Here is a 56,665-nt window from a genome sequence, read left to right as displayed (position 1 = left end):
GGATGCAATGGCGTTGAAACTACCGTAAATGGTAAGCCGTCCTGCTTTAAGCGGCTTGCCAGCGACTTCAGAGCCGAAAAGCACCCACTGTCCAGCGGCTCCGGGGCTCCGTACAAGAGGTCACGACTGTTGTTTGTATAAAGCGGACCGTCACCATGGCGATTAAAGACCAGCGGATCGAAGTCGCTTCGGTCATTACGCTGATCTTTTATGCTCAAGGCATTACGCAGCAACGAGCCAGGCGCAAAGTAATTCAGATAATACTTCCAGACGGGCGCTTGCTCATACACGTAGCGATCAGCGTCGCTACGGTTGAACACCGCATCTGGCACCTTCCAACAGCCAGCAAAGTCCAGTGGATCAATGATCATGACAACCTGACGAACGCTGGGCTCCCTGTCCAGGAGCCAGTTAGCTACATACACGGACTGGTTGGCATGCAACCCGCAAAAGGCGCCATTAAGAGGCTTCGCTCCAGGCGATGCCTGTACCAAAGCGTCCCCATCAAAATGTCGCCAGGCAACTGAGGAGCCAATGACCAGTAGATCGGGCGAGCTGATAGGGTGGTTTCTTAGAAAACTCAGTTTCTCGTCCACGCATAGACTATTGGAAAAGGCGGGGGGAGGGAGATTATCGGATGCATGCAGCCCAAATAGCAGGCCGCAGAAGGCCACCATGGCGCCTAGCATTCCGCCCAATACTGCAACCAGATACCTTGGGCTTATCCGAGCAGACGGTACACCTACTCTGTCCTTGATTGTTTCTGCGGTCCGCTTCATAGGTTTACTTTCCGTTAAGCTTTTCGCTGATGAGCTGAGCGAAGTGACCTACGTCCTTTAAGGACTCCAACTCCGCTGTTCTAAATTTGACTCCAAAGCGCTGCTCTGCCGAGACGATTAACAGCACATGTGTTTGGCTGTCCCAGCCATCTATGTTGTCAGCGGTCATTTCAGAGGAAAGGACAAGCGTGTCGTCATCGAAGACGTCTCGGAATACCTGGGTAAGTGCGGTGTAGATATCAGCTTTGTTCATGCGTGGGTTACCTCAATGAAGTGGGTGGGGACGTTGCGGGGAGTAGTCATGTCGTAGTGCCAGAACTGGGCGTCTGGGATGTGTTCTTCAGGAGCCGCTTTGGAAACGAATCCAAGCTTTGGATAATGTTCAGCCACCATGGCGTTGCGCGAGGTAGGCCGGTATTCACCAATCAAGGCGTGATAGCCTGCGTTGGTGGCAGTCGTGATCAGTACATCCAGCACGGCCTGTTCGACCTGTCGGCCCAATACCCGACAACTCATCAGCCAGGTGTCGATGTATAGCTCTTTAGGAGCAAGGCATGAGTCTGGGCGAGCCAGAACCACACTGATCAGGCCATTGTCCCCAAACTTGTCCTTTAGGCGGATAGCAAGTGCGATTGCCCGTGGGTCTTCAGCCAGGCGCTCGACTTCAGCCTCGCCATATCGGCGAGTCGTCAGATTGAATTGGTTGGTTTTGTTAATCAGCTGGGTGCTACGGGTCAGCTCGGCGGTACCTATGCGGGTAGCAGTGAGCACCATTTCCAGGCCGCGTAGGTAACCTTCCATGTCTGTTGCCTGCCCTAGGGCGGCTTTGCGCTGAGCGTTGAGCGCATAGTTTTGCCCTCGCGTGGCGTCATCGGTCGTAAAGGAGGCCGATTCAAAATAGCCCGCTGCGGCAACACGAGCTGCGTAATCGGCAACGTCCTCAGGTAATTCAGGTACGCCGACTTCTGGCAATTCTCGGCGGACGATATCGCGCTCGGCAGGATTGTCATCCACAAAAACCAGACTATCGAGGCCGATATCGATCATAGAAGCGATTCGGCGAAGGTTCCCAGCCTTGTCTTCCCAATTCGCTACAAAGGCGGCAATGCTGCTTCGTTTGATGAGCATTTCAGGATGCTCAAAGGCTGCCTCAGCCACCGCCATATCGTTTTTACTGCACACCGCAAGGATCACGCCGCGCTCAGCCAATCGCACCACATAACGTTGGAAGGCGAGAAAGGCCTCTCCACTAGGGCTGCCCTGTCCCAGCTTGATACCCTCAAGGCCATCGTCTCCTATGACGCCACCCCAGAGAGTATTGTCTAGATCCAGTACCAGACACTTGCGCGACAGGCCCACCCTGGCGGCCAGAATCCGGGCGAGGTGATCGCCGTACAGCGGTGCCAGGGTCGGGCTGACCAGCTGCTTGGCCTGGTGCCAGCGGACCGGCTCGGCCAGTCCTTGGCCATAGCTGCCCTGTGCAGCCAGGGCGGCTAGATCCAGCAGTAATACTCCTTCCTGGCGAGCCGCTGTACGAATGGCAGCGTTCAGGCGCTCAATAACGCTATGGGGTGCGGCAGGGACCAGTGCCTCAAACGAGCCAAAAAGTGCAGGTTCCGAGGGGACCAGGGTTTGCTGTATTACTTTTGCCGCGTAGCGCTCTTTGGCTCGTCTCCAGAGCAGCCGCAGCTCATCAACGCGTGTCCTAACCGCTTCTTCCACCTCCTCTTCGCCCGTATCCACGGGCAGGTTCAGAGGCGCATCATTGGCGTCCAATGCCAAGAGGATAACCTGAGGCGCAAAGGCAGTTAGCACTGGGTCTTCAGTCAATAAAGCCTGCCGGTACATGCCATAGGGGCCGACATAAACGGACAGAGCCAACCGTCGCCCAAGACCCGCGACACGAATAGAGGGTACAAGGTGATCAACCGTATGAGAGGACAGCAGCGCCATACGCAGCGGGGTAAACCTGTGCGCCGCAAAGTCGCCGGTTTCAGCCAGTTGCTCAAGGCCGCTGATGGAAAGTTTGTCCAGTCGCCCCGTCGCTGTGAAGTCCCGACGGTACCCGGCAAGCTTTGCCGCCTGCTCCAGACGCACCAAGGGCTCTGTTTCACGTTTGGCCATACCAATGGCTGCGCTTAGGTCAGGATGCTGGGGAAGCCAAGGTAGCTGTTCCATAGCGTTTACTCCTTTAATGGTTTGTTAAAATTGGAAGTAGAGAAATTCGGTTGGAGCAACCGAAAAGGCGCAGGCCAGTGCAAAAAAGCCGATCACCCCGATGACGGTCCCAATTGCCGAAGAGGGCCGCCAAGTCACGGCTGGCAGTCGCTCTAACAGCCAATGCTGATGGGTACGTGTATTCAGAGCGGTACGGAAATGGCTCATCCACTGCGGGATATTGGGCATCGTCCAGACAAAGGTCAGTAGCAGCACGATCTTCAAAAAGGTCAGGGCTACGTCACGGCTGAGATGCAGGTCAGCCGTTGAGGTGTTCATGCCCAACATACCGGACAGAACAGCCAGAGCCGCTGACAGGTCATGCGCCCGGAAGAACACCATCGCAACTACGATGCAGGAAAAAGTCAGCAACACGGCCAGCGCCTTGTGCAGCCACTTGTCGCTGTCAAGCTTCCAGCCTTTGCTGGCTTTATAGGCTCTCCAGCCATGAGCTACGACCAGATAGAAGCCATGCAGCAGGCCAAAGGCCACGAACTGCCAGCCAGCGCCGTGCCAGACACCGGAGATAAACATGGTGAGCACGGTGGGGTAGGCCACCAGGGCAAAAAACGTTCCGGCGCTCATCTTGCCTCGCTTGGGCAACGCCTTGCCTGACGTCATTCGACGGCGGGTAATGCGCATAACGATTGGGTTGTAGATATAGGCTGTCAGAAAGCGCGTCAGGGTCATGTGCCAGCGCGACCAGTAGTCGATCACGTTATGCGCTTTGAAAGGGCTGTTGAAGTTGGCCGGCAGGCTGATACCAAAGAGCAGGCCAAGGCCGATAGCCATGTCGCTATAACCGGAGAAGTCAAAATAGATCTGTAGCGTATAGGCCAGGGCACCGGTCCAAGCGTCGTACAAGGAAGGAACCGTACCCTGCGCAGCTAGGGCAAATACTGGTGATGCCTTCTCTCCCAGAGGATCTGCAATGATGACCTTCTTGAATAACCCGAGCAGAAATACAGTAGTGCCTATAGAGAGATTATCCAGGCGCGGCTTGAAGTTATCGCCCTCACGAAATTGCTCGAGCATCTCACGGTGGTGGGTAATCGGCCCGGCAATCAGGTGCGGAAAAAAGGTAATAAAAAGGCAGTAGTTGAGAAAGTCGTGCTCTACCACCTCGCCATCGTGTGCATCGACCAAATAAGCGATCTGCTGAAACGTAAAAAACGAGATGGCCAGCGGGAGCACGATGTCATCCACTGACCAACCTAGTTCAAGGGCGTCGTCCAAGGCACCGAAAAGAAACCCCGTATATTTGTAGTAGACCAGGAGCAGAATGTTGGCGATGACTCCCAGCGCTAATACGCCTCTCGAAGGATGGCGCAGCAGGTAGCCACCAAGCAGGTAGTTACAGACGATACTGCCCAATAACAGCGGTACATTTGAAGGGTTCCACCAGCCATAAAAGACCAGTGATGCAAGAGTTAGCCAAAGCACTGCTATCCGGTGACGCCCAGTAGTGGTCAGTACAAAGAAGCCCAGAAGAACAACTGGGAGAAACCCAGCAATAAATACCATTGAGTTGAAAAGCATCTTCCTGATACCTCAATAGGTCACTCCTGAACAAAAAAAGGCCGGCCCCAAAAACATGGGCGCGAAAACCTTCTCCGCAAAAGAGCAAGGATGCGAGAGTAGTACGTAGTACTAAAATTTAAGGTTGCAGCCGAAGGCATCCGCTGGCTAGGCAAGCAGAGCTTCTAGACGGGATAGGCAAAAGCATCCCGAGGAGGAGGGGTAAAACTATGGCGGAGTTGGCATCCAGACGTTCATGGTTTGGTTCATGTTGATAATCCGCTTATCTGTTCAAGAGGGTAATACTAACAAGGTCAGCATTACGTGAAACGCCAGGCTCACATCCGTATGAAAGTGCTGCAAATAGCCGCTTTACAACTGAGCCACGTGTCTATGAGGGAGTAATACTAAACAAGTTCAATTAGATGATGGCAAATTGCTAAAATTGAACGAGACCCGATAAAAGGTCGCCGTCCACCTGCTGGTTACGGCTGGATCAAATCACGTTCCAACTTTATGGCTTTGAAGGACAACAGACTAGCCAGGACCATATATACAAAGCATCCCAAGGCCTGCGCCTGCAGCGAAACGCCCTGGTCTATCAAGAGACCCATCACGACCGGCGAGGCTCCGCTTGCAATAACGGTCCAGGCACCGACAAAGGAGCGGATTCGACCTAATTGCTCAGGCCCATAGAGCTGCATCCACAAAGCTGTGGCCAGGGTTGAGGCTACTGCCGAGGAGACACCCGTTAATATCAGGTAGACAGGGGCCACCCAGACAGAGTTGCTCAGGGCCAGAGCCAGCATGGCAGCTGCCTGAGGTGCCATGAAATAGGGCAGAGAACGCTTTGGTCCAATTCGATCAATAATGGGGCCTGCAATCAGCAAGGAAATGGCCTGGGTAATGGCATAGGCGATAAACCAGGCAGCTACCCATGAAATGGCCCAGGACTTCTCTTCAGCCAGACGCACCTGATGAAAAAAGAATCCGGTTGTGACGAAGGGAGAGGCCAGAATCACTGGAAGGGTGACCAGAAGGCGTGCATCCAGCCATAAAGCCAAGCCTTTCGAGCCTGCTTTGTTAGAGGCATTGCTGCTTGCTGGGGCAGCGATAGCCACCTGGCGGGGCAATACTTTAAGTGCGACAGCAGTGCCAAGTACTACGACGACAGCGTTGATAGCCCAGGCAGCTCGCCATCCCAGATGATCGATCAGGCTGACGGCACCCAGCGGCATTATGGCCTGGGCAATAGCCAGGCCCAGCGCGATAACGCCCAACGCCTTGCCTGCATCCACCGGAAAGTTTCGCGCAGTCGCCGTCATCGCGGTATGAACCATAAGCCCCTGACCACCCAGACGAAGCAAGTAAAAGCTTAGTCCGAGAAAAAAGACAGCAGGGCTGAAAGCCGTCAGCAGGCAGGCACCGGTGAGTAGAGCTGCTACGCAAAGACTGTAACGCTGCACGCTGACGCGATCGATCAGGCGGCCCAGCCAGGGCAGGGTCAATGCACTCAATACTGTTCCTATGGCATAGACTGTTCCAAGCCCTCCATCTGATAGATCAAAGGCTTGCCTGAATTGAGGCCCCGATAACGCGACAAAGTACGTCTGTCCAAAGCTGGAAAGTGCCATAAGGATGCTGCCAAACAGTAGGGGCTTCCAGTGGGCAGAGGTAAATCTTAAATACTTATGAAGCATGAGAGATGCCGCAGACCATGGCCGCGCCGGAAGAGACACGGCCAAGTGAGAAGAATTACCTGAGCAAAAGCAGAGGTACCGAGGTTTGCTGGATCATGCGGGTCGTTGTGCTACCTACCAGGAAGCGCCGTATGGCTGAGTGCCCATAAGCCCCCATTACCAGCATATCCATGGCGTGTTCCGCTATGTATTGGGGAATCACATCGGCTACTTCACCTTCACGGACCACCTGTTGTGTCTGAATTCCCGCTGCTGCGAGGGTCTGCCTCGCCCACTCCAGCTGCTCACTGTTGGCCGCTGAGGCCTGGCCTGTAAAGAGCACATGGCAGTCAAGCCCTTGGAAAAGAGCGCTGTTACCAATCATCTGCACAGCCTTGCGCGCCGTTTCACTGCCATCAAAGGCAATCACTGCTCGTTTGGGCTCTTTGTACGCGCCTGTAGCAATCAACATAGGGCGATGGAGCGTGCGGGCCACGCTTTCAACCTGGCTGCCAACTCCAGTGCTGGAAGTGTGCTCACCCTGTTTGCCAATCACCAACAGACGCATGTCTGTTTCCAGATCACGAAGGGTGTCGACAAGGTTTCCATGCCGTTGCAAGACGCTTGCCTGAACGGATGCAGCCTCGGCGGCGCGTTGCTGCGCTGCGGCCAGCATATGCTCCCCTTGCTCACGAGCCAGTCGAGCACGTTGCTCATCCAGCCGAGTGAGCTCATCCAGTAAGTGCTCTCGGCTGCCCAGACCTACGCAGCCGCTCAGGTCACCTGGGATTGGATACTGTGCCCGGTCCAGGACATGCAGAAGCGTTAGAGGCAGGCCATAGCGGGTGCTGGCCCAGGCCGCATAGTCACACACCGAGAGGGTAGAGGCGGAGCCATCAATACAGGCGATGACATTTTGCATGGTGTTCTCCTTGTTGTTAATGGCTCATGAGGTTGTCGAGAGCGTCAGGCTTGTCATGCGTACCAAAGCGATCAACGATGGTCTTGCTCGCTTCGTTCAGGCCAATGACCTGAATGTCAGTACCCTCGCGGCGAAACTTGATCACTACCTTGTCGAGTGCGGATACTGAGGTAATGTCCCAGAAATGGGCATGGGTCAGGTCAATCACGACCTTGTCTACAGCATCCTTAAAGTCGAACGAATCGACGAATTTAGTGGATGAGCTAAAGAACACCTGACCAGCGACTCTGTAGGTTTTCTCATGTCCATCTGCTGACAGGACCGAGTCAACGCGCAGGTAGCGGCCCACTTTGTTGGCAAAGAAGAGGGCAGCCAACAGGACACCCACGAGGACACCATAGGCCAGGTTATGCGTGGCCACGACCACTGCAACCGTTGCGACCATGACGATGTTAGTCGAGAGGGGATGGTGTTTAATATTACGGATTGAATCCCAGCTGAAGGTCCCGATAGACACCATGATCATGACGGCCACCAGGGCTGCCATGGGGATCTGCGATAACCATTTACCTAAGAAGACCACCATCAAGAGTAGAAAGATACCCGCTGACAGCGATGACAGGCGCGTCCGGCCGCCTGACTTCATGTTAATGATGGATTGGCCGATCATGGCGCAACCGGCCATGCCACCCAACAAGCCAGAGGCGATATTGGCGATGCCCTGACCTTTGCACTCACGGTTCTTATCGCTGGGCGTATCGGTAATGTCATCAACAATGGTTGCGGTCATCATGGATTCCAGCAGGCCCACCACTGCAAGCGCCGCCGAGTAAGGGAAGATAATCGCCAGGGTTTCCAGGTTGAGGGGTACTTCAGGCCAGAGGAAAATGGGCAGCGTATCCGGAAGCGCTCCCATATCGCCCACCGTACGGATATCAAGCCCCAGGGACATCGACACCGCAGTAAGAATGACAATGCATACCAACGGGGAGGGAAGGGCCTTGCCAATCACCGGGATGTAGGGAAAGAGATAGATGATGCCAAGCCCGGCTGCTGTCATGGCGTATACGTGCCAGGTTACATGGGTGAGTTCGGGTAGCTGAGCCATAAAGATCAGGATACCCAGGGCATTGACAAAGCCGGTGACGACCGAGCGCGAGACAAACCTCATCAGCGAGCCCAATTTCAGGTAACCGGCCATGATCTGGAGCACGCCTGTAAGAAGCGTTGCGGCCAGAAGATATTGAAGGCCATGTTCTTTGACCAAGGTGACCATCAGCAGAGCCATGGCACCAGTCGCGGCCGAGATCATGCCGGGACGACCGCCCACAAATGCAATCACAACAGCAATACAAAAGGAGGCGTACAACCCAACCTTCGGGTCGACACCTGCAATGATGGAAAACGCGATGGCCTCTGGAATCAAGGCGAGGGCTACCACAATACCGGATAAAAGATCGTTCTTTACGTTGGAAAACCACGTATTTCTAATAGCAGCGAGCATAAAAAATCCGCGCAATATGCGTGACTAGGCATGCCAAAACAAAGGGCGTGCAGAGCAAAGCAGCGATAAGTTTTAAGGGTTTGATTTGCCGTCAGACAGGCGTAAGACACACCGGTACAACTGCAGAAAGCCTGGGCTGAATAACAGCTAAGCTTTAGACGAAAGCAGGGCCGCTTTCTAAGGGAGGGGGAGATCTATGGCGGCGTAGGCAGCCAGGTGGGCACAGTCAACTTAATCATGGGATACCTTTCTATATCCGGTTTTACTAGTCATTTAGCTCAATAAGCCTAACACGATTTTTTGAAAGATGGCTAACCTCTCATCAATCGATGGGCTGTGGTAAGCCGCCGATCATTCTGCTGCCCAACCTTGAGTCGTTATCTCAAAAGAGTCGAAAGCTAGCCGTTACAAGTAAATTTTTTATCAAGGCAACTTTTTTACCTTTCCTTGTCCTAGAGATTAGCGGCTGTAACTCATTACCTATCTATTGAAAATAGGCATAGGAAAAGCCGTCAAGGGAATGGATAACTTCAATAGAGGTAAGGATAATGACAACTACCCTCCAAGAGCGTCGTGAACAGTTAAATGTTTTGATGGAAGAGTCGCGAGCCAAGGCAAAGGCCTTGGGGATTCACTTTGACTTCAGAACGGCTAAGCTTGCGGCGCGTAGGATTGTATTGGGTAAGTAATAAGGCCTGATTGGGTCAAAAGAACAGAGTCGGCCACATCAAAAAGAACGTGATGTAGGTTAGAGCCTAATCTACATCACGTCTGATACCCTTCTTCGGTAAGCGGTAAAGCCGCCTATGGCAGCTGTTTAACCCCCTCTGATTTCCATAACGGCCATTATGCGCTGCCGACACGAGCTATTTTTTAAGAATCTAGGCGGTAAATAGTCGCAATGCTTGCTGAGTTAGCCATAGGGCAGGATTACGGTATGACATATGTATTTACGTATATGCGAATTGGCATATAGATGAAGCAGAAACAGCTTATATCTTCATAGCGTTATCTTACTTTTTATGTAGTCATTAAGGTGTACCCCAGTGACTACACTCACAACAGGTCTTTTAGGCGTAGCGATAAATAGGCAAGAAGACTTAAACGACTACATTATTTATTCGCTACATCTAACAGCTACAAAAATAATGACGACTGTTGAGCGTTTTGACATAGTCCAAAACAATACCGGAGCGACCTCTACAGATACAGGTCGCTAGGCAATCTACCTTAGTGTTGCGTTATGGTATGGTTTATACCGCTACCGGAGCTGGTTACCTAAATTCAGTCGCTGGTCTTTGGTCACCAGCCCCGGTAGTTCCTAAGAGAAAAGCCACCTACGCATCCCAAGAGCAATCAGCGCTCTGATTCGTACCTAGCAATACCTTCGCCAACCGGAATCCACTCGGCTTCATCCAGGCCAGGCCGGCAGATCGCTACCTGAACTACTTGGCCTCCGCTGGGCTCTGCTGGGAGAAGCGTAGCATGTCTCCAGGGCGTGTAGTCTGGAGGACGCATGTATGAGTTCTCACCTCGGTGAAACTCCCATATGGCGTGCTTGCCTGCGCTACCAATCGACTTTTCCAAGTTCAAGGTAAAGCCGTTTTGCATTCGAATAATGAGCATCTGAGTCTACTTGATGAAATGGATTTGGTCAGTCGAGCACTTCCCATGATAAGCCCTATAGCTATGGAAACAAGGGAACTACCTGTGCCGTAAGCTGCCGGCGCCGTGCACGAAACCGCTTCCCTTGATTGATATCAGCCTCTGCTTTTATGGCAGCCTGCTCAGTTTTATAAGGCTTGGCGTCTTCTATTTGCATTGAGAGCTTGGGCAGGCGACCACCCTTCATCAAGTAGTAGCGCCGCTCTGGATACTCCAGATCCTCAATCTCAATAATCCAGGAGCCTCCGGCAGGTAAGTCTTTAAGCGGTAATGGCTCCATATGCCATTCAGACTGGTTAAGAGTGATACGAACCGGAATCGCTAGACTCGATGATCTTCGTCTAGCGGCTATGCGAGCGTCAGCAAGGCTAAGAAACTTCACAGCATCTTCGTAGCTAAAATGCCAGAGAGAAGGCTCGATATTAATCAGAAGGCGATCCTCTAGCTCACTATATACCGCATAAAACTCGGTGAGCTCAGCTGATGCGGGAAGGCTAGTAGAGACTTGATTTACTTCCGTTTCGTCCATGAAGTCACCCTCTTGAAACCTAATTGTTGTAAGGGATTACCCTTACCAGCATGACATTTAGCCCCTAGGTGCAGCAACGGCTAGGGGCTAAGCAGCTCGATAAGCCTAATTAAATGGCTTTCTTAGCCAAATTAACGCCTTCGCTTCCTGCCGCCTTAGCGTCACCAGTCGCCTGCCCAAACGATGCCGCGATGTTTCCAACTTGGACCCCTGCCCAGCTCAACGTCGCTAACCAGAAGGTAGGCAGGACGATGAACATGGCACCCATAACAAAGTTAAGCAACATATCCGACTCAGTGTTATTCAATCCCATTACTGGATTGAAATTTTGATGTGGGGCATTTGGACCATACAGTGCATCGATCACTGTGCTGTCAATCCAACGAGCCAACTGGAACCAGAAGTCGATAAAAAATAGCGCGAACTGTACAAAGGTCACGGTCATCACAGCTTTTAAGCTGTAAGTACTAAAGACCAGGATCAACGGAATACAGATCACCAAGGCCATTTTGAGGAATGCCATTACCATGGGTAAGGCTTGGCGCACCACGTCCATGGCCGGGAAATAAGCCAATGACCCTACTGTTAGCCCAGCGCCGGCGGCAATGCGTGCTGCTTGGTTATAGCCGTTCACGCCAATTTGACCACCATAATCTGTATAAGCCGCTCCTTGGGTCATTCTTTGTTGTCTAGGTGATACTACATCCCGGATAACAGAGTCATTTACCTCATCCTGATTCAGGAAGCTGGCCCATTTACCCATTTTTACTAGTAATGTTGGTTCAACTTGAGCAAGAAGTTTGGCGCGCAAACCCGTACTGCCTGTGGTCCACCACTCCTTGCAGGTTGGATATCCCCCTCCGCTATCAACCCTGGCTAAGCCTGCATCACGCGTCTCGTTGTACGGAAAAGCAGTACGGGGGGTCGACGAATGAAACGCATCATAATAGCCGCTGGTATTCACCAAGTAGGACGAACCAATCCAACTTACATCGTTGAGTTCATCCAACCCTAGCTTTGGACGGTCCATAAACATCTTGGCTCTGGAAGGACCGTAGCAATCATGCGTAAAGTCGGCGACTTCTTGGGTGAGTACAGGATCGTTGATACGCGTAGCATTAACGTCCATACGCATTTGCCTTAGGTCAACACCGCACGGGATACTTGCTACGGCGGCTCCGTTTATGGCCTTAGATAAGGCATGAATCATAGCCCACCAGATTGGGACCTTAGCGCTCTGACCATTAAGGGTTGTGAATGAGCTTCCCCAACCTGTTTCACCAGGTTTAGGTACTGATATTTGGCATTGCTTGGAGCGGCTATCGTCAAACTGCAGTGTAGATAGATCGATGCTTTTCATCGGAAGCGCGGCAAACAGAATGACAAAGATGGCAACGAAGATTCGATTCTCAATGCGAAGCGCAGAGAGGACGCCCTTGTTGCCTTCATCGGCACCTTCGCCTCGAGCTCTAAGCCACTCTTGACCAACAATAGCGAGGAAGGGGAGAGCGAAGAGGCCAGTGTCTGCCAACGTATCCCAAATACCGTTGTTGATCAGCCAACCTACAAGGGTTAGGTAGTACTCTAGGTAGTCTGTTGTATAGAGCGTCATCTCCAATCCCCTAGAATACGTCTGCTTTTACAAGCTCAAACACCACAAGCGTCACTACCCCACCCAGACCGCCATTGCGAAGCCGAGCCCTAGCCTGCATAGTAGGTTCACGCTTAAGCACACGCTTTCGCATCCACCACCAGCCATAGGCTAAGCCTGCATAAAGGCACAGTCGCCACGCAAAGAAATACCAATAGGCCTCGTTCCTCCAGGCGCTCCACGCCTGTACGCTGCCTAAGTGCTTGATACCCGCTAAATCAAATGCCAGGGCAACCAAAACCACCAGGATGCTAGCTAGTAGAGGCATCCATAGACGACTGCTCAGTAGCAGGGGACGCTTCGCTACCATCATTTTGCTCCTGACGATTTTTCTAGCTGTTGCAGCCGATCGGGTTGCGCATCGCCTTGGAACACACCGCGCGAGTTTTCACCACGCATATGTGCACGATCGATGATTGTTTGAGGCGAGTTGTTAGCGAGCTCGCGGCGGAGTTCTAGTTCTGTTTTAAGATTAAGGATTTCCTGTTGCAGGACATCGTTTTGCTTGTGCAAGCCTTCAAGAGCGAGATCATTGTTAGCAACGTTAGGCTCCTTAGCACCGGCTAGAAGCAATCGCATCAGCAGTAACGCCTTCTCAAGAATACTGGCTAGAGAAACCTCGGAGGCTAAACGGCGCATTAGAACAGCCTGGTCCTGTTCATTTCGGAGCGCCTCGATCACACCACGAGTGATGGGTAGCGAGTCGCTACTGGCCTCCTTAAGGTTTTCAGTTGTAGGACGTTTATTACCATCAACAAGATTCTTTAGCGCCGTGAGCTTTTTCTCGTATTCCTCTTGGATCAGAGGAGACAATCCAACACCTGTCATTGTGGCGGTCTTATTACAGTCTTCACAGGTCTGCAGCTCCTGCTCACCCAATACTCGATTGGCAAAAGTTACTGCCTCTTGGGGTGAAGACCAGGTGCCGCAAACCAGTCCGTTGTCACAATCACTTGTCCCGATACTAGACGTTTCCTTGGCAGAACGGCCAGTCAGAAGGTTATAGCCAGCCCGCGTTACATCTCCGACCACACGGATAGGCTGTTGGCCAGCACCGCCTGCATTTTCGCCACCGACCCAAGGGACGCCCCTATTTCCTCGGCTCGCCTCTGCTGCAGCTGTTGCGGCAACGGCGTCTCCATTACCAGCCACCTCATCGCGCATCGCCTGGCCTTCAGCCAACTGTCCCCACCCCATCTGGTTCCCAGCAATGTTAGCCATCTTTTCTGCCATTGCGCGGCATGTCGCTTTTGAGCGGTCAAAGTCCACACGCGCTTGGAGAACGCCATTTGTAAGTAAGTTGTAGAGGGCTGGATTAGCACGTTGGATGATGAGCGCAGGGAGAGAAGCTACTGCAGACGTAGCGTTCTGAATGACTGAACTCATAATGGTTTGGAAGCCGTTAGTAGCTCCATTGAGCTGGTTTTGTAGCGTCGTGGTAAGACTCATGTTTCCGCAGATGAGATTGGTATTCCATCCCGCGCCTACTCCGATACTTTGCATGTTACCGGCACTTCCCATACTAACGGCATTACCACCACCAATCCTGTACAGCACATCGTCACCGATGACATTTCCCGAAGCCTCATATCCATAGTCGTCAGCTGCTGCTAGGGCCAAACTAGTAAAGGTGAAGCTAGCAATCGCTATAGCCAATCGCAGCGACTGTCGTGTGATAGAAAGGAAAGTCATGGCCGGGCCTCGGAGATAAGTACTCATCAGGAATCAAAATCAGTGCTAAATAAAAATTTCTGGCCTGCGCGCTTACAGCAGCTATAGGGTCGCCATAGCGCCCAAGCGTAGGCGCCGTCTTCAGCCTGAGAACGGGGATTATCATTTGGGAAAACTGCGCAGCTTTGGCTAAGTTTGGGAACGAGCTCTTGCCACTTGTGCGTTTTGATATCGCCTTCAGTGATTGGTCCAGGCGGCCAGTAACCGTCGCTAGCCTTTGCAATGATAGGCTGATAGACATGAATTTGACCTGAGCGCGTAACGACATCGCCAGCACGCTGAGCCATAACCGCAGCGGCCTTATAGTCATCGACCTGGTGTAAGAAGCCCTCTCGGGGATAAACATTTCCCCAAAGATTCAGCGCCGTCATGCTACCGACTTCTCGCATACCCGGAATTAGCGCCTGTGGATACGCCATTTCAGGGGTACCGTATCGCCAAGCCACTGTATCAAACGTGCTTAAGAAATAAGGCATGTAAGGCGTCGTTGCGCTTTTGCAAATGTAGCCGGTAGCGGCGGCAAATTTACTCAGCACAGTGCCAGGATGGCCGATGACGTCTACGTTTTTAAAAACCGTCATCTCGTTCTCACGCTTGTAATTCGTGGTGCCGTTGTAACCACTTTGAGCAGTAGTGTTAGCGGGACTAAAAGCCGAGACCTCCGTCCATGGATTTGCTCCTGTATTGGCGTAGCTCGATACCACCGTCTCAGGCACGTAATGGCGTACTTTTGCAGAGGTGCGTACGTGACAGCCATGAGCACCGCACTTTAGCCAATAGCAGATCCCGACCACTTTGTATTCGATGCAATCGGGAGAGGCCACTGATGAGGCAATAGAAATTGAATCGATTGCAGCAGCCGCGCCGGCAAAGCCAAGTGAGGCAATTGCTACCGAGCACCTTAAGTTTTTTGCACGGAGCTTCATGGCTCACCAACCTTACGCTGCGCCGCAATTAGCGCCTCAGCCTGAGCGACGTCCGCAATGCCATAAACTACATAGGTGCGGTCGACTACCACTGCTGGCAGTTTTTCAACTCTAAGACTCCAGGCATCTGCAACTCCTTGCTGAGCGAGACGCATACGCTCGATGAGCTGATGGCCAGCAGCGCTCTGCATTCGCGCTTGGACCATTTCTGCAGCACGCTCTGGTTCTGCTGGCAGCCCTTGGGATAGCTCGCTTTCGATGTGCTGAGGCGCATCTAAAAGACTGACCTTAGCGCCGCCCGTATTAGACACTGGATGAATGCTGTCAGTGAAAACGAGCGTTTCACCAAAGCAGCCTGCAGATAAAAAGAGACATATCGCTGCGGCACTTAATTGACGCGTGCGAGAGGCAGAGCAAGCACAAGGAGTAGTTGGCATCACAGGCACCTGGTAGAGAAGCAGGTGTAGTGAAAGCGATTAGAGGAGCTTAACGCAGTAAAGAATAGGGATCAGGAAAAAACGTATTTTTTAACCCGAGAGGCTTGATATATCGGAGTTGAAAAGCTTAGCGTCTTACTAAGGCAGTTCAGAATTAACCCTAGCAGTAGCTGCGGGATTATCTACAATTTTGCCGCTTCGCAAGTATTGGCGATCATCCCATTCCTTCAGGAATCTAGTCATAGCTCTAGCTCGAAAATTTGAACATTCCTGCTGAGACCAACGCATTTGTTGAGGCTCGCAATTGGGGTGGTTAATAAAAATTTTATTGAAATAGGACTGAGTTACAGACCAATCGTATGAATGGGCACTCGCCAGACTCGATACTAGAAGACTTAACAGAACGGCTTCTTTACGCATATTTCGTAGCTCATTTCCATAAAATCAAAACAATCTCCTATTAGTACAAATTTCCTTAAGCCCCGCAATGCAACCTCAAGCTCTCAGCGACTTTGATAGAGCACATGACAGGCATTTGAATAGCACCCGCGTATGCTAAGTATCTCGTCCTATGCCGTCCGTTCACGTACGAAACGTAATTTACTTCCTCACTTTCGGTTTTTTGAAAGATTTCTTGGAAGATCTTGAACCTAGGTGTTTGGTCCCAGAGAGAAAGGGTTTATGGTATAGACCTCTATCGGAGGAGGATCCATGGCTCAAGTTCTACACAAACGCGCCACGACCACGCACGCCATCCGAGCGGAGTTACAGCGATCGCAGGATTCGATCGCGACGCTAAGTAAGCGTTACAACTTAAACCCCAAGACCGTGATCAAGTGGCGTAAGCGTGACTCGGTTGAAGATCAGCCCATGGGACCTCGGGAGCCGCATTCGACCTCCCTGACTCTGGCTGAAGAGGCCGCTGCGATTGCGTTCCGGCAGAAGACGTTGCTGCCTCTGGACGATTGCCTGCATGCCTTGCAGCGCTTCATACCCAGGCTTTCGCGCTCGGGCCTGCACCGGCTCTACCAGCGACACGGCATCAGCAACCTCCCGCGCTCAGCTGAGCCGGTACGTGAGAAGAAAGCCTTCAAACGCTATCCGCTGGGCTATCTGCATATCGATATCACCGAAATGCATACTGCAGAAGGAAAGGCTTATCTGTTCGTGGCAATTGATCGCACGTCGAAGTTTGTGTATGCCGAGTTGCACACGCAGATGATGCGCAAAGATGCAGTCGACTTCTTGGAGGGTACGCTTAAAGCATTACCCTATAAGGTGCATACAGTGCTGACTGACAACGGCATCCAGTTTGCCAAGAAGACTGGTACAGAAAGCTATCGGGCCCATCCTTTCGATGTGATCTGTTATCGGCACGGTATTGAACATCGGCTAACCAAGCCCTTCCATCCCTGGACCAATGGCCAGGTCGAGCGCATGAACCGGACGATCAAGCAGGCCACCACCAAGACCTTTCATTATGCCTCGCTTAAACAGCTGCAGGAGCATATAAAAGATTATCTTTGGGCGTATAACAGCGCTCGTCCATTGCGCGCCTTGAAAGGGCAAACACCGGTTGGCTTTATCCTCGGGCAATGGCACAAACAACCACAGCTCTTTTTAACCGATCCAAACCCCTTCTTCCCGGGACCTAACACCTAGGTACACGGAAATATCGGGTTCGCGTACCAAAAGCTACGATCGGCATTTCTATGTAGGTCTGTCTCGCCGTAGGTGGCTTTAAAAAATCAAACACTCCCTGTTTATCATGCTCAGACCATTGCTCAACAGGCTCTTTTACATAGCATGGTAAATCGTTGTCTGAATACTCAATCAATCTCTTAACGTCCACAATGATGACAGTATGGCTGTCATCATTGTGCCTGCGTCTTAAACCAACACTTTGATATTCAGGATGGTTAGCGCTAAGCGGAACATGCCAGACTCCGTTTACTTCATTGATCAAATTACTCATACCATTTCCCTGAAGCTTCACTAAGATCCCTACCAAAGGAATATTCACACGCGATTGAATTTTGTTTGATTGATGCGCTGTATCCTATTCCGTCAGCTGAAAATAAAGGTTTACTCATCACATGGAAATGATGCCATTTAGCAGGCATTTTCTTGATTCATAACATTCTATGCGCTGAAAATCGTATTTCGAAAGGGATATGCTTATTCCAAGTCCGAAAGTTATTGGTGGACTTAAGGCAGCATGGGCAATACACAACCGATTCATTTTAACCTGGGCAAACGGCCAGCGCGGACCGATTGATGCTGACGATGAATCGCCCCATGACTCGCTTAGATTAGCCATGGTAAGTGCGCGCCTAAGCCTGCCTGAGAAAGTGGATTTTTACTTTATTTAAACATCTGAGTCGCATCGGTCACAGCGAGCGCGTCCAAAGCAGATAAGAGTACATTCTCGTCCGCAGGCCCGGTCAGTAGAACATCACGCTCTGTTTTATGATCAGTTACCACTAGACTCGGAGTTGCATTGATTCCCTTGCGTTGTGCAGCTAGCACCTGCTTTTGAATCTCTGACTGGATATTTTCGTCAGCCATACACTCTCTCATCGCAGAGTGATCTATATCTGCAATCACAGGTAGGCCTTTAGGGATACCAGAGCCATTGCCCTGTGTCTGGGCATAGATCATTTGCGTTGCCTTCCAAAAGCTCTGGTTGCCGCCCAGCTTGCCAGCACATTCTGCATATTGCGCCTCACGACTGGCCATAGGCTCGTGAGCACTTAAAGGCAAGTGCTGCCAGCGCAAATTCACATCAGATTGACTAGCGATCCATTTGCTAATCTGTGGAAAGTAGTCCTTACAAAATGGACACTCCAGGTCGCCATACAAGGTGATGCTGTAGCGAGCTTGGGTAGGACCTAGTTCCCAAGCTGCGCTCCCTGTAGCTGCAAACCCACTGTTTGCCAGTAAAAAGCTTACGATACCTAATAACCAGCGGCTCCTCATTGACCACCAACTTTGAATGGCTGGACTGGACAAACCGATATAGAAATATTCAAAAGTTCTTGCGCGGCTTCTTTGGGTTGAGGATATTGCTTAAGCCAGACGCCTAAGTGCTGGCTCAGTGAGCTTTGTATGTCTCGCCGGTCAACAGCCCATAGTTTTATCTGCTTAAGTGATTCAATCAGAACCGGAGCACTAATCTCCAGTGATCGCTGTGCTGCGACAGGGTGATTGGTCATAAGCTGGACCAGGTCATCAATCAAGCAACTAGTGAGGTTATCCAGGGCACGACTCATGCAGTGATTTCCTTTTGTTGAGAAGCTCCAATAACCGATTTTGCTGCCATAGCACCTCGGTCAAGCAAGGCAATACCGCGAGCCTGGTCGATTCGCTCGGCGACCATAATCGCTGCGTCTAGCTCTTCAATTCCATGCTCCTGCATCAGCCGGAAGCGTTCATTCTTTTCTTCAGGTTCGGTCATAGCCATCGCTAGATAAAGACTTGGAGGTACGGTCCGGAAGAGCAACTCCATAGATTTGGAAAGCACCACGCCTTCAGCAAATTTGTTTTTCTCTTTACGAGCTGAAAGCATCAATGCCTTTTGAGCATCATTAAGCTCTCGGAATCTAGCAATCTTACCCACCTCATCCGGCGGCATACTCAAGCAGATCCACCACTCGATCATGTTGAGCATTGGTTCAGCTGCTTTAGGTAAGTCATCAACGTTCTGGGTCGCTAGCCAAAACCAGGCGCCTAGCTTCCGCCACATTTTGGTGATCTTTACCACATACGGTGAGAGAAGAGGGTTCTTAGTTATAATGTGACCTTCATCCGTCACATTAATAATGGGCCGTCCCAACATTTGGTCACGCTCAGCAATGTTGTTGACCGTATTAATCAAAGAGATATAGCTGATGGATAGCTGAGCGCTGTAGCCTTCTCGCGCATATGTCGCAAGGTCAACGATAGTTACATCTGCTTCAGGCCAAGGCGAGCCGTCCCTGTCAAACATGGCACCGTCAGTTCCTTGACAGAAAATCCCCATAGCATCAGCCATGTCGAGCAAACGACCTTTAGTGATATCGTTCGAAGTGTTCTCAGCTTCACGACGGATAGCATCGCGAACGTCCCGCGTAAGGACTGTTCTGTTTTCAGCTACGCAGACATGGGCTGCATCGATAATACATTTACGAATCCGAGATCTATCGGCGCGAGTTAGGCGCTTCTCTTCTTCAACCTCGCCTCCCGTAATCATCAGTCGGGCAATAATCTCTAATTCACCCAATACGTCCCGCTTTTCTTCTTCCTCATCAACTGCCGTGATCGAGCGAGCTGAGGCCTCTACGCTATCATCCTCGTCATCTAGTTCAGGATTCACAGTCATGACTTGAGAAGGTGTTTCTACCAGTCGCCAGGCGTCAGCAAACGGTGCCAGGCTAACTCCCGCGCCGGGAGCAAGTTTTACTCGATTGACTGTAAGCCCTAAGCGTTTACAGAAGTCTGCATAGAGACCAAAACTGTTGCCGGCTTCAACGATAAACAGCCGTGGCCGATAGATCGCAGTAACTTGATTCAGAAGGTAGTTCAAGGTTGCAGACTTACCGGAACCAGTAGGTCCAAACAGAAACAAATGTGCATTCATCTGGCGGTCCAACCCATTGAGTGGGTCGAAAGTAATAGTGCCACCGCCACGATTAAAAAGAGTTATTCCAGGATTTCCAGTCCCCTGACTACGGCCCCACACAGGTGCCAGATTGGCAATGTGCTGGGCAAACATGAGCTGGGTATACCAGCCGGCATTTTTTACACTTGGGTCAAAGCAGCACGGCAACCAGCGTAAGTAACTATTAAGAGGTGCAACCTCGTCCTCATCGCGTACCGGCTGGATACCATTATTGAGCAGGACATTGTTGAGCTGTAGACTGCGTGAATCCAGTTCCTTGGTATCTTTCCCACGGATATAGAAGGCAACACTGCCTTGATAAAGCTTGTGAGCACTACCGATAATGCTTCGAGCTGATTGAATGTCCTGTCGGGCTTGCTCAGATGAAAGCGTCTCACCTACTGATTTCTTGCCAAGATGGTTGAGCTTGGCCTCAAGGATATCTTGCGGGGTTACCAGCATAGTAATACAGAGGCAAGTGTCCTCCGGTAGCTGGTCAAACATCGCATTGATGGCATCCCCACCTTTACGGGTTTCACCTGTTAGATGTCCCGTTGACGGAGGTGTGCGTAGCCGATCAACCATTACCACTCTATGTGGCATGGCATCAAACAGCCAAACGCCTTCCTGGCTGTTAGAGCGAGGCTGACTAAAGAACAGCCGTTCTGAAAAGTCAGTACCACTAGCTAGCTCCAACTCATCGGGTGGAGTGACTTCAGGATAGGAAGTTAAACGATAGAACTCATCTTTGTCCTGTATGTGCTTGGGATCTGGATTAAACCAGCGTAACAGCCAGTCATGGATCTCAGCTCCCTCCATGCGCTTTGCGACGACCCCAGCATTAGCCATGCCACCAATAAGGCGATCACACATTGTATTAAGAGCCTGCTCTGAGCTCTGACCACGCCGACCAGATCCACCTTTGGCCCACCGATATATGACCATACGAACCCGGCGTTGCTGTCCTCTCCAAGGTAATTTAGAGATAGTTGTATCTTCAAAAAGACCGCCAGGCTTAGCAATGGCTTTGAGATGATGGGCAAAGAAACGCAGATAATGCTCAGTAAAAGGGGTGCCTTGGGCACGAGGCTTAATGTATTGTCGAAGGCTATCCATATAGCCATCCCAATTTGTCTCATCCTGAGCATAGAACTGAACGACCCAAGGGCTATCTTCTAACTCGTCAAAACTATCCTGCAGAGCATTTTCGAGCGCGTCACGCACATTACGCAACCAGTCGGATTCCCGGCCTTCAGTACCCACTGGCGTAAGATCATAAAAGGCCGCAACCGACTCGTTATCCTCAAGCAGCATGCATTGTGACTCATGCAGAAACTCAACCCATGGCAGCCTTTTAACGAAAGAGGGTGATACCTCATGAGCGGTGTTAATTTCAGCACGAGTAGGCGGAACCTCTCGGCTGTCAAGGACTGAGCCCGGCTCCGGGATACCATGTTCTGCTAGGTGGTTAACATGGGCCTCCCAAGCATCCTGTGGTTCCTCAACAACTTTTTCAGAGACCGCTTTGTTACGGAAGTGTTTAAACAGCGAAAAGTTAGAAAGGCTGTTCATCAATAATCCTCCGTGCGCTCACCAGGCATGGCGTATTGCACACGCTGATAAAGCGGAAATACGGTGCTATAGCCAGGAATTGGAGCCGGCTCACTACCAGCCAAATGTGGATACACGTACATGACCAAGTCAGGATTGGGCAGACGCTTGAACTGGCTATAAATCTCGTTCTGGGCAGTACGAGTGTACTGGACGTTTTCGCTTAGGCTGCCAGTACTTCCTAGAGCATCGGCTGTAAGTGGACGACGTAGAGTTTGGCGAGCATCAATTACTCGACGTTCACTACTGCTCCCAGCTGAGCCGCCCGTACCCTGATTCCAGATGTCCATCATGGTGTTACCGCCATGGGGCATCAGCTCATCCTTATTTGTAGAGCAGCCCGCGAGTACTCCAAGCAAAGCAAGGCTTACCAAAGACTTAGTCCAAGCGTGAGACATGAGGCACTCCTGATCCGTACTTAACTTTGCGGCCCTTGATCTCGTAATCGATAGCAAGCTCTTGGTCGAGGTGGATGGCTACCTGGGCACCTGGCTTGACGTAGATAGCCGCGAAAGCCTGCCCGTAGAGCTTGTTCACCCACTCAGATACATCTTTAACGCCGCTAGACAATATGCTTCCTACTGCCTGATTGCCTGTCATGGATTGGGTACCTAGGGTCGTACCACCACTGGTAATAACGGAAGAGCTTGAACTGTCATCACTATTGTTAAGTAACGTCGCAACACCTGCACCCGCCGCTGTAATTAGCGCTTGTGAACCTATATATTGCTTTGCATTACTGCGCCGTTCGCCTGTAATACAAGGGATGCCATAGGAATCGCTAATCCATCCTAACCCCCCCTGAATTTGCTCATTATTGGCATCAGAAGTGCGAGTATTATTGCTGCTAGTCTTCATGTTCTCAGCATCCTCAGGCCTTGGCAGCGTTCGAATTGTGCCGTCGTTGAAGACAAAGGTGATGCTTTTCACCTGGCCACGCACACATGACAAGGTCCAGTCTCCAGACGCCGTACCGCTGACAACCGCACCGGCAACATCAGGCAAGTCGATACCGTTTGCTGTAAGGTTGTCCGGCCCAATCAAGACTTTAAACGGATAGGGATCGTTAACAGTTCCGTCCACTGGCACGCGACCTACCAATGCCGTCATTGCTACAGACCCCATCAGCGTGGAGTTCTGTGGGAGGGTATATACAGGCTTAACTTTCTTTTTCTTTGACGTGTTGTCACTAGGAAGCATGCTTTCCTGAGCATTGCCAAGCTTGGTTTGCGCCCGATCAGTGGCCTCACCAAAGCTTGTCGGGAAGACCGTACCCGATACCTTTTGACCCGTGCTTGCGCTTACCGCCTTACCCTGAGCATCTACAGCCTGACCATCCTGTGGGTCGATCCAGGTAACACCGTCGCTGGATCCAGCAAACTTTTTCCCATCGCCTTCTTCAAGGCCTAAGTCAACTGGCATGTCTCTGGTAAGGCTATTATTGGCCAACTGCTGCTTTAGCTGATCTAGGAGAGTGCGAGTCTCAGCCTTATCACGCTCAACCTCATTGGCGGTTTGCTGCAGTCTGTCACGCTCACCTTTTACGCCTTGAGCAATACGCTGATCAATTTCAGCTTCTCTAGCACGTAGTCGCTTATTCTCTTCAGCTTGAGCCTCGTTTTGTTTTAGCTGAGTCTGAAGATCAGTCCGCAGTGCTTTGTACTGAGCAACAAGCGTTGCCATGGTGTCATGAGACGTATCTCCTTCTACACCCAGTGCCTTGAGTTCGTCAGGTGTTAAGCTTGCCGAGGGCTTATCCTCAACTGCAATCTTCTCCTGGTTGCAGCCTTTCACCGAGACAACACCAACGGCAATGATGATGAGCAATAAAATCCATTTAAGTAAGCCGTTACTTTTCATGGCGAGCCTCCAAATTACCTTGCGGGTCAATGGGGCTAATAGCGGGAAATAAAGCGTTTGCTAGTGGCTGCCCTTGCGTAACTAAGTACACGACAGTGGTGTCCGCAGATGTGCCTCTATTTCCTAAAGTATTGTGCTGAAAAGTTGCCGTTGCGAAATTGCCTTGCAGCTCCCGTGGGTCGAGTACAATCAGCTGGGCAGAAAGATTGCGAAGCTTTATGGCGGTTACATAAAAATCATCGAGCCTCCAAGCGGCTAACGCCTGGGCTTGGATGGGCTGACTTGGTAGCAATGTAGAGAGGTCCAGATGTCGACTAAGGTTTACAACTGAAACCCCATCGACTGGCTCCACAGTTCGTAGAGGCGCATAAAGATTTTGTGCAGCATAGCGGGTTAATACGACAGGGACCGGCGTCTCTCTAACCGGCGCGTTATTCTCAACGGCCTCATCAGTCTCCTCTTCTTCAGAGGTTAGTTCCGCATTTGTTTGGCCGTAGTGTTTACTTGGTGACTCACCCTGTACGATCTTGACGGGCTCTAAGACGGCCTGATTTTTATCAGCATCCTTAGCCATGATATCAACCAAAATAATTTCACCGGTGTTAACCACCTGCAGCTGTAGGCGAGTAGGCTCAATCGCTTTATCCGCCTTAAGATAAATTGCTCCTCCGGTGCTTTGAACCCGCAAGTTTTCCTTAATAGTATTAGGTACACCGACACGCACATTTTGGTCTACGAAGATGATGCGCTCTTGACCAACAACAAGCGGGACGGCTAGAGGTAACCGCTCCCAGCGTACGATCTCGACAGCATTTGCAACCTGCGTTGTTAGGACGAGCGTTAACGCTGCTAGGCTTAAGCGGAATCCGAAATTCATTTACAGCCCCCCCAACGAGCTAGAAGCTCTGTCTTCTTCTGCAGCGGCTTTAGTCAGTGCTTGAATCCTCTCAGGTGCGCTGTGATAACAATCCAATGCCATCCCATAAGGATTTTTTTCAGGATCAACATCGAAACGCACCACGTGTAACGGATAACGAGCGAAGGCGCGCTTTACCCGCTCAGAGCCGAAAAATTCATCTGCCTCAAGGTCCAGGTTCACAAGCCAATCACCGTCAGCCAAAACCTTTACCCGAAATTCCGGATCATCTCCGTATCCTCGACCAGGAATCTCCGACACAGCACGAGCCCTACGCCGTAGTTCCCCGTTGTCTTGGCGAAGCTTGGCATCTGCTTCTAGGAAGGCTCGACAGCTTGGAGTCAAGTAGGCTTGGTAACGGTAAATATTGGAGGCATAGTCCTTCTCACCATCGCTTGGCCAACGATTTAGCTGCTGGAAAATGTAGAAGCCAAAGGCATAAACACTCTCAGGCGGAATTTCCCACCATTTGCGGGTGCTTCCAGACCTTAGATCTGGAGGGTTATGGACAGTTAGATCACGAGGCGCGCTCCACCAGCCATAACATGCAGCTAGCGTTACTATTGACATTACGCCTAGACCAACGCGTAGAGATTTAACATGCGCCTCAAGACGGGCAACTTCATTCTTAAAGCGGCTCACAGCGAATGACCTCTGCGATGACTCCAGAGACCCGAGCGATTTATCAGCTCCTTACCCCCAAGCCAGGTTGTTAGGGAGGGAAACCGATTAACCAGACGCCATTGCATTTCCCGATAAAGCCACGTTTCTGGTCGGCCCCGCTTGAGACGACGAAGCAGCCTTCCACCGGTAAACACACCAACGGCAATGCAGAGCAGCAGCATCGTAGGCAACATGGCAAATGCTTTGAATAAGAAGGCCATGGGAATCCCTAGAAGAATCCCCACTACCGCTGAGATAGCTGCAGTAGCAAACATTTCGTCTGCTGTCAGTCCCAGCACAATAATTGGCTGCCTGTTTAGACGAACCGGTAGGAAGTTCACCGTACCGTCAGGCAACAACGTAATGTTCTGAGAAGGGGCATCCATCGAAATCTCCAGTCAGCGATAGGGGGAAATAAGCGAAGAGCGGGATCAGGTCATGATGTCGGTTGCTTTGGTTAGCAACCAAATAATGACAACTAGTAGTGCTCCCCCCACACCAACACAAAGGCCAAAGTCACCCCACGTGTTTTTCTTAGTGTGAATACCGGCGTAGACGCCATTAGCGTGGTAAGCGACAGCTAAAAATGCACCTGCAGCCAACGCCAAAGCTAAGATAGTGATGGCATCAAAACCGTAGTTTTTGATAGTTGTCATCATGTTGGAGCCTTCACCTTTGGTAGGAGCCTCAGAGGTGGGCATCGCAGCAAATGCAGGGTTAACGGCAGCTAGGCCGGACATCAACGCTAGGCCGAAGCGGGTATAGCCACTTGAGAAACGACTCCGGATATTACGGGCTGGAGCGAGCATGCTCGTTTTCATGGTATGCCTCCTTAGGCATGGTTTGATGGATATATCAACAGCATTTAAAGCCCTCAGGAGCCGCTTTTAGTTTTCGCTAAAACAACGAATCCAACTACGAGGTAGAGCATCAAAAACCGGCCTACCAGACCGGCAAACTTTTCAGTGGTGAGCTTCCTAGAGGCCCATCCCTTGTAAGCAACAATCATGGCCCAGACGCCCCAGAGAAGAAGGAGGGCCATAACACCACCTAGGAAAACCGTGCTGAAGTCTGTAGGGGTCAGGCCGGAGTTACCTTTAAAAGCAGCTTGTTGCGCTGCGGTCATGCTCATGGCATCGGACCTCCTGTACGGGTGTAATGGCCAGATAGCTGTCCTGGATCTCTTGGCTGAGCACGCGATGGTGAGAGATGAGATTTGATACCTTGATGGATTAGTTCTAGGTCTTTCTGCAAACGCTCATAGTCGAAGTGATATCGAGCGCCTTCCCTCTCAGGAACCGAGCTACTTTGCTTGGCTACACGCTCAACGGATTCAAGCTGGCGAAGCATTAGTTCGAGATTAGTTTGTTCGGAAGCTGTGCCTTCAGCACATGCCAGGTTAAAGCCTGTACTGAGTACGTATAGAAAGGAGCAGAGCAGTAGAGGGTTGCTGCTCAAGAGGCGAGCGTTCGACATTGTCGAGTGTCCTGGCGTTACCGAGTGAGGCTAGGTTGCCAAGACATAGGGGGAAATACCGCAAACAAACTAGATCAGGAAAGGACCATATTTTTTTAATAAGAATAAATATGGCTTAAGTGAAGCCATATTTATTGTAGATACTTCAAGATAGGCATTTCTGCTCTTGAGTGTTAAGTCATCTACCCACTCTGGCAAGTTCAAGCATTCTCAACAAGGCCTCTCGATCGTCTTTTATGTGATCGACTGGGCTTGGAGGAAGTCCGACGGTATCTAGTATTTCCTCTGAAACGTAAGAAAATCTTATAAACCGTCTAAACTCTTCTTTCAGGCCACTTAAGATAGCATCATCGTTGCCCTGTAGGCGGGCATGAACTCTTGCACAGCGTTGAATTAGCTCTTCTTGAGCAGCCTCATCTAGCCCGATAATGTCGAGTTCATCCTCATTCTCAATTGCTTTCATTATGTAGTAGTTTAGATACGTCCAGCTTTCCTCATGTTGATAATGAGGAAATCTACGAACGAAAGCATGTGTTGCGGTACTCATCACCGTAGATCTACGGAACATAGGAGGAGGGTATCGATCATCGTCACCAGCCTTCAAATAAACTTCTTTGTAAAGCCTCCGGATAGCTAGCCCAACTTCGACGGCTCTGACATCTACAGGAGCATCTTTATAGGGATGAGATTCAAAAAGATCATCAAGGATTCGACTAACTTCGTGACACCACGTGGCAGCTAAAATAGCTAGAATAGTGCCAGTAAAATCAGCAAAGCACTCAATGGCTTGACTGTCTATTGGACCCGCATCAACATGCTCGTTATGTTTGTTTATCCAATGAGCTAGCTCATGCCCCGTAATGAGCAACGTATAATAGGCATCTTGTAAGTCATCTACTTCAGACTCAGCAAACAAGTAGCTAAAACGTAAAAAATTTTTTTTCCCTTTCCTTACTGCCTCAGCTAAACGCCTGGGATCCCCGCTAAAGTCCAAAAGCACGTCTGGCCTGCGTTGCTTTATGAACATCATACGAAAATCGTTGATAAACGCGACTATTAAATTCTTTTTTGTATAAGCCACAGTATCCCCACTAATGACCCTAATGGTAGTGGCTATTTGACACCCATCCTTTTATTTTGCTCATTAGCGAAAATAAATTTTTGTAGAAAATATTTCCTTAACCTGACTAAATGCCATGCCATTTACAAACCGCACTGCCGATAGCCATACCAATAAAAATCGCTACAGCATAAGCGGGCCAATTCAAGAAACTTGCTATGGCCCATAGTCGCTTTTCAATAGTTTCGTAAGTAAGTCTATAACGGCGATTCGAATGTCTAAGATGACGAACGTTCTCGCGTAACGTAGCAAGTTCCTGCCATGAAAGGTCAAGCCCTCTGAACCTATAATCCTTTTCAATATTTGGCCAATGTGCATAGGCAATGAGATCCTTAACCTTCAGGTCTGGGTCAGATTTACCTTCTACGCCCTCTGGGCCATCCCAAATGAAACGTATACCTGAGTTTTCGTATAGCTTATTACGACGAATACCATTCTTACCTTCAGCATCTCCTTTGATTACTGAGATAGGAACGATTGGATAGTTAGAGTCAAACTGTTGCGCCCAGCTAACTATCTTATGAAAAAGGTAGGTGCCAATGTGTAGCCCTTGCATGCCTTTCTCAATCATGACGCTACCATTGGTGAGCCGAACCTTTGGGCTATAGCTATCCATTTTACCGCCCATCGTACCGACATGTTGTCCAGGATTTAAGCTGCTGCCTGAACCACCTAAGTAAGTGGCACGGACTTCAATTGTCTCCTGCTGTGAGCTATTTAGCTCTGAGTTGATCAGGTATGACTTTATCTCAGTGCTAATCAATAAGTAGTGCGTGTCGTTTCGGTATTTACTTTTTTTTGACACCTTGATTATTTCAAGGCTGCCTTGGGATTCTTGAATTCGTATTTCCACGTGAGTACTCGTTGACTTACACATTTATGACTCGCAGCTAGAGATATTTTTTGAAGCTTCCTGCTGTAATGCTAACTGCGATACCTAGTAACGCCGCACATGGCAAAAGAACAAAGATCGGACTAATACTGATTGGCAACGACAGGTAAGCGATCCAAGGAATGACAGCCAAAGGGGTAATCGTTGCCTTCGCCCGGTGATAAACAAACCCAGACTCAAGACCAGCACCAAACCGGCGCAGATCTCGCCTGACTAATCCATCGATGAACCCAACAGACACTGCCATCAGAAACAGAGGTACGGTCAGGACTAGAATCACTAGGCGCACCAGGAAGGTAAGCACCGTATAGACCGTAGCAAGGCCATAGTCTTCAACATAAACCATTGCGGAGCCTATCGCCTGTTTGAACCCTGAATCGTGCACCGATTGAGTGTGGGCTTGGGTTGATTGCTCATTAATCCATTGAGTAATGCCTGTCTTCACAAACCCAAAATCATAGACCTGGGAGACTAACCAAGTAGCCGTTCGACCAGGTTCCTGGATAATTACGCTATTTGTAAAATTGCTTGATAACCAGCCAAGCTCATAGTGAAGCATTGACTGAGCATGATGCCATCCAGCCTCAGGCCAGAAGAAATAGAGACCGACCCACTCAATAAGGATACCGGCCATGAGCGAGCCAAACATGACCCCTAAGAAGTGGAAAGGCAGCATCATCGTCTTACCGATCAGGCCCTGCTCACGGACCTGCTCCCGCTGTGCTGTTGTAGCTACGTCAGCCATATAAGCATTCCTTTAGCGGGACGCTCAGCCCTTTCAGGAGAGCTTCTGCGGAAAATAGATTTCTCATCATGTCATCTGACTCAGTACAGGAGGTGTTGTGGCCCACAACACTTAATGAACTGTTGACCTTGTCAGCTCGCAACAAATCAGCAGCACCCCCGCATTGGGATCCTGAACCCAAAAGTTATGATGGCTTTGGTCCCATTCAGGTTCTAGCCCAACATGCTTGGCATAGACATAGAGAGTCTCAGCATCCATAAGCCCCGTTTGAGCCTGCGATAAAGCAATCAACAATGCATGAGATGGGGTAGCTATTTCTCTTTGTTTTGACTTTATGCCTATATAACGGAGCTCTTCACGGGTAGGGCAGTGATGTCCATTCAAGGGAGTATTCATGATTGAGCTTCCTGGCTTGATGCCTGAAATACAGGTACAGGCAAGATTGGTTCTTTGAGATGTTCTGCTGTTATTGCCGGATTATTAGAACTTGAGTGATCGACATCATCTAGGAGGTCAGGTGGCAGGTCCGTATCGTGTAAAGCTTGCATGCTCGAACTTTCCCACCAGTCCCCACCATCAACGTAATGGGTGCGCATGTAGTCAGCGAGCTCCTGCATATCCTTGGGCATGACCTCATCGGAATCTGCTGCAGGCAAGGGCATGCGTATCTTCCAAAGATTACCGCCTTCAATTAGAGCAAACGCTTGGCCCTTTGGCAGAGCGACGATATTAGCTGGCTCAATCAATGGAACGCTGGTTGAGCTCACTCGATCTTGAGTGTTGGAGGTAAACGCCGTATTACCATGTGGATCGGAGCTGTCAGTGGCCCCACTAACCAAGGTTGTGGTGTACACATCTACTTTTGGTAACTGATTGGTCAATAGCTCAGCCGTGGCAGTCTCTCGTACTCGTAACATAAACAAGTTGTTGAAATTACCGATTACTTGACCAGCCTTAGCTCGATTACCAATTTTGGCCTCAATGTCGCTAGCGGTTTGTGTATACGCTGTTACCTGTACTCCAGCGCCGCCGCCCTTGTTGATCATAGGAATAAACTCATCCCCCATCAGCTCATTGAACTCGTCAGCGTGCAGGTTAATCGGAACCTTTTGGCCAGGCACAGCTCCAGGTAAACCATCGTCAACACCGTACTTGTAAATATGGCCAGCTACAGAAACAAGGTCAGCAAACATTGAGTTGCCTACTGCAGCGGCAACCTCAGCATCAGATAGCGCATCCAGACCGACATAAACAATGGCGCGCTTTCTAACAACCTGCATCCAGTCAAAGATGGGACGAGGATCATCAAGGTCCTGATAATTGGGCGAAATAAGCTCAGCCATTCTCCCCGTAGTAAGCTTTTCAAGCAGAGGGAGGAGAGAAGCAACAATCTTGTCGAAGTAGGTCTTGTCATAGCGCACCGCGCTTTTGAGACCGTCCATCACTGGGTCAAAAATACGTATTTGCGAAAGGTACTGATCGATTGCTACTACCCTAAAAGGCTTTCCCTTCATGTTGAAGGGGATATTTTTATCGTTAAGCTTGCCCTCGATAGCAATAATTTTTTCCCAAGCATTTGGATCATGCTTACCAAAATAATAATTGGCATATTCCATAAAGAGTGCTTCGATGTTTATCACATGCTGCTGAATCTTCATGTAGTCCGGTCGTTGACCTAGCTGGACAAGCGCACGAGCAATGATATTGACGAAACGCCAAGCAAACTCTCTAAAGGCAGCACTATTTCCTTCTCCTGACAGCTGGCCAGAAATCCGGCTGGCCACCTCAGAAATCCTTCCGAATCGGCCCACAGCGTTATAGCGAGCAGAGTGATCCGCCCAGCCCAGATGGAAGATATAAAACTCATTTTCTCGCCCGGCACGCTTAGCCTCAACATACATCCGCTTTAACAGGTCTGCGTCACCCTTAGGATCAAAAACGATCGTAACCTCACCACGCCGAATGTCTTGGGTGATGAAGAGTTCGGCTAATCGTGTTTTGCCTACCCGAGTAGTCCCTAGGACTAGGGTATGTCCTACTCGCTCACCCAGAGGAAGCGATACCTCACCTTCATCAGGCTCAATACCGTGGATACGCGGCGAGCCGCCTACCGGAGGTAGAGGACGGACGGGGTTTAAAAAACTATCAAACCGCGTCGCTCGCGTGACAAGAGAAAGTGGAAACGGCGCATATTCCATCCGTTCTTCTAGTCGCCGTGCGAACCGGTACAAAGCTGTAGGCTCTACATAATCCCGAAACTCGGGACGGTAGGTCTGCATAAGTCGCTGTGTATGTTTTTGCTCCCAGCGAAAGCCTAAACCAATGAACAAGCGCTGATGGCTGACTGGAACCTCCTTACTCGTCATAACATAACGCGGCAACCGTCGAATATTGCGACGGTACCGCCATACTATTAGTGCATCACGTAGACGAATCCATCCGAACCCTAAGAAGAAAAGGGCAGCCATTAGCCCAAAGAAAGGAGTCAATGCAACTGCCCAGGGCGCAGCTATGCAAAGATAGGCGGCAATAAGGCAGGCTGCTACGGTATAAAGCTCTACCATGGGTCTTAGCAAGGTCTCGACCGCATGCTTCTTGGCCATGTTGCTATTGCTCCATGCTGGTTGGTGTTAGAAGTACGGGGTAATGCTCTAAGTGCAAGCGATTAGCCAAATCCTCTCCAGAAGCGGGAGAGAGCTGGAGTCCGGAAGCCGCTTTACGAAGACCAGCAAGCTCTGAAGCGGTCTCAACATTCACTACTAAGCCAACCGCATTCAGCTTTCGAAGTATCTCGCCTCGCACAGCCAACCAACGCCGGGAAATAGGATCATCACCGATAAGGAAAACGGGAACTAAACCTGGGGCATTAATAGTCCGGCTTTCTACTTTTCCAGGACTAAGAGAAGGAGAACGGACCGGAAGCATCTCTGCCTCGGTATACCGTTTGGCTGGCCGGCTGGGTAACTGCATACCATCGGCGTCAAGGCTAAGCTGGGGATTCAAACTCTCGTAGTAGGGCGCCGCAGGAGTACCACCTCTATCCTCTATTACTTGAAGAGCGGCCTGAGATGTAAAGGAGACCATTAGTAAAAAAAACGCAGTTTGAGAAAAACGTAGGATAGGGTTCATGGGTTGGATGCCAACAAGGTATTAGGAGAGTTGCCCAGAACCCTCTTAAGATGGGCTGTGAAAGCTGCGCGGTAGCGAGCAGCAGGAGCGCCTCCTGCCGGACGATGATAACGACCCGCCGCTTCAATCCAGTTTCCTGTCACAACGTATTGTTCTTTGAGGATGTCTGCAGTCGCAGCTAAATTCTTATAGGGGTCTAGGGCATCACAAGGAGACTGAAAACGATGCCCGTTCCAGCCGATGTTGACTTGGCCTATACCTGCATCGACTCGCTTGGCTCCCGCTTCGTGAATGGCAATAAGTAATGCTGTACAGGCAGAACCACGATTTGCGAAACGAAAAGATTCTCCTGCAACATTAAGCGTCCAAGGCCAGGGTATAAGCCTGCCTCTGATTTTTGTGCCGCTCTCTTGCAATGCGACTGAATACAGCACAGGAGAAGGAATGCCCGCCGTATACGCCGCGAGGACATATGCAGGAGGTGGCATCTCTAAGGCGCAGGCTGGACCAGAAACTAGGCCTACAGAGAGCAGCCACATCACCGTGACCCTAATCCCTATTGACGCTGCCATTGGCCATTTACCTTGGAAACAAGAGCTGGCAGATCTCCTTGCCCACCAATACTCATCCATCGGCCACGATCATGGTTGAGAGTTATAACTTGAGATTTAACTTTCTTAGGATCGATTCCAGCGCCTAAAGCCCACTTTCTTATCGCCTGGTCATCATTTCGGCTGCCAACCATATAGATATCGAATCCCTGGCCGCTGCGCTGCAATTCAAATGCTTTTGCATCACAGGCGGGACAATTTGCCTTTACAAACAGAGCTAATTTACTGCTTGTAGTCACGGGAGACGCTTTAGGTGAGCTGGGCTCATCAAGAGGTAAATTTATAGGAAGTGTATTACCAGCCAAGCGCTTAGCGGCTTCATCGTAAGCATTCTGATACGCAAGCTCTTTCTGGACTCGCTGAGCCTCTGCACGCGCCTGGAGCTCAGCATAATGCTGTCGCTCCTGCTCCGTTTGAGCTTCTATACCAAGGGCCGTTAAAGGATCCAAACCTGGTGAATAAAGCCCTCTAGGACCTTGCATTAGGCTTTGATAGCGCTTCCACTCCTGATCAGTCAAACCCCAGGCTTTCGCCTGTTTTTCATCAAGAGCGGCCTGGTCGCTTTCGCGTATCTGACTATTAGTCTGTTGCGAATGAACCTGCTCCTGGGCAAAACCAGGTGAGCAGATTAATAGGGCGCTTAAGCCAATCAAGCAATAGCGCATGATCTACCTCAAATTGACAATTTGCTGGTTACCACCAACTAAGAACTCTGCAGTGGAGTCACCGAGGCTCTTTAGCTGCCATTGCTGAGAGCTATCACCAGGCCGAATTAGCTGAATGTCGTCAAGGCGTGTACTACCAAAAGGAGCTATTGCTAGAAACCGTTCACTTCCGCGTGACTCCACCCCAATAACCTGGAAAGGGGGAGCAAGCACGATGGGTTTCTTCTGCCGTGCAATAGCAATTTTGCGCTCTGCAGAGGTGGGCGCTGGACGATTCTGAGCAAATATCATCCGCTTCTGCATCCCATGCAGGTCAGTTTCTAAACTCTCTACTCGCGCCTGCAGCGAAAGAAACTCCTCTTGAGAAGCAGACGGTTTAGCTCCCTCTAATTGCCGCTGGATATTATCTAACTGGGCGCTTGTTGCCTTGATGGCGGTATTGAAATCAGCCATAGGCACCGCTTTTTGCAATTCAAAGTTGACCGCTTTGGTAGATGACTCTATTTCATCCAAACGACTAGTAAACTGTTCTATCTGATTCGATGGATCTACCTGATCGACACGGGCAGCTAGTGCTTCCAATTGTTTATTTTGAACAAAAACAAAGCCACTTAGCCCCAGAAATACAGCTATCCCAAGCAAGGACAAAAAAGAAGGTTTACTCATTAGTACCTCCCTTGTGAATAGAGGTACTTGATGGCAAAGCATAGCTAGAGACAGAGCTACTGCCGCTGGATGCTGGCACCTTATTTACTACAGGTGTCGTTGGATGCTCGTAGCCTGGACGCTGCACAAAGCAAACGCCACGAGTAACTTCATCAACCTGCACCTGCCAAGCCGGGCCAGCCAGAATCTGTAGAGTATTGCGCAAGGTCATTGGCCCAAGGTGATACTGAGAAGCCGGCAATGGTCTCGTGTAAAGAATGTTGATGTTTCCAGTCCCAGCACAAAGACCATATCCTGATCGCTTCAGAACATAGTTCATTGCATCCCGGACATTGGGGCTCAATGTGTCAGGAATAGTGACATCAACGATCTGACTCATCAGATCCCGTTGATCAGCTTTGGGCTCTGTACTGACCAACGTATATCTACCATAGCGTACTACTGGTTCTGGGGCTGCTTGGGCGCCCTTTGGATAAAGATCAGGGCTTAACTGCTCAGGTACACGACTGCCTTGATATGTTGTCGCTGCCGCCTGTAGCTGGTCATAAGGTTGGTTACTTACGCAGCCAGCTAAGGAAGAGCTTATGAGCAAGGAAGTAAGAATTGCCCTTCGAGAGACGATGGGCGAACGAAGGACAGGAATCAGCATTAGGAAATCCTCGCGCAATAATGAGGACACCTTGTCAAAGCTCAGCCTAAGCAGCAGCAAACAATATGGTTTCGAAGCAGAAGAATTTAATAGAGAGAAAGATGTGGTTAGCGATTTGCACCCGGGGGGAAAACTGCGATGACCTTAGGTTCAGCGATGAAAACTTTCATTAGGCCGGTGACGATTGCATGTGACGACGACTATTACCAGTTCATCGGCAGTGGGACGGCCTTTATCTGCCAGTACAGGGGGAAGGTTTTTGTAGTTTGTGCCCGTCACACTTGGGAGAAAATGGGCATCACGATTGAGAATTTTCGAATATTTATTCCCGGCTATGACTGGGCGCTACCGTTCGATTATGAAGCCGTTTTTGGCCCTGAAGAGCGTAGTGATCTTAAGGTTCTCCGGATCGATAGTCAGATAATGGCCAGCAATCCTCCTGCGCTGATGAGAGCGTTCGATTTGAATTCTTTCATAGTACCGCCCGAGGATTTTGACGCTGTGATTACGATGCGTACTGATTTTAGTCATGTGGATGATATCGACGGATTGAGTGGATCTCCGGTCTTCCTATCAGGTGCCCCTCATTTGTTCGCCGGTGTTGTCATCAGAGCCGGACAGGATGCCGGGCTTATCCATTTCATTCATGGAGCATGTCTCATCCACGCGATGGACGCACTGGTAGAGCTTCCTCCTCGACTGATGATGAATTGAACTAGGACTGATAGAGAAAATCCCTGCAGTTGAGCGCAGCGGGGAAACGGTCAACTTGCGCAGGGGGGACGGCACTGTTCTCACAGTTGCTAAGTGATTGAGAAAAATTGGATGAGACTTTATTTGTAGGGGTGAGGCTTTATTCGCATCCCACACTTAGCATTTTCAGATTAAGTGCTATAACTACTCAGTCATTAGGGGTACATATCTTCTGCAACCGAAATGCTTCATCTATTGCAAATATGTACCTGAAAAAGCCCAGCTATAAGAACTTAATTTTGGCTTTTCAGCCTCTGTTTAATCTACGAATGGGGTGTTTAATGAATCTGAGTGAAATCTTAGAAGGCGGAATAAGACCAGGTGCTGACATAGGACAGGCAGATCCCGAGCGAGAGGGTGCATATAGACGCGGTTACCATCAAGCAATAGCTGAGGTCATGTACACACTTCAAGCCGGTGCGGAGATTAATGCTGACTCTCTTTCCTAATGGGTTGAAGAAGAGGGTATGGAATGGCGAAAAGACAAGCCTCTCGATCGTATGATTATTGCTCCAGCATTACCAAAGAAAGTGAACCTCTAACTATTAAGTTCTGAGTGGTTACCCCCTCTCTGGAATACAGAGAGGGGGTAAACTCATGAGTTTATCAACTGTCTCGCCAATGCCATTTCTACAGAATCACCATCCTGGTTCAACGCATCGAGACCTGACTCTGGAACGTCTCCCGACGTGCTCTGAGCTACAGCAATCTTCTTTGCCATTAGCTGCAAACAAGTAATTTGCGAGCTACCTGCATAGCCAAAGAAAAGTACACGTACTGCTTGCTTTTGACCAATAGGGGTCGTCTCAGAAAACGGAAAATAAAGCACGCTAAGGCATAGCCGAACCTGCCAAGCTTGCTCCACCCTGTAGTGACGCGATCAGCGGGCAGGAAACGTTCCCCCTTCGCGCATGGCAGGCGCACACCAACTCAGACAGCACGGCCTCCATGCGCGCCAGGTCAGCCATTTTCTCGCGCACGTCCTTGAGCTTGTGCTCGGCCAGACTGCTGGCTTCCTCGCAATGGGTGCCATCCTCCAGCCGCAGCAGCTCGGCGATCTCATCCAGGCTGAAGCCCAGCCGCTGGGCTGATTTCACGAAGCGCACCCGCGTTACATCCGCCTCGCCATAGCGGCGGATGCTGCCATAGGGCTTGTCAGGCTCCAGCAACAAGCCCTTGCGCTGATAGAAACGGATGGTCTCCACATTGACCCCGGCCGCCTTGGCGAAAACGCCAATGGTCAGGTTCTCCAAATTGTTTTCCATATCGCTTGACTCCGTACATGAGTACGGAAGTAAGGTTACGCTATCCAATTTCAATTCGAAAGGACAAGCGCATGTCTGAACCAAAAACCGGGCGCGGCGCGCTCTTCACTGGAGGGCTTGCCGCCATCCTCGCCTCGGCTTGCTGCCTCGGGCCGTTGGTTCTGATCGCCTTGGGGTTCAGCGGCGCTTGGATCGGCAACTTGGCGGTGTTGGAACCCTATCGCCCCATCTTTATCGGCGTGGCGCTGGTGGCGTTGTTCTTCGCCTGGCGGCGCATCTACCGGCAGGCAGCGGCCTGCAAACCGGGTGAGGTCTGCGCGATTCCCCAAGTGCGAGCTACTTACAAGCTCATTTTCTGGATCGTGGCCGCGCTGGTTCTGGTCGCGCTCGGATTTCCCTACGTCATGCCATTTTTCTACTGATCGGAGTTCACCATGAAGAAACTGTTTGCCTCCCTCGCCCTCGCCGCCGTTGTTGCCCCCGTCTGGGCCGCCACCCAGACCGTCACGCTGTCCGTACCGGGCATGACCTGCTCCGCCTGCCCGATCACTGTCAAGAAGGCGATTTCCAAGGTCGAAGGCGTCAGCAAAGTTGACGTGACTTTCGAGACACGCCAAGCGGTCGTCACCTTCGACGATGCCAAGACCAGCGTGCAGAAGCTGACCAAGGCAACCGCAGACGCGGGCTATCCGTCCAGCGTCAAGCAGTGAGTCACTGAAAACGGCACCGCAGCACAACGGACGTCATTGTCTGGCGCCACAAACGATAAAGGATCTGTTGCATGACCCATCTAAAAATCACCGGCATGACTTGCGACTCGTGCGCGGCGCACGTCAAGGAAGCGCTGGAAAAAGTGCCAGGCGTGCAGTCGGCGCTGGTGTCCTATCCGAAGGGCACAGCGCAACTCGCCATCGTGCCGGGCACATCGCCGGACGCGCTGACTGCCGCCGTGGCCGGACTGGGCTACAAGGCAACGCTAGCCGATGCGCCACTGGCGGACAACCGCGTCGGACTGCTCGACAAGGTGCGGGGATGGATGGCCGCCGCCGAAAAGCACAGTGGCAACGAGCCCCCGGTGCAGGTAGCGGTCATTGGCAGCGGTGGAGCCGCGATGGCGGCGGCGCTGAAAGCCGTCGAGCAAGGCGCGCAGGTCACGCTGATCGAGCGCGGCACCATCGGCGGCACCTGCGTCAATGTCGGCTGTGTGCCGTCCAAGATCATGATCCGCGCCGCCCACATCGCCCATCTGCGCCGGGAAAGCCCGTTCGATGGCGGTATTGCGGCAACTGTGCCTACGATTGACCGCAGTAAGCTGCTGGCCCAGCAGCAGGCCCGCGTCGACGAACTGCGGCACGCCAAGTACGAAGGCATCCTGGGCGGTAATCCGGCCATCACCGTTGTGCACGGTGAGGCGCGCTTCAAGGACGACCAGAGCCTTACCGTCCGTTTGAACGAGGGTGGCGAGCGCGTCGTGATGTTCGACCGCTGCCTGGTCGCCACGGGTGCCAGCCCGGCGGTCCCGCCGATTCCGGGCTTGAAAGAGTCACCCTACTGGACTTCCACCGAGGCCCTGGCGAGCGACACCATTCCCGAACGCCTTGCCGTAATCGGCTCGTCGGTGGTGGCGCTGGAGCTGGCGCAAGCCTTTGCCCGGCTGGGCAGCAAGGTCACGGTCCTGGCGCGCAATACCTTGTTCTTCCGTGAAGACCCGGCCATCGGCGAGGCGGTGACAGCCGCTTTCCGTGCCGAGGGCATCGAGGTGCTGGAGCACACGCAAGCCAGCCAGGTCGCCCATATGGACGGTGAATTCGTGCTGACCACCACGCACGGTGAATTGCGCGCCGACAAACTGCTGGTTGCCACCGGTCGGACACCGAACACGCGCAGCCTCGCGCTGGACGCAGCGGGGGTCACTGTCAATGCGCAAGGTGCCATCGCCATCGACCAAGGCATGCGCACGAGCAACCCGAACATCTACGCGGCCGGCGACTGCACCGACCAGCCGCAGTTCGTCTATGTGGCGGCAGCGGCCGGCACCCGTGCCGCGATCAACATGACCGGCGGCGATGCGGCGCTCGACCTGACCGCAATGCCGGCCGTGGTGTTCACCGATCCGCAAGTGGCGACCGTGGGCTACAGCGAGGCGGAAGCCCACCACGACGGGATCGAGACCGACAGCCGCACCTTGACCTTGGACAACGTGCCGCGTGCGCTCGCCAACTTCGACACACGCGGCTTCATCAAGTTGGTTATCGAGGAAGGCAGCCATCGGCTGATCGGCGTACAGGCGGTCGCGCCGGAAGCGGGTGAACTGATCCAGACGGCGGCTCTGGCCATTCGCAACCGCATGACGGTGCAGGAACTGGCCGACCAGTTGTTCCCCTACCTGACGATGGTCGAGGGGTTGAAGCTCGCGGCGCAGACCTTCAACAAGGATGTGAAGCAGCTTTCCTGCTGCGCCGGGTGAGAAAAAGGAGGTGTTCAATGAACGCCTACACGGTGTCCCGGCTGGCTCTTGATGCCGGGGTGAGCGTGCATATCGTGCGCGACTACCTGCTGCGCGGATTGCTGCGCCCGGTGGCGTGCACACCAGGCGGCTACGGCTTGTTCGATGACGCCGCCTTGCAACGGCTGTGCTTCGTGCGGGCGGCCTTCGAGGCGGGCATCGGCCTCGACGCGCTGGCGCGGCTGTGCCGGGCGCTGGATGCGGCGGACGGCGACGAAGCGGCCGCGCAGCTTGCCCTGCTGCGTCAGTTCGTCGAGCGTCGGCGCGAAGCGTTGGCCGATCTGGAAGTGCAGTTGGCCACCCTGCCGACCGAGCCGGCACAGCACGCGGAGAGTCTGCCATGAACAACCCCGAGCGCTTGCCGTCCGAGACGCACAAACCGATCACCGGCTACCTGTGGGGCGGACTGGCTGTGCTGACTTGCCCCTGCCACCTGCCCATCCTCGCTGTCGTGCTGGCCGGCACAACCGCCGGTGCTTTCCTCGGCGAGCATTGGGTCATCGCGGCGCTCGGTTTGACCGGCCTGTTCCTTCTGTCCCTGTCGCGGGCGTTGCGGGCATTCAGGGAAAGAGAATGAGCGCTTTCCGGCCGGATGGATGGACGACGCCGGAACTGGCCCAAGCGGTCGAGCGCGGGCAGCTTGAACTGCACTACCAGCCCGTCGTCGATCTGCGCAGTGGTGGGATTGTCGGCGCGGAAGCCCTGTTGCGCTGGCGTCATCCGACGCTTGGACTATTGCCACCGGGCCAGTTCCTGCCCGTGGTCGAATCGTCCGGCCTGATGCCTGAAATCGGCGCTTGGGTGCTGGGCGAAGCCTGCCGCCAGATGCGTGACTGGCGAATGCTGGCATGGCGACCGTTCCGGCTGGCCGTCAATGTTTCGGCGAGCCAAGTGGGACCGGACTTCGACGGGTGGGTAAAGGGCGTGCTGGCTGATGCCGAGTTGCCCGCCGAGTATCTCGAAATCGAGCTGACCGAATCGGTCGCGTTTGGTGATCCGGCGATCTTCCCCGCCCTGGACGCCTTGCGGCAGATCGGTGTGCGCTTCGCCGCCGATGACTTCGGGACGGGGTATTCCTGTCTGCAACATCTGAAGTGCTGCCCAATCAGCACGCTCAAGATCGACCAATCGTTTGTCGCCGGGCTCGCCAACGACCGCCGCGACCAAACCATCGTGCACACCGTGATTCAGCTTGCGCACGGGCTGGGCATGGATGTGGTGGCTGAAGGCGTGGAAACATCGGCGAGTCTTGATCTATTGCGACAAGCGGACTGCGACACAGGACAAGGCTTCCTGTTCGCGAAGCCAATGCCGGCGGCGGCATTCGCCGTCTTCGTCAGTCAATGGAGGGGTGCCACCATGAATGCAAGTGACTCGACCACCACCAGTTGCTGCGTGTGCTGCAAGGAAATCCCGCTCGATGCCGCCTTCACCCCGGAAGGCGCGGAATACGTCGAGCACTTCTGCGGGTTGGAGTGTTATCAACGCTTCGAAGCGCGTGCCAAGACAGGGAACGAAACCGATGCCGATCCGAACGCCTGCGACTCGCTACCGTCAGATTGAGGCATACCCTAACTTGGCGTCAGACCATCCGGCGCTAAATCGTCAGAATAGAGTTGCCTTCCGAATTGATTGACATACGCCGTCAAGGGTCATAGATTTCTTCCTGACACATTTCCCTCAGGAGGATACCTTGCACGGTCAGCGCATCGGTTACGTCCGCGTCAGCAGCTTCGACCAGAACCCAGAACGGCAGCTCGAACAGATCCAGGTGGATAAAGTGTTCACCGACAAGGCGTCGGGCAAGGACACACGGCGGCCCGAACTGGAACGGCTGCTCGCCTTCGTGCGCGAAGGCGACACGGTCGTGGTGCACAGCATGGATCGTCTGGCGCGCAACCTCGACGACCTGCGCCGCCTGGTGCAGGGCCTCACCCAGCGCGGCGTACGCATCGAGTTCCTTAAGGAGCATTTGACCTTCACCGGCGAGGACTCGCCGATGGCGAACCTGATGCTGTCGGTAATGGGCGCGTTCGCCGAGTTCGAACGCGCCTTGATCCGCGAGCGGCAGCGCGAGGGCATCGCGCTCGCCAAGCAGCGCGGGGCCTACCGTGGCAGGAAGAAATCCCTGTCGTCTGAGCGTATTGCCGAACTGCGCCAACGTGTCGAGGCTGGCGAGCAAAAGACCAAGCTGGCTCGTGAATTCGGAATCAGTCGCGAAACCCTGTATCAATACTTGAGAACGGATCAGTAAATATGCCACGTCGTTCAATCCTGTCCGCCGCCGAGCGCGAAAGCCTGCTGGCGTTGCCGGACACCAAGGATGAGTTGATCCGTCACTACACGTTCAGCGAAACCGACCTCTCCATCATCCGGCAGCGGCGCGGCCCGGCCAACCGGCTGGGCTTCGCCGTGCAGCTCTGTTACCTGCGCTTTCCTGGTGTCATCCTGGGCGTCGATGAGCCGCCGTTTCCGCCCTTGTTGAAACTGGTCGCCGACCAGCTCAAGGTCAGCGTCGAAAGCTGGGACGAATACGGGCAGCGGGAGCAGACCCGGCGCGAGCACCTGGTCGAACTGCAAACGGTGTTCGGCTTCCAGCCCTTTACCATGGGCCACTACCGGCAGGCCGTCCAGTTGCTGACCGAGATGGCCTTGCAGACCGACAAGGGCATCGTGCTGGCCAGCACCTTGATCGAGCACCTGCGGCAGCAGTCGGTCATTCTGCCTGCCCTCAACGCCGTCGAGCGGGCGAGCGCCGAAGCAATCACCCGCGCCAACCGGCGCATCTACGATGCCTTGGCCGAACCGCTGTCGGACGCGCATCGCCGCCGCCTCGACGATCTGCTCAAGCGTCGGGACAACGGCAAAACGACCTGGCTGGCCTGGCTGCGCCAATCGCCCGTCAAACCGAATTCGCGGCACATGCTGGAACACATCGAACGCCTCAAAGCGTGGCAGGCGCTCGACCTGCCTTCTGGCATCGAGCGGTCGGTGCACCAGAACCGCCTGCTCAAGATCGCCCGTGAGGGTGGCCAGATGACGCCCGCCGACCTGGCCAAGTTCGAGGCGCAGCGACGCTATGCCACCCTGGTGGCGCTTGCCATCGAGGGCATGGCCACCGTCACCGACGAAATCATCGACCTGCACGACCGCATCCTGGGCAAGCTGTTCAACGCCGCCAAGAACAAGCATCAGCAGCAATTCCAGGCGTCCGGCAAGGCGATCAACGCCAAGGTGCGGTTGTTCGGCCGCATCGGCCAGGCGCTGATCGAGGCCAAGCAGGCGGGCCGCGATCCGTTCGCCGCCATCGAGGCCGTCATGTCCTGGGATGCCTTCGCCGAGAGCGTCACCGAAGCGCAGAAGCTTGCGCAGCCCGAGGACTTCGATTTCCTGCACCGCATCGGCGAAAGCTACGCCACGCTGCGCCGCTACGCGCCGGAATTCCTTGCCGTGCTCAAGCTGCGGGCCGCTCCCGCCGCGAAGGACGTGCTCGACGCCATCGAGGTGCTGCGCGGCATGAACAGCGACAACGCCCGCAAGGTGCCCGCCGACGCGCCGACCGAGTTCATCAAGCCGCGCTGGCAGAAGCTGGTCATGACCGACACCGGCATCGACCGGCGCTACTACGAACTGTGCGCGCTGTCGGAGATGAAGAACGCGTTGCGTTCCGGCGACATCTGGGTGCAGGGGTCGCGCCAGTTCAAGGACTTCGAGGACTACCTGGTGCCGCCCGCGAAATTCGCCAGCCTCAAGCAGGCCAGCGAATTGCCGCTGGCCGTGGCCACCGACTGCAACCGGTACCTGAACGACCGGCTGACGCTGCTGGAAACACAGCTTGCCACCGTCAACCGTATGGCGACGGCCAACGAGCTGCCGGACGCCATCATCACCGAGTCAGGCTTGAAGATCACGCCGCTCGACGCGGCGGTACCCGACACCGCCCAAGCGCTGATCGACCAGACGGCAATGATCCTGCCGCACGTCAAGATCACCGAACTGCTGCTGGAGGTGGACGAATGGACGGGCTTCACTCGGCATTTCGCGCATCTGAAATCGGGCGACCCGGCCAAAGACAAGAACCTGTTGCTGACCACGATCCTCGCCGACGCGATCAACCTGGGCCTGACCAAGATGGCGGAGTCTTGCCCCGGCACGACCTACGCCAAGCTGGCTTGGCTGCAAGCCTGGCACATCCGCGACGAAACCTACGGGGCGGCGCTGGCCGATCTGGTCAACGCACAGTTCCGCCATCCCTTCGCCGAGCACTGGGGCGACGGCACCACCTCATCGTCGGACGGCCAGAACTTCCGCACCGGCAGCAAGGCCGAGAGCACCGGCCACATCAACCCGAAATACGGGAGCAGCCCAGGGCGGACGTTCTACACCCACATTTCTGACCAGTACGCGCCATTTCACACCAAGGTCGTGAACGTCGGCGTGCGCGATTCGACCTACGTGCTCGACGGCCTGCTGTACCACGAGTCCGACTTGCGGATCGAGGAGCATTACACCGACACGGCGGGCTTCACCGATCACGTCTTCGCCCTGATGCACCTCCTGGGCTTCCGCTTCGCGCCGCGCATCCGCGACCTGGGCGACACCAAGCTCTACATCCCGAAGGGCGACGCCGCCTATGACGCGCTGAAACCCATGATCGGCGGCACGCTCAACATCAAGCACGTCCGCGCCCATTGGGACGAAATCCTGCGGCTGGCCACCTCGATCAAGCAGGGCACGGTGACGGCCTCCCTGATGCTCCGAAAGCTCGGCAGCTACCCACGCCAGAACGGCCTGGCCGTGGCGCTCCGCGAGCTGGGCCGCATCGAGCGCACGCTGTTCATCCTGGACTGGCTGCAAAGCGTGGAACTGCGCCGCCGCGTGCATGCCGGCCTGAACAAGGGCGAGGCGCGCAATGCGCTGGCCAGGGCAGTGTTTTTCAACCGCCTGGGTGAAATCCGCGACCGCAGTTTCGAGCAGCAGCGCTACCGGGCTAGCGGCCTCAATCTGGTAACGGCTGCCGTCGTGTTGTGGAACACGGTCTATCTGGAACGGGCTGCGCACGCGCTGCGTGGCAACGGCCATGCCGTTGATGACGCGCTGTTGCAGTACCTGTCGCCGCTCGGTTGGGAGCACATCAACCTCACCGGCGATTACCTCTGGCGCAGCAGCGCCAAGATCGGCGCGGGCAAGTTCAGGCCGCTACGACCGCTGCAACCGGCTTAGCGTGCTTTATTTTCCGTTTTCTGAGGCGACCCCCAATACGCCAAGAGCGACGGGCAGCTTGCTGCAATGTGTAGACGTTGTAGCCTGTCTGCAGGAAAACAATCGTTGGAAAGTCCAGTAGATCAAGGCCAGTTTTTACCAGCTCTGGATTAGTAATTAGCACCTCCACACCTTTATCTACCTGGTCTAAGATCCAGTCCTCACGGCGAGCCGTCTCAACCGAAGCGCGCAGCACTGCGACCTTCAACCCTCCCTGCTCTAGGATGGTCTTCAATCGCGACGTCGTATCACGCGTTCCGGTATAGACCGAATAGACCAGCACCTTCCGTCCCTTGGCTTTCTCCTGCTTACATAGCTCAAGCAGCTTTCGCTCCTTGGGCATCAGCACTGTCTCGGGAAATATTGTTGGCACGAAAGCCAACAGAGCCTTGGATCGAGGATGCTTCACTGTTTCGGCCCGGAAACAGCAATCGGGCCAAGCAAGCAGGACGTTCAGAACGACTCCTAACAGCGTTGTATCCCTACGGGCAAGCGCTTGCCTCAGTTCAGCCGTGAGCGCTGCAGCTAGCCGGGTATACGCCGCGGCTTGCTCATCGTCCATGTCGACTTCCACGAATTCCTCCGTGTAGGTTGGCAGCACGTTTCCACCGATGTCCTTGAGCTTCAGGAAAACGGTGAATGGCAACACGTACCGCAAAATCCCTTTCGGCCCGAACCCTGGCGCCTTTACAGACCTCACATTCACAGCTTTCCCACGAGCAGTTTTGTGCGACCGCGAGTCCTTCTCGGTGTAGATGTCCTTTAGCACTCCATGCTCACGCATGAATGCCATAGCCGCCGGCGCAAGACTTCCCCGCTCGTTGGGCCTATACCCGTCTTCAATCATTCGCCTCGAAAGGATCCTGAACAGCAGATAGAACAGGTCATCGGCATAGCCTCCCATTAACGTGCCCGTGAGCAGCAACGTCTTGCGCGCTTTTGCTGCCAGGACTCCCATCGCTTGGCCTTGCGCAGTACCAGCATTTTTGTACTCATGGCCCTCATCCACGATCAGCAGATCAAACGTGTGATCCGGCAGATAACGCTTAATGAACTCGGTCGGTTGGTAACCGCCCTCGCCCAGGCCGAACTCGATGTTTGCCATTGCTCGCTCCATGCGCTTCGCCTGCTTGTCGCTGAAGACGAAATTGCCGTCGCGATCCATCAGGTTGATGAACTCGTGGACGTTGTCTGCCAGCATCGAGGCAAGAAACTCCTCCCCGAATTGGCCTACCAACTGCTCAGCCTTTACGGGACCGATAGTCGGTATGCGACACATGGACTTGAGAATCACAGAGCGCCGATTACTGCCTTCCGGCTTACCAGGACGCATCAACGTCCATAGCCTCTCTCCGCAGTGAGGGCAGTTCTGCCGACGCTCATCGAGCTGGATCTGCTCAATCGTCCGATAGTTGCCCTCATCATCAGTGAGCTTGGAGAAACAGCGAGGACACTGCGCAACTGCTAGGCCTTTTACCTTCTTCGCAAGGCAGACAGGCTTCCAGTGGAACCCCATACGCATGCGAACCCTGCCGAGAATGAAAAACTCCTGTCTTCCATCATCAGGCCAGCTCAGCTGCTCGCGCAGCTTCAACAGTTTGGTGAGCGTATCGGGGCCATTCAAAACCCAGACACGGGCATCAGGAACCGTTTCGAGGATCTCCCGACGCCATTTGTAGACCAGGTGCGGAGGCGAGACGATTAGAGACCGACGAAAACCTTCGCGGTAAAGCACAGCGGCTACCGCGATGGCCATCATCGTCTTACCTGTCCCCATTTCTGCGTTGATCACGCCTGCTTGTTCTCCACGATCCAGCAACAAAGCGGAAATGGCTTGCACCACACTCGCCTGCGCCGGGAATGCCTGCCGTTTGAGGGAGGCCATCACAGCCGCCCGTTTGTGATCACTAACGCCGGTGTAAACCGGTGGGTTGGATCGGTTTAGAGAATCAAGTAACTCTTCGCCAAACTCACCGACGAAATCATTGAGATCGATTGAAAGCGCAGCGTTGGATAGATCATTCATAGCGTTCTCCTTAATACGATCAGTAGCCAGACGCAGCGGTTGCTTGGTTCTCTTCCTCGCGCACCACCATCACGGTGCTGAAGCTCAGATTAACCACGAGCTTATTGAAAGCTTCATCATCGAGCGATGACAAAACCTCGCCACCGTTGGTAGCGAGATCGTGCATGCCGTCAGAGCGATTCACTGGGTCGCACATTCCCTGCTGCTGCCAGTAGCGCAGCGCTGCAATGATGGCGTGAAAATCGTCGTCACCGGGGCGAGGACCGTTAGTAGAGTTGTCGTTACGCATGATTATTTGCTCAGAAATTGGGCATGCGCGACCCCTAAGGGCTTTGCAGAGGCCCATAGGGGTGGTTTGCAGCAGATTGCTGGGTTGGTTAGTACTCCGACGGGAACAACAGCGTGGTAGCGCTCCTATCTGCTTCTGTAATGATCCAAAGCCGCGTTTCCAAGCCGGCATAGATGTCATAGGAGGAGAACAAGCGATCTCCGTTGTGCAAAGCGGTTTCATTCATACGGCGGTCAGATTCGTCTAACTCCCCCCAGTCGCCTGCGAAATGCCGGCGTAAGTAGGGAGCAGGATTGAACAGACCCTCAGCAACCGCAGCCTGAACACCACAGCTGAATACCAAGTGCCCGGTAGGAAACCTGGCGGACTCTGCTGTAAGCCTAAGAGCCTGAACCTCGTCCTCAGGACTCGATTCTGGTTCCTGTGAATCCGCCTCTACTGCGGGCGACGAACTGATCCGCATGATCCTGCCCAAGTGTTCTGATCCAGGCGTGAGATCCCAAGCCAGAATCACCGGAACAAAGCGGTCAGTCAGAATCCGAACCTCGCTAAGAGAGCCATCCTCGTTCTCGGTGAACTCAGTTTTCCGCGTTTTCTCCTTGTGAGTGTTTCCCTTCAACACCAGCACCTTGCCGGTCTTGGAGGTGACGACTCCCGAGATAGCCCCCGCAGCCAAGGCCAAAGCCAAATGCCACGATGATAACGCTCGAACGGGAGGACGCGGACGCGCCCCTAGGTGGTGAAAGTGCAACCTGAAGTCACTCCACAGCCCAGAGAGCCGTCTCGTTTCTTCGTGGAACTGTTCAGGTTCCAGAGTTACTCGATAAAAGTGCTCCAGTTCCCTTGTCGCAGCGGGCACTGTATATGGCTCCAAAGTCCATTCAGCTGGCAGTTCCTCCGGCTCTTTTTCACCCGTTCCGATCGCTAGAAAGTGATCTTTAAGCTCCCCATGGGGAACCGTCCGATCCTGATCCTTGCGTTTGGTTCGGACGCCGAAGATGACGACCTGCCTAAACTGCTGCTCAGATGCTTTGAATATCCGTAGCTCGGAAAAGTGATTGCACAGCCACCCTGAAAACTCTGTGTCCAGGCAGGTGTTCGGCACAATGCAAACCATCACACCGCCGTACTGCAGGAAGTGGATGCACCGCTGGTAAAACGCTTTTTCGAGTCGGCGCCGCCCTTTTCCCTGGTACTGCGATGAACCGCTATGGTCTGCGACCAGGTCGCCATATGGTGGATTGAACCAGAGCAGCCCGAAGGTCTGTCTGGAGATCATCGTGTCAAATAGATCGCCCTGTAGGACGTGGTCCACCAGACCTCTAGTGTGTTGCGCTCGCTCACGATCGTATTCAACTGCGTAGGCCTGTACTGCTTCGCGGCCCAATGCGTGTGCTGCTTCTGCTATCGCAACTCCCTCTCCTGCACATGGATCAATGATCCGCATCGTGCCGGTCGAGGGTGCAAGGGCGCTGATTGAGCGCTCTAAGGTTGCCTCGTCAGTTGGGTAATAACCGTTCTTGGCAAAATTGCGTGCCAGACGTGGAAACATTAGCCCCATAAGAGCCTCCTGTCTTCAGATGTGATTAGGCACAGCGAGCTAGGCCCGCTGTACGCTGGTGGTGAGGGTTCCGTTACGAATCAGGTCGCTTAGAGCGGCTTCCAAGACGTCCAGCTTGAGGTGTAATCGCCACGCTTTGACTGGTCCCAATGAGACAGGCAAAGGCACGAGCATTTGCTGTTGCATCAGCAGGTCCAGCACGTGCCGCTTCCAGTGTTCAAGCAGCGGAAGCGGACACGTCTCTAGAACCAAGGGCCAAACCGCTTCCTCGCTCATGGCTTCGCCAGGAGGAAGAAGCGCAAAGGCCGAATGGTTTGCCATATCAGGCTGAGCAGCTCGTTTGTCGAAGATCCACAGATGGACGAGGCTCCCGAAGAGTGTTCGTCGGTAGGTGCGGGTAGTGCGCTTTTCCAGCATGTCCACATTGCCCACGAACACCGGTATTGATCGGTGATCCTGAACGACATGAAAATACTCGAGACCACCTTCGCTCGCGCCCAGCGTCAACCTGGCCAGAAACTCCTGCACGGCGGTATCGCGCCCCCATGCAGACATAAAGACCAAACCGCGTTGTTCGTCGCAAATGCACGCATCTATGTAGAGATCCGGACATTCGTCCAGGGTGTAAAGGTTGGGCATAGCGTCCTTCCAAAATATCGAAAGGGCGCCCTCCCCTATGGGCGGTCGCCCATGTGGGTGGAGTGAAAGCCGAAAAAAGGCTATCGGTGTAATTTGGCTTTTAAACGCTGCAGAATTTCTGTAGTCGTTGGTACGTCCTGAACGCCGCCTCTGTAGCAAAACGGCTTTCATCGAACCGGTGATTTTTGACAAGAGCCTCCAAAGCCTGGAAAGCCTCTGGTAGTAATCTTCTGTCAAATAGCGATGCCTTAAACATCTCCGCCTCGTCGTCAAAACCTACTTCACGAAGGACACCGGTAGCCATCAGGATCTCAGCGGATGAGATAGCCGTATTGATTAGCTGACTCATACGTTACCTCCTAACTCCGATTCACTGTTGAGCGACCACTGTTGCAAGCGGAAATCAAGCACGTAGCCCAATTCTCCCAAACGTTTACATTGATCCCGAATCAGCTGACGGCTAACAGTAGGATCGATCTTTACAACAGAGCCAAGGGGCCAAAGCGTGCCGAATAATACTTCGTCATCAGACGGTTTTCTTGTCGGCAGCCTTTGCATATCTATCCCAAACGGCATTGTGTCGTCTGAATAACTAGGCCTAGGTTTGTTGAAGGTGGGTTTAGCAAGCAATGGCTCAGTTGGTATGACATCTTCTTCGATCGGATCCCGCTCTCTGTCATCCAGATCATCAGTATCCTCTTGAGTTAGGTTGTCCAAGTCATCAAGCGTCATGCCTGCAAGATGCGCTCGGATTTCCATCACGAAGCGTCCCCGGTGGGAGTAACTAGAAGGCTTGATTTCAGTAATAACAAATTGGCCGTCGTATTTACCCTCATTGTACTGGTCGAGTTGAGCGTCTTTGACAACGAACTCCCCGATCGAGGTAGTTAACCTTCCAACGTTGAAATCGCCGTTTCGGCCAACAATAGTGCGGATGGCCAGCTGGCCTGAGATGGTAATCATCAAGAGCCTCCGTCAGGATGGAGACTCCCTACGTGGGAAATCTCCACGCAGTGGTTATTTGCAGTCAGCAGCAGCATTGTTGTGCCCGAGATCTAAGGGAAATCACGAGACTTTAGCTATTGCTATAAGGTAAGTTGCTTACTTGGAAGTAGGTACTAACAAGACATGGTATCTAAGATCAAAAAGACTCCATGCTTATGATCGGGAGGGAAGTTCCCGACCGAGCTGGTCGAAGAGCATGTATCCATCACTTTCGTGATTGTGCGCGCTGCCGGATACTTGGCGCACTCTAGGTGACCATCACTTTCGTGACTTAGCCTCAAAGGTCATGGCTAACTGGGAAGTTGCTGTCAACGACAGCAGACCTATACCTTTTGTAATTCACTAATCGGCCTGAGTCAACCTTGAAAAGGCTTGCCACTACGCCAATTTCCAATCTTTCATCCCAGCCGTGATTTACAAAACTTATCAACGAGAACCACCCCCAATGAAATATTTCTCACTGGGGGAGGTATAAGGTGTAGATATGCTTATCGGACTAGCTTGGGAACAGCTATGATTTGACGGTCCATACAACTACTTTATTCGAAGCAACCACATGGACATGTCCAGAAGTCGAGTCCGTGAGAGCAAATGCCCTCATCAAAATTTCGAGCATCTTCCTCAGCAATTTCCTCGTCCGTAAGATAACCGTAATGCTCTTTAGCATACTTAAAAGCGTAAGCCCCCTCTTCACTTGCCTGATTAGGAAAGGCCTTCCGCATTGATCCGCAGAACGCTCGATGCATCACGGTTTCGTAAGTGGGGAACCGACCCGCAGCGATTGAGAAAAGACTATCAACGCTCTGCTTAATAGCCACCATATCTGCGACTTGTGTAGTTTCAATTTTCATATTTGTTCTCCAATGATGGAAAACACCCCAATGGGATGTTTTCCATTGGGGTTGGTGTGAGGTTGGCGTCTGTATCGCTACAACTGGCGTTGAGTCCAACTGCCAGTTTCAAATGCATTCAGAGCAGCGTTATAGCTAGGAAAGTACTCAGACTCTCTGCTTACCGGTCCTTCGTAATCTAAAGTGCCGATATAGAAGCCAGCTCGGCTTTTAAGAATGAGTAGTTGAAGTTTCACCCCCATCAGCTCGTGAGCTATGAGTCCAAAGTCATTTTGCGCCTCGATACTCATGGGATTTCTCCAATACGTTCATCTTTAGGGAGCGAGATTAAAAGATATGGAAAATCAGCGTCGATTTTCTCTATCTGAAGCTGAAGGAAATACCTATAGCTACGATCACCTGAGGGTGAGTGACGGTACAAGCTGAACTTGACCGGTTTTGAGTAAGGTTGCTGACACAACTCGTGGTATCCAGCTTTTAGAGTAAAAGCCAATCGCTGAGCAAGCTCAGAAAAGCTTTTAGGATGCTCGATATGCACAGCTTCGAACCAAGCTTCGTGCGTCAGAGAGACAGGAAGAGACAGAAGTAACTCTTGCTCGGGAGTGAAGACTTTACGGGACACGAGGTTTCTCCTTATGAAGAAACCTTGCCCATGGGGAAAGGTTTCCCCAATGGGTTATTTGAAGCATCAGAAAGATGCAAAGGTAGGTTAGGTGTTGTGGGCCACAACACTAGATTGCGTGAAGCAGACGGACTTAATCTTACGATTAAGCTACAGCTAAGGTTGGCTCTGAAGACTGAGCATCGGTCGTTTGTGGACTCAAAGAAGGCTTTTCAGCCTCATACACAAGACCACCATCAACTTTTATCCAGGCAATAAACAAAAGTCGTCCCTTTAGGCTAGCGCCCGGCTGACCTTGTTTCTCGCCTCTTGGATGGGTAAATGCATCAGCCCAAATATCCCCAATTCTAAAAGAAATAAGGACTTTCTTACCTGCCTCCACTGCTGGAATACAGCGTCGTACAAGTTTTTGAGCCTCTTCACCCGCAACCTTACAGTCGATATATGAATACTCAACATCGTCTGCAGACCCATGAAGTGCAGCCACGGTACAGGCTAAAAACGGCGCCCCCTTACGAACCTTAACTTCACGGATTCGATTGAGATAACCGACACCAGTAGTGTGGAGATCAAAATATTTTGACTCGGCTTGATGGGCCATGGAATTTCTCCTCATAAATGAAGGGTAAACCACAGCCCCGGTGCGGGTGTGATTTCCCGCGCGGGTTAGATAAGCATTCATTTTCAGCAAGAGCTAAAAAGCGTTCGCGCTTCCGAATGCTAAAGCGAACTTAGGTTGATCAACGCTAAGCGTCGCAGTCTTAAAGATCGTGACTGCCTGGGCATTTGCTGACAACATCAGCGAAATACCATTTAAGTTTGGTCAAAGTCGACTAAATAGTCAATTAGTAGGGGCAAAAAAACCCCCTTCTTTAAAGGGGGTTTTGGATCAGTTCAAGAATGCTTGTGAAGAAGACGATTCTTCGCGCGCATTAGGTCAGGCCAGCCGGCAGCGATACCAACTCCACCCATAGTTATGAGTATAAAAGCGAATGCCACGATTCCAAACATGGTTTGGTCCATGATTATTCCTCCTTAGTTAGGAATACTCCTAGTAACCAAAGTACCGCGCCTGTAATCAATGCGCAAGCAGTTAAAAGCTTCTGGTTTGTGACAAAGATAGTCACGATACCAGCAGCCAGAGCAGTCGTACCGACCTTACGCAGATCTTCTGCGACAACTTTACGTTGGATGTTTTTCATAGCTTGACTCAAAGAGCGAGAAGCCATGTCACATATAGGACATGACTACTACAGGTTTAGGAAAGGATCAGATCAGCGGATCGAGGGAGCTGAATCGATACTTTGGTAGAGGAAGGGAGTTCCCGGAATCTGATAAGGAAGGGGAATCCTGAGAGTGAAGCACATTGTTTTCATACCAAGCGTTCATATCAACGCCTCGACGAGACAATGCAGGGGTAAGAGATAATTGCTCGTAATCGACAGGAGGCTCTTGTGCATCCTGACTACTAGTCACAATTGATTTAACGAAGTGAGTCTGTGCTTCTGAAAGCAGTCGTAATGACAGTTTCTTAGCAACAAGTCCAAATTGGTAGCCCGCTGTAAAACTAGGGAAGGTCTGAAAAAGACTTCCCGAATCTGGTGAAATACGCCGATCCCGCCAGCCGAGTTTTTCCATGAAGCAGATGACCTTCGCCGACGCCGAGTACGCCAGCAAGCGCAAGCAGACCCGTAAGGAATTGTTCCTGATCGAGATGGATCAGGTGGTGCCGTGGAAGGGATTGATTGCCCTGATCGAGCCACACTACCCAAAGGGTGAAGGTGGTCGTCCAGCCTATCCGCTGATGGCCATGTTACGTATCCATCTGATGCAGAACTGGTTCGGCTACAGCGACCCGGCCATGGAAGAAGCGCTCTACGAGACGACCATCCTGCGTCAGTTCGCCGGGCTGAGCCTGGAGCGCATTCCCGACGAAACCACCATCCTCAACTTCCGTCGCTTGCTGGAGAAACATGAGCTGGCAGCCGGCATCCTCGGCGTAATCAATGGCTACCTGGGGGATCGCGGCCTGTCGCTGCGCCAGGGCACTATCGTCGATGCCACACTGATCCACGCGCCCAGCTCGACCAAGAACCAGGACGGCAAGCGTGACCCGGAAATGCACCAGAGCAAGAAAGGGAACCAGTATTACTTTGGCATGAAGGCGCACATCGGTGTGGATGACGAGTCGGGGCTGGTGCACAGCGTGGTCGGCACGGCAGCCAACGTGGCGGATGTCACCCAGGTCGACAAACTACTGCATGGTGAAGAGAACGTCGTCTGCGCCGATGCCGGCTACACCGGCGTCGAAAAGCGCCCCGAACATGCTGGCCGCGAAGTGATCTGGCAGGTCGCAGCACGCCGCAGCACCTACAAGAAGCTCGATAAACGCAGCGCCCTGTACAAAGCCAAGCGCAAGATCGAGAAGGCCAAGGCACAAGTGCGAGCGAAGGTCGAGCACCCGTTTCGAGTGATCAAGCGCCAGTTCGGTTACGTGAAGGTGCGCTTCCGTGGCCTGGCCAAGAACACCGCTCAGCTGGTGACGCTGTTCGCGCTGTCAAACCTATGGATGGCGCGCCGACATTTGCTGACTACCGCAGGAGAGGTACGCCTGTAATGCGGGAAATGGCTGCTGCGAGGTGCTCGCGGCGGCCAAAAACGGAGAACTGAGCGGGTTACCTGGTCGATTTTGATCGACGGCCCGCTTTCAAAAGCAGCGAGGGCTGAAGTCGACCGGAAATACAGGGCTACTTCAGACCTTCCCTAGGGTTTGTATCAGACATAAAGTCTCCTTTGAATGGAGACCTTGCCCGTAGGGGAGCTAGGTCCCCATTGGGTAGTGTTGCAGTAGGTATCTATCAACGAGGGTATCGATGATCGTTCGCGCTTCCAGATACTGTAGCGAACTTGGGTTTAGTCACCATCCCAAGATGGCGTAGCCTTGAAGACTAGGGCTACATGGGCGTGTGCTGTCAACGACAGCGATTCACACTCCATTTTTTAACGTTTAAGCTGGGGTTAGTCAACTTAGAAATTCTGCTGAATTGGAAAAAGATTGAATAGCAAGGAGAGGCGGCGGAGACAAAAAGTAAGGCTGGCAGTAAGAGCTGCCAGCTACTGAAAAGCAGAGCCACCTATGCTCATAACGAAGAATGTATCGCTTGTTATAAACACCCAATCCGTGTCGTGGCCTGGATCGGTTAGATATGGCACACATCCGCGTACAAACGGCTCCCATTGATTACCGGCGGGACCGGTCACGAATATGCACACCTGGCTGAGAAGTGTCCTGAGCGTATCTCGATACGCTCAGGACACTTCTCAGAAAGCGTGCTTTTGAAGCAAAAAGTAGGGGCCGCAACACCAGTACGGCCCTAAGAGTAGTAGACCTCGAACTTCTATCATCTATGCCTTGGAGAACACGAGTTGACAGCTGCGTGTCTGGAAAAGGCAGGGAGACCAGGGAGAAATCCGCACGCCCCTCCCGAGGTTTAGCGCGCTTAGGGTTTGAAGTAGATAACGAGTATCAATCGCCAAATACTCCAGGGTGCTACTGATGACCGCCAGTAGCCAACGGGGTGAAACCTTGTATTGCTTGATTATGTTGATGACATGCGTCTCTGGCAAGGTTTCACAGGCAGGTATCCTCATAAAATCGTTATAAAGCTTTTACAAGCATTTTTGCAGGCGTAGCAAATAATCATTGCATTGGCAAACAAAACGTAACGTGAGCAATCACAGCGCTTTCTAAAAAGACTAGTAGCGGCGAGTGCGCCCTCATCTGATTACTAGGCGCTTGCGCCTCGCCATAGGCGGCAGTCTGAAGGAGCGAAAAGCCGTTCCGCGGGGTATCAGTATTTATGTGTTCTAGTACGGCTTATAGCGACTGGAAGACTGCTTTCTTTTTGGGAACCCCGCGTGCTTTGCACGCCGATGGGTTTCACTTTAGCCACTTTAGTGGCTGATAAAGAGTTTCTCGGTTTACCGAGGCATTTTTGTTTTTAAGGGAGCGCAGCTTCCCTTTCTTCTGATGTTTAAAGCCTTCTGATTAAGGAGCGACACTTAAAATCAAATCATCCGACACTTAAATAAAATTGGTGCTTTATAACAAGGCTTTTATCGATCGAGAGCAGGCTCAGCTCACGTGATGTAGAGGCAATTAGCTGAATGGGGTCTTCAACAAGACTGAAGATAGGAGGAGAGGGGTGGTATTAGAGGTAAAAAAGGCACAGAAAAGCGATATCAGCTTTAGATACCGTGTTGAGCCAGAAGCTTGTCTGTTTCTTCATTTAATTCTGCTGCACTCCATCCAGGATTAGCAGCCCGTAGAGCCATAAGCAGATCTAGTCTGATGTGTGCTAGCTTTGTTGGATCGACAACGCGGGTAGTAGTCTTGCGGACTACGCTCCTTGTACCCACAGCTTTTTTCGCTCCAGAAAGGAGTAATTTATTGCGAGCCCAGCCTGTCAGGCTTGTTCCATTTTCCTTGGCCTTTTTGGCTAATCGTTGTGACGCTCGCTCTCGCTCATGCATAAGCCACTTATGAAGCCCGAAAGCCGAAAAGAGTAATTTATTTACGGCCTTTACTGCCGCTAAACCTCGCCATGTTCCATCACTCTGCAGTTGTTTAGGCTGGGCAATAGTCAAAAGATTTGCTTTTTTTAGATCGGCTATTGCTCGTTCCAT

The 56,665-nt window shown here is 52.4% G+C and carries 61 protein-coding genes and 2 pseudogenes (1 of these 63 cut by a window edge); 12 read left to right on the top strand and 51 right to left on the bottom strand.

Annotation, left to right across the window (positions count from 1 at the left end; genetic code table 11):
- The 14 genes from AC4LF3_RS24565 to AC4LF3_RS24500 form a co-directional block, all read right to left on the bottom strand.
- Positions 1–779, bottom strand: partial view of a hypothetical protein gene (locus tag AC4LF3_RS24565; protein ID WP_181591826.1) — the 5' portion only. It extends 316 nt beyond the left edge of the window; only the first 779 of its 1,095 coding nucleotides appear in the window; its start codon is at positions 777–779; its stop codon lies beyond the left edge, outside the window.
- 4 nt (positions 780–783) lie between these two features.
- Complete coding sequence (locus AC4LF3_RS24560; RefSeq protein ID WP_112297542.1) at positions 784–1,032, bottom strand: acyl carrier protein; 249 nt, start codon at positions 1,030–1,032, stop codon at positions 784–786.
- Positions 1,029–2,957: an HAD-IIIC family phosphatase gene (locus tag AC4LF3_RS24555; RefSeq protein WP_112297541.1), complete on the bottom strand. Its 1,929-nt coding sequence runs from the start codon at positions 2,955–2,957 to the stop codon at positions 1,029–1,031. The genes AC4LF3_RS24560 and AC4LF3_RS24555 overlap by 4 nt, the downstream gene beginning before the upstream one ends.
- Positions 2,958–2,981: 24 nt before the next feature.
- Positions 2,982–4,535: an MBOAT family O-acyltransferase gene (locus tag AC4LF3_RS24550; protein WP_112297540.1), complete on the bottom strand. Its 1,554-nt coding sequence runs from the start codon at positions 4,533–4,535 to the stop codon at positions 2,982–2,984.
- Positions 4,536–4,999: 464 nt separating this feature from the next.
- Complete coding sequence (locus AC4LF3_RS24545; protein WP_112297539.1) at positions 5,000–6,214, bottom strand: MFS transporter; 1,215 nt, start codon at positions 6,212–6,214, stop codon at positions 5,000–5,002.
- A 55-nt stretch (positions 6,215–6,269) separates the two neighbouring features.
- A complete protein-coding gene (locus AC4LF3_RS24540) occupies positions 6,270–7,115 on the bottom strand; it encodes a universal stress protein (RefSeq protein WP_112297538.1) in 846 nt (281 codons plus the stop codon).
- A gap of 16 nt (positions 7,116–7,131) precedes the next feature.
- On the bottom strand, positions 7,132–8,619 hold the full coding sequence (locus AC4LF3_RS24535) for a SulP family inorganic anion transporter (RefSeq protein WP_112297537.1): 1,488 nt from the start codon (positions 8,617–8,619) through the stop codon (positions 7,132–7,134).
- Positions 8,620–10,306: 1,687 nt separating this feature from the next.
- A complete protein-coding gene (locus AC4LF3_RS24530) occupies positions 10,307–10,813 on the bottom strand; it encodes a hypothetical protein (protein ID WP_112297535.1) in 507 nt (168 codons plus the stop codon).
- A gap of 109 nt (positions 10,814–10,922) precedes the next feature.
- The gene (locus AC4LF3_RS24525; protein ID WP_313727712.1) at positions 10,923–12,425 is read right to left on the bottom strand and encodes a conjugal transfer protein TraG N-terminal domain-containing protein; all 1,503 of its coding nucleotides are present in this window, start codon (positions 12,423–12,425) and stop codon (positions 10,923–10,925) included.
- Between the two features lie 10 nt (positions 12,426–12,435).
- Positions 12,436–12,777 carry a hypothetical protein gene (locus tag AC4LF3_RS24520; RefSeq protein ID WP_146766033.1) on the bottom strand — a complete coding sequence of 114 codons (342 nt, stop codon included), beginning with the start codon at positions 12,775–12,777 and terminating at the stop codon, positions 12,436–12,438.
- A complete protein-coding gene (locus AC4LF3_RS24515; protein WP_112297601.1) occupies positions 12,774–14,156 on the bottom strand; it encodes an integrating conjugative element protein in 1,383 nt (460 codons plus the stop codon). The genes AC4LF3_RS24520 and AC4LF3_RS24515 overlap by 4 nt, the downstream gene beginning before the upstream one ends.
- Positions 14,157–14,182: 26 nt before the next feature.
- Entirely contained in the window at positions 14,183–15,121 is a 939-nt protein-coding gene (locus AC4LF3_RS24510; RefSeq protein ID WP_112297594.1) for a TIGR03756 family integrating conjugative element protein, read from the bottom strand.
- Positions 15,118–15,498, bottom strand: a complete 381-nt coding sequence (locus tag AC4LF3_RS24505) for a TIGR03757 family integrating conjugative element protein (protein WP_281271262.1) — start codon at positions 15,496–15,498, stop codon at positions 15,118–15,120. Before AC4LF3_RS24505 ends, AC4LF3_RS24510 begins: the two co-directional genes overlap by 4 nt.
- Before the next feature lie 535 nt (positions 15,499–16,033).
- Entirely contained in the window at positions 16,034–16,189 is a 156-nt protein-coding gene (locus AC4LF3_RS24500; RefSeq protein ID WP_409521849.1) for a plasmid fertility inhibition factor family protein, read from the bottom strand.
- Between the two features lie 80 nt (positions 16,190–16,269).
- Between AC4LF3_RS24500 and AC4LF3_RS24495 the strand changes: the two genes are divergently transcribed.
- Positions 16,270–17,220: an IS481 family transposase gene (locus AC4LF3_RS24495; protein WP_491836866.1), complete on the top strand. Its 951-nt coding sequence runs from the start codon at positions 16,270–16,272 to the stop codon at positions 17,218–17,220.
- Here AC4LF3_RS24495 and AC4LF3_RS24490 read toward each other — a convergent pair.
- From AC4LF3_RS24490 to pilL2, 22 genes are all read right to left on the bottom strand, one after another.
- Positions 17,210–17,533, bottom strand: a complete 324-nt coding sequence (locus tag AC4LF3_RS24490) for a hypothetical protein (RefSeq protein WP_491836865.1) — start codon at positions 17,531–17,533, stop codon at positions 17,210–17,212. The genes AC4LF3_RS24495 and AC4LF3_RS24490 overlap by 11 nt on opposite strands.
- A 389-nt stretch (positions 17,534–17,922) precedes the next feature.
- The gene (locus tag AC4LF3_RS24485; RefSeq protein WP_112297591.1) at positions 17,923–18,537 is read right to left on the bottom strand and encodes a DsbA family protein; all 615 of its coding nucleotides are present in this window, start codon (positions 18,535–18,537) and stop codon (positions 17,923–17,925) included.
- On the bottom strand, positions 18,534–18,830 hold the full coding sequence (locus AC4LF3_RS24480; RefSeq protein WP_112297590.1) for a hypothetical protein: 297 nt from the start codon (positions 18,828–18,830) through the stop codon (positions 18,534–18,536). The genes AC4LF3_RS24485 and AC4LF3_RS24480 overlap by 4 nt, the downstream gene beginning before the upstream one ends.
- Positions 18,827–21,769 (bottom strand): conjugative transfer ATPase, encoded by a 2,943-nt coding sequence (locus AC4LF3_RS24475; RefSeq protein WP_112297589.1) that lies wholly within the window; start codon positions 21,767–21,769, stop codon positions 18,827–18,829. The genes AC4LF3_RS24480 and AC4LF3_RS24475 overlap by 4 nt, the downstream gene beginning before the upstream one ends.
- The gene (locus AC4LF3_RS24470; RefSeq protein WP_112297588.1) at positions 21,769–22,206 is read right to left on the bottom strand and encodes a TIGR03751 family conjugal transfer lipoprotein; all 438 of its coding nucleotides are present in this window, start codon (positions 22,204–22,206) and stop codon (positions 21,769–21,771) included. The genes AC4LF3_RS24475 and AC4LF3_RS24470 overlap by 1 nt, the downstream gene beginning before the upstream one ends.
- Positions 22,187–23,668 carry a TIGR03752 family integrating conjugative element protein gene (locus AC4LF3_RS24465; protein WP_112297587.1) on the bottom strand — a complete coding sequence of 494 codons (1,482 nt, stop codon included), beginning with the start codon at positions 23,666–23,668 and terminating at the stop codon, positions 22,187–22,189. Before AC4LF3_RS24465 ends, AC4LF3_RS24470 begins: the two co-directional genes overlap by 20 nt.
- On the bottom strand, positions 23,658–24,545 hold the full coding sequence (locus tag AC4LF3_RS24460; RefSeq protein WP_112297586.1) for a TIGR03749 family integrating conjugative element protein: 888 nt from the start codon (positions 24,543–24,545) through the stop codon (positions 23,658–23,660). The genes AC4LF3_RS24465 and AC4LF3_RS24460 overlap by 11 nt, the downstream gene beginning before the upstream one ends.
- Entirely contained in the window at positions 24,546–25,226 is a 681-nt protein-coding gene (locus tag AC4LF3_RS24455) for a PFL_4703 family integrating conjugative element protein (RefSeq protein WP_112297585.1), read from the bottom strand.
- Positions 25,223–25,633, bottom strand: coding sequence for a TIGR03750 family conjugal transfer protein (locus AC4LF3_RS24450; protein ID WP_112297584.1), 411 nt, complete (start codon positions 25,631–25,633; stop codon positions 25,223–25,225). Before AC4LF3_RS24450 ends, AC4LF3_RS24455 begins: the two co-directional genes overlap by 4 nt.
- Positions 25,634–25,678: 45 nt before the next feature.
- Positions 25,679–26,068, bottom strand: a complete 390-nt coding sequence (locus AC4LF3_RS24445; RefSeq protein ID WP_245960688.1) for a TIGR03745 family integrating conjugative element membrane protein — start codon at positions 26,066–26,068, stop codon at positions 25,679–25,681.
- Positions 26,069–26,121: 53 nt separating this feature from the next.
- Complete coding sequence (locus tag AC4LF3_RS24440) at positions 26,122–26,379, bottom strand: TIGR03758 family integrating conjugative element protein (protein WP_245960687.1); 258 nt, start codon at positions 26,377–26,379, stop codon at positions 26,122–26,124.
- Positions 26,376–26,723 carry an integrative conjugative element protein, RAQPRD family gene (locus AC4LF3_RS24435; RefSeq protein WP_112297583.1) on the bottom strand — a complete coding sequence of 116 codons (348 nt, stop codon included), beginning with the start codon at positions 26,721–26,723 and terminating at the stop codon, positions 26,376–26,378. Before AC4LF3_RS24435 ends, AC4LF3_RS24440 begins: the two co-directional genes overlap by 4 nt.
- A gap of 178 nt (positions 26,724–26,901) precedes the next feature.
- Positions 26,902–27,804 carry a hypothetical protein gene (locus AC4LF3_RS24430; RefSeq protein WP_146766032.1) on the bottom strand — a complete coding sequence of 301 codons (903 nt, stop codon included), beginning with the start codon at positions 27,802–27,804 and terminating at the stop codon, positions 26,902–26,904.
- Between the two features lie 106 nt (positions 27,805–27,910).
- A complete protein-coding gene (locus AC4LF3_RS24425) occupies positions 27,911–28,696 on the bottom strand; it encodes a hypothetical protein (protein ID WP_146766031.1) in 786 nt (261 codons plus the stop codon).
- 37 nt (positions 28,697–28,733) lie between these two features.
- Positions 28,734–29,480: a TIGR03747 family integrating conjugative element membrane protein gene (locus AC4LF3_RS24420; RefSeq protein ID WP_112297580.1), complete on the bottom strand. Its 747-nt coding sequence runs from the start codon at positions 29,478–29,480 to the stop codon at positions 28,734–28,736.
- Between the two features lie 111 nt (positions 29,481–29,591).
- The gene (locus AC4LF3_RS24415; protein WP_112297579.1) at positions 29,592–29,876 is read right to left on the bottom strand and encodes a hypothetical protein; all 285 of its coding nucleotides are present in this window, start codon (positions 29,874–29,876) and stop codon (positions 29,592–29,594) included.
- Positions 29,873–32,083 (bottom strand): type IV conjugative transfer system coupling protein TraD, encoded by a 2,211-nt coding sequence (gene traD / locus AC4LF3_RS24410; RefSeq protein WP_112297578.1) that lies wholly within the window; start codon positions 32,081–32,083, stop codon positions 29,873–29,875. Before traD ends, AC4LF3_RS24415 begins: the two co-directional genes overlap by 4 nt.
- A 4-nt stretch (positions 32,084–32,087) precedes the next feature.
- Positions 32,088–32,564, bottom strand: coding sequence for an integrating conjugative element protein (locus tag AC4LF3_RS24405; protein ID WP_245960690.1), 477 nt, complete (start codon positions 32,562–32,564; stop codon positions 32,088–32,090).
- A gap of 41 nt (positions 32,565–32,605) precedes the next feature.
- Positions 32,606–33,181 carry a lysozyme family protein gene (locus AC4LF3_RS24400; protein ID WP_404628438.1) on the bottom strand — a complete coding sequence of 192 codons (576 nt, stop codon included), beginning with the start codon at positions 33,179–33,181 and terminating at the stop codon, positions 32,606–32,608.
- Positions 33,166–33,885, bottom strand: coding sequence for a TIGR03759 family integrating conjugative element protein (locus AC4LF3_RS24395; protein WP_112297576.1), 720 nt, complete (start codon positions 33,883–33,885; stop codon positions 33,166–33,168). The genes AC4LF3_RS24400 and AC4LF3_RS24395 overlap by 16 nt, the downstream gene beginning before the upstream one ends.
- A 3-nt stretch (positions 33,886–33,888) precedes the next feature.
- Positions 33,889–34,551 (bottom strand): hypothetical protein, encoded by a 663-nt coding sequence (locus AC4LF3_RS24390; RefSeq protein ID WP_112297575.1) that lies wholly within the window; start codon positions 34,549–34,551, stop codon positions 33,889–33,891.
- Entirely contained in the window at positions 34,544–34,930 is a 387-nt protein-coding gene (pilL2, locus tag AC4LF3_RS24385; RefSeq protein ID WP_404628439.1) for a PFGI-1 class ICE element type IV pilus protein PilL2, read from the bottom strand. The genes AC4LF3_RS24390 and pilL2 overlap by 8 nt, the downstream gene beginning before the upstream one ends.
- A gap of 205 nt (positions 34,931–35,135) precedes the next feature.
- Here pilL2 and AC4LF3_RS24380 point away from each other — a divergent pair, with 205 nt between their 5' ends.
- Entirely contained in the window at positions 35,136–35,342 is a 207-nt protein-coding gene (locus AC4LF3_RS24380; RefSeq protein WP_181591830.1) for a hypothetical protein, read from the top strand.
- 14 nt (positions 35,343–35,356) lie between these two features.
- On the top strand, positions 35,357–35,914 hold the full coding sequence (locus AC4LF3_RS24375) for a hypothetical protein (RefSeq protein WP_146766030.1): 558 nt from the start codon (positions 35,357–35,359) through the stop codon (positions 35,912–35,914).
- Positions 35,915–36,548: 634 nt separating this feature from the next.
- Here AC4LF3_RS24375 and AC4LF3_RS24370 read toward each other — a convergent pair.
- Positions 36,549–36,749: pseudogene (locus AC4LF3_RS24370) on the bottom strand (helicase-related protein); the annotation flags it as partial.
- A gap of 34 nt (positions 36,750–36,783) precedes the next feature.
- Positions 36,784–37,218, bottom strand: coding sequence for a mercury resistance transcriptional regulator MerR (gene merR, locus AC4LF3_RS24365; protein ID WP_003131969.1), 435 nt, complete (start codon positions 37,216–37,218; stop codon positions 36,784–36,786).
- Positions 37,219–37,289: 71 nt separating this feature from the next.
- On the opposite strand from merR, the gene merT reads away from it, so the two are divergent.
- From merT to AC4LF3_RS24325, 8 genes are all read left to right on the top strand, one after another.
- A complete protein-coding gene (merT, locus tag AC4LF3_RS24360) occupies positions 37,290–37,640 on the top strand; it encodes a mercuric ion transporter MerT (RefSeq protein WP_003131974.1) in 351 nt (116 codons plus the stop codon).
- Positions 37,641–37,652: 12 nt separating this feature from the next.
- Positions 37,653–37,928, top strand: coding sequence for a mercury resistance system periplasmic binding protein MerP (gene merP, locus AC4LF3_RS24355; protein WP_003131987.1), 276 nt, complete (start codon positions 37,653–37,655; stop codon positions 37,926–37,928).
- Positions 37,929–37,999: 71 nt separating this feature from the next.
- Positions 38,000–39,685 carry a mercury(II) reductase gene (merA, locus tag AC4LF3_RS24350; RefSeq protein WP_003158917.1) on the top strand — a complete coding sequence of 562 codons (1,686 nt, stop codon included), beginning with the start codon at positions 38,000–38,002 and terminating at the stop codon, positions 39,683–39,685.
- A gap of 17 nt (positions 39,686–39,702) precedes the next feature.
- A complete protein-coding gene (merD, locus tag AC4LF3_RS24345) occupies positions 39,703–40,068 on the top strand; it encodes a mercury resistance co-regulator MerD (RefSeq protein ID WP_000995360.1) in 366 nt (121 codons plus the stop codon).
- Positions 40,065–40,301 (top strand): broad-spectrum mercury transporter MerE, encoded by a 237-nt coding sequence (gene merE, locus AC4LF3_RS24340; protein ID WP_003132004.1) that lies wholly within the window; start codon positions 40,065–40,067, stop codon positions 40,299–40,301. Before merD ends, merE begins: the two co-directional genes overlap by 4 nt.
- Entirely contained in the window at positions 40,298–41,287 is a 990-nt protein-coding gene (locus AC4LF3_RS24335; protein WP_003132006.1) for a DUF3330 domain-containing protein, read from the top strand. The genes merE and AC4LF3_RS24335 overlap by 4 nt, the downstream gene beginning before the upstream one ends.
- Before the next feature lie 130 nt (positions 41,288–41,417).
- Positions 41,418–41,978, top strand: coding sequence for a recombinase family protein (locus AC4LF3_RS24330; protein ID WP_003124096.1), 561 nt, complete (start codon positions 41,418–41,420; stop codon positions 41,976–41,978).
- A 2-nt stretch (positions 41,979–41,980) separates the two neighbouring features.
- Positions 41,981–44,947: a Tn3 family transposase gene (locus AC4LF3_RS24325; RefSeq protein ID WP_001138070.1), complete on the top strand. Its 2,967-nt coding sequence runs from the start codon at positions 41,981–41,983 to the stop codon at positions 44,945–44,947.
- A 7-nt stretch (positions 44,948–44,954) separates the two neighbouring features.
- Here the strand turns inward: AC4LF3_RS24325 and AC4LF3_RS24320 are convergent.
- The 12 genes and pseudogenes from AC4LF3_RS24320 to AC4LF3_RS24265 form a co-directional block, all read right to left on the bottom strand.
- A pseudogene (locus AC4LF3_RS24320) lies at positions 44,955–47,012 on the bottom strand (SNF2-related protein); the annotation flags it as partial.
- A gap of 19 nt (positions 47,013–47,031) precedes the next feature.
- Positions 47,032–47,301: a hypothetical protein gene (locus AC4LF3_RS24315; RefSeq protein WP_112297571.1), complete on the bottom strand. Its 270-nt coding sequence runs from the start codon at positions 47,299–47,301 to the stop codon at positions 47,032–47,034.
- A gap of 88 nt (positions 47,302–47,389) precedes the next feature.
- The gene (locus AC4LF3_RS24310; protein WP_112297570.1) at positions 47,390–48,862 is read right to left on the bottom strand and encodes a DUF6094 domain-containing protein; all 1,473 of its coding nucleotides are present in this window, start codon (positions 48,860–48,862) and stop codon (positions 47,390–47,392) included.
- Positions 48,863–48,901: 39 nt separating this feature from the next.
- Complete coding sequence (locus AC4LF3_RS24305) at positions 48,902–49,501, bottom strand: hypothetical protein (RefSeq protein WP_112297569.1); 600 nt, start codon at positions 49,499–49,501, stop codon at positions 48,902–48,904.
- Between the two features lie 100 nt (positions 49,502–49,601).
- Entirely contained in the window at positions 49,602–49,850 is a 249-nt protein-coding gene (locus tag AC4LF3_RS24300) for a hypothetical protein (RefSeq protein ID WP_112297568.1), read from the bottom strand.
- Positions 49,847–50,464 (bottom strand): DUF3275 family protein, encoded by a 618-nt coding sequence (locus AC4LF3_RS24295; RefSeq protein ID WP_112297567.1) that lies wholly within the window; start codon positions 50,462–50,464, stop codon positions 49,847–49,849. Before AC4LF3_RS24295 ends, AC4LF3_RS24300 begins: the two co-directional genes overlap by 4 nt.
- 581 nt (positions 50,465–51,045) lie before the next feature.
- On the bottom strand, positions 51,046–51,357 hold the full coding sequence (locus tag AC4LF3_RS24290) for a hypothetical protein (protein ID WP_112297566.1): 312 nt from the start codon (positions 51,355–51,357) through the stop codon (positions 51,046–51,048).
- A gap of 77 nt (positions 51,358–51,434) precedes the next feature.
- Complete coding sequence (locus AC4LF3_RS24285) at positions 51,435–51,647, bottom strand: hypothetical protein (protein ID WP_112297565.1); 213 nt, start codon at positions 51,645–51,647, stop codon at positions 51,435–51,437.
- Positions 51,644–51,979 carry a hypothetical protein gene (locus tag AC4LF3_RS24280; RefSeq protein WP_112297564.1) on the bottom strand — a complete coding sequence of 112 codons (336 nt, stop codon included), beginning with the start codon at positions 51,977–51,979 and terminating at the stop codon, positions 51,644–51,646. Before AC4LF3_RS24280 ends, AC4LF3_RS24285 begins: the two co-directional genes overlap by 4 nt.
- Before the next feature lie 145 nt (positions 51,980–52,124).
- Entirely contained in the window at positions 52,125–52,595 is a 471-nt protein-coding gene (locus tag AC4LF3_RS24275; protein ID WP_404628443.1) for an STY4534 family ICE replication protein, read from the bottom strand.
- Between the two features lie 409 nt (positions 52,596–53,004).
- Positions 53,005–53,181: a hypothetical protein gene (locus tag AC4LF3_RS24270; RefSeq protein WP_181591829.1), complete on the bottom strand. Its 177-nt coding sequence runs from the start codon at positions 53,179–53,181 to the stop codon at positions 53,005–53,007.
- 67 nt (positions 53,182–53,248) lie between these two features.
- Positions 53,249–53,617 (bottom strand): phospholipase D-like domain-containing protein, encoded by a 369-nt coding sequence (locus AC4LF3_RS24265; protein WP_146766029.1) that lies wholly within the window; start codon positions 53,615–53,617, stop codon positions 53,249–53,251.
- On the opposite strand from AC4LF3_RS24265, the gene AC4LF3_RS24260 reads away from it, so the two are divergent.
- Positions 53,616–54,596, top strand: coding sequence for an IS5-like element ISPa16 family transposase (locus tag AC4LF3_RS24260; RefSeq protein WP_112297562.1), 981 nt, complete (start codon positions 53,616–53,618; stop codon positions 54,594–54,596). The two genes, AC4LF3_RS24265 and AC4LF3_RS24260, sit on opposite strands and share 2 nt — an antisense overlap.
- 1,631 nt (positions 54,597–56,227) lie before the next feature.
- Here AC4LF3_RS24260 and AC4LF3_RS24255 read toward each other — a convergent pair.
- Positions 56,228–56,665 (bottom strand): hypothetical protein (locus AC4LF3_RS24255; RefSeq protein WP_112297561.1); only part of this gene is annotated, 438 nt, incomplete at its 5' end.

Source organism: Pseudomonas sp. C2.3V (assembly GCF_058536325.1).
The sequence above is the reverse complement of the archived record's forward strand: the minus strand, read 5'-3'. Positions and strand labels throughout refer to the sequence as shown.

Bases quoted from the DNA above. Each gene is read 5' to 3' on its own strand.
- AC4LF3_RS24560 (WP_112297542.1), bottom strand. From the start codon at position 1,032: ATGAACAAAGCTGATATCTACACCGCACTTACCCAGGTATTCCGAGAC.
- AC4LF3_RS24555 (WP_112297541.1), bottom strand. From the start codon at position 2,957: ATGGAACAGCTACCTTGGCTTCCCCAGCATCCTGACCTAAGCGCAGCC.
- AC4LF3_RS24550 (WP_112297540.1), bottom strand. From the start codon at position 4,535: ATGCTTTTCAACTCAATGGTATTTATTGCTGGGTTTCTCCCAGTTGTT.
- AC4LF3_RS24545 (WP_112297539.1), bottom strand. From the start codon at position 6,214: ATGCTTCATAAGTATTTAAGATTTACCTCTGCCCACTGGAAGCCCCTA.
- AC4LF3_RS24540 (WP_112297538.1), bottom strand. From the start codon at position 7,115: ATGCAAAATGTCATCGCCTGTATTGATGGCTCCGCCTCTACCCTCTCG.
- AC4LF3_RS24535 (WP_112297537.1), bottom strand. From the start codon at position 8,619: ATGCTCGCTGCTATTAGAAATACGTGGTTTTCCAACGTAAAGAACGAT.
- AC4LF3_RS24530 (WP_112297535.1), bottom strand. From the start codon at position 10,813: ATGGACGAAACGGAAGTAAATCAAGTCTCTACTAGCCTTCCCGCATCA.
- AC4LF3_RS24525 (WP_313727712.1), bottom strand. From the start codon at position 12,425: ATGACGCTCTATACAACAGACTACCTAGAGTACTACCTAACCCTTGTA.
- AC4LF3_RS24520 (WP_146766033.1), bottom strand. From the start codon at position 12,777: ATGATGGTAGCGAAGCGTCCCCTGCTACTGAGCAGTCGTCTATGGATG.
- AC4LF3_RS24515 (WP_112297601.1), bottom strand. From the start codon at position 14,156: ATGACTTTCCTTTCTATCACACGACAGTCGCTGCGATTGGCTATAGCG.
- AC4LF3_RS24510 (WP_112297594.1), bottom strand. From the start codon at position 15,121: ATGAAGCTCCGTGCAAAAAACTTAAGGTGCTCGGTAGCAATTGCCTCA.
- AC4LF3_RS24495 (WP_491836866.1), top strand. From the start codon at position 16,270: ATGGCTCAAGTTCTACACAAACGCGCCACGACCACGCACGCCATCCGA.
- AC4LF3_RS24490 (WP_491836865.1), bottom strand. From the start codon at position 17,533: ATGAGTAATTTGATCAATGAAGTAAACGGAGTCTGGCATGTTCCGCTT.
- AC4LF3_RS24485 (WP_112297591.1), bottom strand. From the start codon at position 18,537: ATGAGGAGCCGCTGGTTATTAGGTATCGTAAGCTTTTTACTGGCAAAC.
- AC4LF3_RS24480 (WP_112297590.1), bottom strand. From the start codon at position 18,830: ATGAGTCGTGCCCTGGATAACCTCACTAGTTGCTTGATTGATGACCTG.
- AC4LF3_RS24475 (WP_112297589.1), bottom strand. From the start codon at position 21,769: ATGAACAGCCTTTCTAACTTTTCGCTGTTTAAACACTTCCGTAACAAA.
- AC4LF3_RS24470 (WP_112297588.1), bottom strand. From the start codon at position 22,206: ATGTCTCACGCTTGGACTAAGTCTTTGGTAAGCCTTGCTTTGCTTGGA.
- AC4LF3_RS24465 (WP_112297587.1), bottom strand. From the start codon at position 23,668: ATGAAAAGTAACGGCTTACTTAAATGGATTTTATTGCTCATCATCATT.
- AC4LF3_RS24460 (WP_112297586.1), bottom strand. From the start codon at position 24,545: ATGAATTTCGGATTCCGCTTAAGCCTAGCAGCGTTAACGCTCGTCCTA.
- AC4LF3_RS24450 (WP_112297584.1), bottom strand. From the start codon at position 25,633: ATGGATGCCCCTTCTCAGAACATTACGTTGTTGCCTGACGGTACGGTG.
- AC4LF3_RS24445 (WP_245960688.1), bottom strand. From the start codon at position 26,068: ATGAAAACGAGCATGCTCGCTCCAGCCCGTAATATCCGGAGTCGTTTC.
- AC4LF3_RS24440 (WP_245960687.1), bottom strand. From the start codon at position 26,379: ATGAGCATGACCGCAGCGCAACAAGCTGCTTTTAAAGGTAACTCCGGC.
- AC4LF3_RS24435 (WP_112297583.1), bottom strand. From the start codon at position 26,723: ATGTCGAACGCTCGCCTCTTGAGCAGCAACCCTCTACTGCTCTGCTCC.
- AC4LF3_RS24420 (WP_112297580.1), bottom strand. From the start codon at position 29,480: ATGGCTGACGTAGCTACAACAGCACAGCGGGAGCAGGTCCGTGAGCAG.
- AC4LF3_RS24415 (WP_112297579.1), bottom strand. From the start codon at position 29,876: ATGAATACTCCCTTGAATGGACATCACTGCCCTACCCGTGAAGAGCTC.
- traD (WP_112297578.1), bottom strand. From the start codon at position 32,083: ATGGCCAAGAAGCATGCGGTCGAGACCTTGCTAAGACCCATGGTAGAG.
- AC4LF3_RS24405 (WP_245960690.1), bottom strand. From the start codon at position 32,564: ATGGTCTCCTTTACATCTCAGGCCGCTCTTCAAGTAATAGAGGATAGA.
- AC4LF3_RS24400 (WP_404628438.1), bottom strand. From the start codon at position 33,181: ATGGCAGCGTCAATAGGGATTAGGGTCACGGTGATGTGGCTGCTCTCT.
- AC4LF3_RS24395 (WP_112297576.1), bottom strand. From the start codon at position 33,885: ATGCGCTATTGCTTGATTGGCTTAAGCGCCCTATTAATCTGCTCACCT.
- AC4LF3_RS24390 (WP_112297575.1), bottom strand. From the start codon at position 34,551: ATGAGTAAACCTTCTTTTTTGTCCTTGCTTGGGATAGCTGTATTTCTG.
- pilL2 (WP_404628439.1), bottom strand. From the start codon at position 34,930: ATGAGTCAGATCGTTGATGTCACTATTCCTGACACATTGAGCCCCAAT.
- AC4LF3_RS24380 (WP_181591830.1), top strand. From the start codon at position 35,136: ATGAGCAAGGAAGTAAGAATTGCCCTTCGAGAGACGATGGGCGAACGA.
- AC4LF3_RS24375 (WP_146766030.1), top strand. From the start codon at position 35,357: ATGAAAACTTTCATTAGGCCGGTGACGATTGCATGTGACGACGACTAT.
- merR (WP_003131969.1), bottom strand. From the start codon at position 37,218: ATGGAAAACAATTTGGAGAACCTGACCATTGGCGTTTTCGCCAAGGCG.
- merT (WP_003131974.1), top strand. From the start codon at position 37,290: ATGTCTGAACCAAAAACCGGGCGCGGCGCGCTCTTCACTGGAGGGCTT.
- merP (WP_003131987.1), top strand. From the start codon at position 37,653: ATGAAGAAACTGTTTGCCTCCCTCGCCCTCGCCGCCGTTGTTGCCCCC.
- merA (WP_003158917.1), top strand. From the start codon at position 38,000: ATGACCCATCTAAAAATCACCGGCATGACTTGCGACTCGTGCGCGGCG.
- merD (WP_000995360.1), top strand. From the start codon at position 39,703: ATGAACGCCTACACGGTGTCCCGGCTGGCTCTTGATGCCGGGGTGAGC.
- merE (WP_003132004.1), top strand. From the start codon at position 40,065: ATGAACAACCCCGAGCGCTTGCCGTCCGAGACGCACAAACCGATCACC.
- AC4LF3_RS24335 (WP_003132006.1), top strand. From the start codon at position 40,298: ATGAGCGCTTTCCGGCCGGATGGATGGACGACGCCGGAACTGGCCCAA.
- AC4LF3_RS24325 (WP_001138070.1), top strand. From the start codon at position 41,981: ATGCCACGTCGTTCAATCCTGTCCGCCGCCGAGCGCGAAAGCCTGCTG.
- AC4LF3_RS24315 (WP_112297571.1), bottom strand. From the start codon at position 47,301: ATGCGTAACGACAACTCTACTAACGGTCCTCGCCCCGGTGACGACGAT.
- AC4LF3_RS24310 (WP_112297570.1), bottom strand. From the start codon at position 48,862: ATGGGGCTAATGTTTCCACGTCTGGCACGCAATTTTGCCAAGAACGGT.
- AC4LF3_RS24305 (WP_112297569.1), bottom strand. From the start codon at position 49,501: ATGCCCAACCTTTACACCCTGGACGAATGTCCGGATCTCTACATAGAT.
- AC4LF3_RS24300 (WP_112297568.1), bottom strand. From the start codon at position 49,850: ATGAGTCAGCTAATCAATACGGCTATCTCATCCGCTGAGATCCTGATG.
- AC4LF3_RS24295 (WP_112297567.1), bottom strand. From the start codon at position 50,464: ATGATTACCATCTCAGGCCAGCTGGCCATCCGCACTATTGTTGGCCGA.
- AC4LF3_RS24290 (WP_112297566.1), bottom strand. From the start codon at position 51,357: ATGAAAATTGAAACTACACAAGTCGCAGATATGGTGGCTATTAAGCAG.
- AC4LF3_RS24285 (WP_112297565.1), bottom strand. From the start codon at position 51,647: ATGAGTATCGAGGCGCAAAATGACTTTGGACTCATAGCTCACGAGCTG.
- AC4LF3_RS24275 (WP_404628443.1), bottom strand. From the start codon at position 52,595: ATGAGGAGAAATTCCATGGCCCATCAAGCCGAGTCAAAATATTTTGAT.
- AC4LF3_RS24270 (WP_181591829.1), bottom strand. From the start codon at position 53,181: ATGAAAAACATCCAACGTAAAGTTGTCGCAGAAGATCTGCGTAAGGTC.
- AC4LF3_RS24260 (WP_112297562.1), top strand. From the start codon at position 53,616: ATGAAGCAGATGACCTTCGCCGACGCCGAGTACGCCAGCAAGCGCAAG.
- AC4LF3_RS24265 (WP_146766029.1), bottom strand. From the start codon at position 53,617: ATGGAAAAACTCGGCTGGCGGGATCGGCGTATTTCACCAGATTCGGGA.